The organism is Rhizobacter sp. P2_D12 (assembly GCF_056404395.1).
Window position 1 is genome coordinate 1 of the sequence record NZ_JBFUEB010000002.1, and the last position, 54,839, is coordinate 54,839.

54 protein-coding genes and 1 pseudogene (1 of these 55 running past the window's edge) are annotated in these 54,839 nt (G+C 70.0%); 31 read left to right on the plus strand and 24 right to left on the minus strand.

What is annotated here, in order from left to right:
* The 3 genes and pseudogenes from AC1DYN_RS00740 to aceB all read right to left on the minus strand — a co-directional run.
* Positions 1-716: pseudogene (locus tag AC1DYN_RS00740) on the minus strand (hypothetical protein); the annotation flags it as partial.
* On the minus strand, positions 713-1,696 hold the full coding sequence (locus AC1DYN_RS00745; protein ID WP_477957174.1) for a lipase family alpha/beta hydrolase: 984 nt from the start codon (positions 1,694-1,696) through the stop codon (positions 713-715). The gene AC1DYN_RS00745 and the pseudogene AC1DYN_RS00740, both read right to left, overlap by 4 nt.
* A 534-nt stretch (positions 1,697-2,230) precedes the next feature.
* A complete protein-coding gene (gene aceB, locus AC1DYN_RS00750) occupies positions 2,231-3,814 on the minus strand; it encodes a malate synthase A (RefSeq protein ID WP_477957175.1) in 1,584 nt (527 codons plus the stop codon).
* A 226-nt stretch (positions 3,815-4,040) separates the two neighbouring features.
* On the opposite strand from aceB, the gene AC1DYN_RS00755 reads away from it, so the two are divergent.
* Complete coding sequence (locus AC1DYN_RS00755; protein ID WP_477957176.1) at positions 4,041-4,961, plus strand: LysR family transcriptional regulator; 921 nt, start codon at positions 4,041-4,043, stop codon at positions 4,959-4,961.
* 4 nt (positions 4,962-4,965) lie between these two features.
* On the opposite strand, the gene AC1DYN_RS00760 is transcribed toward AC1DYN_RS00755, so the two are convergent.
* The gene (locus tag AC1DYN_RS00760) at positions 4,966-5,259 is read right to left on the minus strand and encodes a hypothetical protein (RefSeq protein ID WP_477957177.1); all 294 of its coding nucleotides are present in this window, start codon (positions 5,257-5,259) and stop codon (positions 4,966-4,968) included.
* A 131-nt stretch (positions 5,260-5,390) separates the two neighbouring features.
* On the minus strand, positions 5,391-6,752 hold the full coding sequence (locus AC1DYN_RS00765; RefSeq protein ID WP_477957178.1) for a serine/threonine-protein kinase: 1,362 nt from the start codon (positions 6,750-6,752) through the stop codon (positions 5,391-5,393).
* A 166-nt stretch (positions 6,753-6,918) separates the two neighbouring features.
* On the opposite strand from AC1DYN_RS00765, the gene argS reads away from it, so the two are divergent.
* From argS to AC1DYN_RS00800, 7 genes are all read left to right on the plus strand, one after another.
* Complete coding sequence (gene argS, locus AC1DYN_RS00770; protein WP_477957179.1) at positions 6,919-8,607, plus strand: arginine--tRNA ligase; 1,689 nt, start codon at positions 6,919-6,921, stop codon at positions 8,605-8,607.
* Between the two features lie 10 nt (positions 8,608-8,617).
* On the plus strand, positions 8,618-9,280 hold the full coding sequence (locus tag AC1DYN_RS00775; RefSeq protein ID WP_477957180.1) for an SPOR domain-containing protein: 663 nt from the start codon (positions 8,618-8,620) through the stop codon (positions 9,278-9,280).
* 81 nt (positions 9,281-9,361) lie between these two features.
* A complete protein-coding gene (locus AC1DYN_RS00780; RefSeq protein WP_477957181.1) occupies positions 9,362-10,018 on the plus strand; it encodes a thiol:disulfide interchange protein DsbA/DsbL in 657 nt (218 codons plus the stop codon).
* Between the two features lie 87 nt (positions 10,019-10,105).
* Positions 10,106-10,729 carry a lipopolysaccharide transport periplasmic protein LptA gene (lptA, locus tag AC1DYN_RS00785; protein ID WP_477957182.1) on the plus strand — a complete coding sequence of 208 codons (624 nt, stop codon included), beginning with the start codon at positions 10,106-10,108 and terminating at the stop codon, positions 10,727-10,729.
* Positions 10,726-11,502, plus strand: a complete 777-nt coding sequence (lptB, locus tag AC1DYN_RS00790) for an LPS export ABC transporter ATP-binding protein (protein WP_477957183.1) — start codon at positions 10,726-10,728, stop codon at positions 11,500-11,502. Before lptA ends, lptB begins: the two co-directional genes overlap by 4 nt.
* Before the next feature lie 11 nt (positions 11,503-11,513).
* Positions 11,514-13,043, plus strand: coding sequence for an RNA polymerase factor sigma-54 (locus tag AC1DYN_RS00795; RefSeq protein WP_477957184.1), 1,530 nt, complete (start codon positions 11,514-11,516; stop codon positions 13,041-13,043).
* Positions 13,044-13,054: 11 nt separating this feature from the next.
* Positions 13,055-14,299 carry a THUMP domain-containing class I SAM-dependent RNA methyltransferase gene (locus AC1DYN_RS00800; protein WP_477957185.1) on the plus strand — a complete coding sequence of 415 codons (1,245 nt, stop codon included), beginning with the start codon at positions 13,055-13,057 and terminating at the stop codon, positions 14,297-14,299.
* Positions 14,300-14,323: 24 nt separating this feature from the next.
* Here AC1DYN_RS00800 and AC1DYN_RS00805 read toward each other — a convergent pair whose 3' ends face one another.
* From AC1DYN_RS00805 to AC1DYN_RS00830, 6 genes are all read right to left on the minus strand, one after another.
* The gene (locus AC1DYN_RS00805) at positions 14,324-14,737 is read right to left on the minus strand and encodes a YidB family protein (protein ID WP_477957186.1); all 414 of its coding nucleotides are present in this window, start codon (positions 14,735-14,737) and stop codon (positions 14,324-14,326) included.
* A 67-nt stretch (positions 14,738-14,804) separates the two neighbouring features.
* Positions 14,805-16,190, minus strand: a complete 1,386-nt coding sequence (locus AC1DYN_RS00810) for a sensor histidine kinase (RefSeq protein ID WP_477957187.1) — start codon at positions 16,188-16,190, stop codon at positions 14,805-14,807.
* A gap of 89 nt (positions 16,191-16,279) precedes the next feature.
* On the minus strand, positions 16,280-16,999 hold the full coding sequence (locus AC1DYN_RS00815) for a 16S rRNA (uracil(1498)-N(3))-methyltransferase (RefSeq protein WP_477957188.1): 720 nt from the start codon (positions 16,997-16,999) through the stop codon (positions 16,280-16,282).
* Between the two features lie 153 nt (positions 17,000-17,152).
* Positions 17,153-17,671 (minus strand): hypothetical protein, encoded by a 519-nt coding sequence (locus AC1DYN_RS00820; protein ID WP_477957189.1) that lies wholly within the window; start codon positions 17,669-17,671, stop codon positions 17,153-17,155.
* 7 nt (positions 17,672-17,678) lie between these two features.
* Complete coding sequence (locus tag AC1DYN_RS00825; protein WP_477957190.1) at positions 17,679-18,134, minus strand: hypothetical protein; 456 nt, start codon at positions 18,132-18,134, stop codon at positions 17,679-17,681.
* A gap of 126 nt (positions 18,135-18,260) precedes the next feature.
* Positions 18,261-19,934, minus strand: coding sequence for a long-chain-fatty-acid--CoA ligase (locus AC1DYN_RS00830; protein ID WP_477957191.1), 1,674 nt, complete (start codon positions 19,932-19,934; stop codon positions 18,261-18,263).
* A gap of 190 nt (positions 19,935-20,124) precedes the next feature.
* Between AC1DYN_RS00830 and AC1DYN_RS00835 the strand changes: the two genes are divergently transcribed.
* The 3 genes from AC1DYN_RS00835 (at position 20,125) to AC1DYN_RS00845 (ending at position 23,383) form a co-directional block, all read left to right on the plus strand.
* Complete coding sequence (locus tag AC1DYN_RS00835) at positions 20,125-20,880, plus strand: SDR family oxidoreductase (protein ID WP_477957192.1); 756 nt, start codon at positions 20,125-20,127, stop codon at positions 20,878-20,880.
* 27 nt (positions 20,881-20,907) lie between these two features.
* Positions 20,908-21,774: a fumarylacetoacetate hydrolase family protein gene (locus AC1DYN_RS00840; protein ID WP_477957193.1), complete on the plus strand. Its 867-nt coding sequence runs from the start codon at positions 20,908-20,910 to the stop codon at positions 21,772-21,774.
* 91 nt (positions 21,775-21,865) lie between these two features.
* A complete protein-coding gene (locus AC1DYN_RS00845; RefSeq protein ID WP_477957194.1) occupies positions 21,866-23,383 on the plus strand; it encodes a UxaA family hydrolase in 1,518 nt (505 codons plus the stop codon).
* A 1-nt stretch (position 23,384) separates the two neighbouring features.
* On the opposite strand, the gene AC1DYN_RS00850 is transcribed toward AC1DYN_RS00845, so the two are convergent.
* Genes AC1DYN_RS00850 through AC1DYN_RS00860 form a run of 3 tightly spaced genes read right to left on the minus strand, consistent with a single transcriptional unit; the run spans position 23,385 to position 26,341 of the window.
* A complete protein-coding gene (locus tag AC1DYN_RS00850) occupies positions 23,385-24,707 on the minus strand; it encodes a TRAP transporter large permease (protein ID WP_477839655.1) in 1,323 nt (440 codons plus the stop codon).
* The gene (locus tag AC1DYN_RS00855) at positions 24,704-25,333 is read right to left on the minus strand and encodes a TRAP transporter small permease (protein ID WP_477957195.1); all 630 of its coding nucleotides are present in this window, start codon (positions 25,331-25,333) and stop codon (positions 24,704-24,706) included. Before AC1DYN_RS00855 ends, AC1DYN_RS00850 begins: the two co-directional genes overlap by 4 nt.
* A gap of 6 nt (positions 25,334-25,339) precedes the next feature.
* Positions 25,340-26,341 (minus strand): TRAP transporter substrate-binding protein, encoded by a 1,002-nt coding sequence (locus AC1DYN_RS00860; protein WP_477957301.1) that lies wholly within the window; start codon positions 26,339-26,341, stop codon positions 25,340-25,342.
* A gap of 146 nt (positions 26,342-26,487) precedes the next feature.
* On the opposite strand from AC1DYN_RS00860, the gene AC1DYN_RS00865 reads away from it, so the two are divergent.
* From AC1DYN_RS00865 to AC1DYN_RS00880, 4 genes are read left to right on the plus strand one after another with little or no spacing between them, the layout of a single operon-like run.
* Positions 26,488-28,419, plus strand: coding sequence for a sensor histidine kinase (locus tag AC1DYN_RS00865; RefSeq protein ID WP_477957196.1), 1,932 nt, complete (start codon positions 26,488-26,490; stop codon positions 28,417-28,419).
* A 20-nt stretch (positions 28,420-28,439) separates the two neighbouring features.
* The gene (locus AC1DYN_RS00870) at positions 28,440-29,042 is read left to right on the plus strand and encodes a response regulator transcription factor (protein ID WP_477957302.1); all 603 of its coding nucleotides are present in this window, start codon (positions 28,440-28,442) and stop codon (positions 29,040-29,042) included.
* A gap of 16 nt (positions 29,043-29,058) precedes the next feature.
* Positions 29,059-29,256, plus strand: coding sequence for a hypothetical protein (locus tag AC1DYN_RS00875; RefSeq protein ID WP_047591755.1), 198 nt, complete (start codon positions 29,059-29,061; stop codon positions 29,254-29,256).
* A complete protein-coding gene (locus tag AC1DYN_RS00880) occupies positions 29,253-29,999 on the plus strand; it encodes a hypothetical protein (protein WP_477957197.1) in 747 nt (248 codons plus the stop codon). The genes AC1DYN_RS00875 and AC1DYN_RS00880 overlap by 4 nt, the downstream gene beginning before the upstream one ends.
* Before the next feature lie 49 nt (positions 30,000-30,048).
* Here AC1DYN_RS00880 and AC1DYN_RS00885 read toward each other — a convergent pair whose 3' ends face one another.
* Genes AC1DYN_RS00885 through AC1DYN_RS00895 form a run of 3 tightly spaced genes read right to left on the minus strand, consistent with a single transcriptional unit; the run spans position 30,049 to position 32,921 of the window.
* Entirely contained in the window at positions 30,049-31,473 is a 1,425-nt protein-coding gene (locus AC1DYN_RS00885; RefSeq protein WP_477957198.1) for an NAD(P)(+) transhydrogenase (Re/Si-specific) subunit beta, read from the minus strand.
* The gene (locus tag AC1DYN_RS00890) at positions 31,470-31,793 is read right to left on the minus strand and encodes an NAD(P) transhydrogenase subunit alpha part 2 (RefSeq protein ID WP_477957199.1); all 324 of its coding nucleotides are present in this window, start codon (positions 31,791-31,793) and stop codon (positions 31,470-31,472) included. The genes AC1DYN_RS00885 and AC1DYN_RS00890 overlap by 4 nt, the downstream gene beginning before the upstream one ends.
* 12 nt (positions 31,794-31,805) lie before the next feature.
* Positions 31,806-32,921, minus strand: a complete 1,116-nt coding sequence (locus tag AC1DYN_RS00895) for a Re/Si-specific NAD(P)(+) transhydrogenase subunit alpha (protein WP_477957200.1) — start codon at positions 32,919-32,921, stop codon at positions 31,806-31,808.
* 149 nt (positions 32,922-33,070) lie between these two features.
* On the opposite strand from AC1DYN_RS00895, the gene AC1DYN_RS00900 reads away from it, so the two are divergent.
* The gene (locus AC1DYN_RS00900; protein WP_477957201.1) at positions 33,071-33,562 is read left to right on the plus strand and encodes an NUDIX hydrolase; all 492 of its coding nucleotides are present in this window, start codon (positions 33,071-33,073) and stop codon (positions 33,560-33,562) included.
* 2 nt (positions 33,563-33,564) lie between these two features.
* Positions 33,565-34,668 (plus strand): tRNA 2-thiouridine(34) synthase MnmA, encoded by a 1,104-nt coding sequence (gene mnmA / locus AC1DYN_RS00905; RefSeq protein ID WP_477957303.1) that lies wholly within the window; start codon positions 33,565-33,567, stop codon positions 34,666-34,668.
* Here mnmA and AC1DYN_RS00910 read toward each other — a convergent pair.
* Positions 34,665-35,198, minus strand: a complete 534-nt coding sequence (locus AC1DYN_RS00910) for a CAP domain-containing protein (protein ID WP_477957202.1) — start codon at positions 35,196-35,198, stop codon at positions 34,665-34,667. The genes mnmA and AC1DYN_RS00910 overlap by 4 nt on opposite strands.
* A 68-nt stretch (positions 35,199-35,266) precedes the next feature.
* On the opposite strand from AC1DYN_RS00910, the gene AC1DYN_RS00915 reads away from it, so the two are divergent.
* Positions 35,267-35,896, plus strand: coding sequence for a methylamine utilization protein (locus AC1DYN_RS00915; protein WP_477957203.1), 630 nt, complete (start codon positions 35,267-35,269; stop codon positions 35,894-35,896).
* Complete coding sequence (locus AC1DYN_RS00920; protein WP_477957204.1) at positions 35,893-38,355, plus strand: putative bifunctional diguanylate cyclase/phosphodiesterase; 2,463 nt, start codon at positions 35,893-35,895, stop codon at positions 38,353-38,355. Before AC1DYN_RS00915 ends, AC1DYN_RS00920 begins: the two co-directional genes overlap by 4 nt.
* A 124-nt stretch (positions 38,356-38,479) precedes the next feature.
* Here AC1DYN_RS00920 and pdxR read toward each other — a convergent pair whose 3' ends face one another.
* The gene (pdxR, locus tag AC1DYN_RS00925; RefSeq protein WP_477957205.1) at positions 38,480-39,946 is read right to left on the minus strand and encodes a MocR-like pyridoxine biosynthesis transcription factor PdxR; all 1,467 of its coding nucleotides are present in this window, start codon (positions 39,944-39,946) and stop codon (positions 38,480-38,482) included.
* Between the two features lie 71 nt (positions 39,947-40,017).
* On the opposite strand from pdxR, the gene AC1DYN_RS00930 reads away from it, so the two are divergent.
* Genes AC1DYN_RS00930 through AC1DYN_RS00950 form a run of 5 tightly spaced genes read left to right on the plus strand, consistent with a single transcriptional unit; the run spans position 40,018 to position 43,945 of the window.
* Positions 40,018-40,794, plus strand: coding sequence for an isocitrate lyase/PEP mutase family protein (locus AC1DYN_RS00930; RefSeq protein ID WP_477957206.1), 777 nt, complete (start codon positions 40,018-40,020; stop codon positions 40,792-40,794).
* 2 nt (positions 40,795-40,796) lie between these two features.
* Complete coding sequence (locus AC1DYN_RS00935) at positions 40,797-41,273, plus strand: OsmC family protein (RefSeq protein WP_477957207.1); 477 nt, start codon at positions 40,797-40,799, stop codon at positions 41,271-41,273.
* Positions 41,274-41,286: 13 nt separating this feature from the next.
* Positions 41,287-41,922 (plus strand): FMN-binding negative transcriptional regulator, encoded by a 636-nt coding sequence (locus AC1DYN_RS00940; protein ID WP_477957208.1) that lies wholly within the window; start codon positions 41,287-41,289, stop codon positions 41,920-41,922.
* 26 nt (positions 41,923-41,948) lie between these two features.
* The gene (locus AC1DYN_RS00945; protein WP_477957209.1) at positions 41,949-42,659 is read left to right on the plus strand and encodes a c-type cytochrome; all 711 of its coding nucleotides are present in this window, start codon (positions 41,949-41,951) and stop codon (positions 42,657-42,659) included.
* The gene (locus AC1DYN_RS00950) at positions 42,656-43,945 is read left to right on the plus strand and encodes a c-type cytochrome (RefSeq protein ID WP_477957210.1); all 1,290 of its coding nucleotides are present in this window, start codon (positions 42,656-42,658) and stop codon (positions 43,943-43,945) included. Before AC1DYN_RS00945 ends, AC1DYN_RS00950 begins: the two co-directional genes overlap by 4 nt.
* On the opposite strand, the gene AC1DYN_RS00955 is transcribed toward AC1DYN_RS00950, so the two are convergent.
* On the minus strand, positions 43,938-44,243 hold the full coding sequence (locus AC1DYN_RS00955; RefSeq protein ID WP_477957211.1) for a hypothetical protein: 306 nt from the start codon (positions 44,241-44,243) through the stop codon (positions 43,938-43,940). The genes AC1DYN_RS00950 and AC1DYN_RS00955 overlap by 8 nt on opposite strands.
* Before the next feature lie 186 nt (positions 44,244-44,429).
* Here AC1DYN_RS00955 and AC1DYN_RS00960 point away from each other — a divergent pair, with 186 nt between their 5' ends.
* Complete coding sequence (locus AC1DYN_RS00960) at positions 44,430-45,272, plus strand: hypothetical protein (protein ID WP_477957212.1); 843 nt, start codon at positions 44,430-44,432, stop codon at positions 45,270-45,272.
* Between the two features lie 2 nt (positions 45,273-45,274).
* On the plus strand, positions 45,275-45,874 hold the full coding sequence (locus AC1DYN_RS00965; RefSeq protein WP_477957213.1) for a hypothetical protein: 600 nt from the start codon (positions 45,275-45,277) through the stop codon (positions 45,872-45,874).
* 31 nt (positions 45,875-45,905) lie between these two features.
* On the opposite strand, the gene AC1DYN_RS00970 is transcribed toward AC1DYN_RS00965, so the two are convergent.
* Together AC1DYN_RS00970 and AC1DYN_RS00975 are read right to left on the minus strand one after the other, a co-directional pair.
* Positions 45,906-48,101 carry a patatin-like phospholipase family protein gene (locus tag AC1DYN_RS00970; RefSeq protein WP_477957214.1) on the minus strand — a complete coding sequence of 732 codons (2,196 nt, stop codon included), beginning with the start codon at positions 48,099-48,101 and terminating at the stop codon, positions 45,906-45,908.
* A gap of 5 nt (positions 48,102-48,106) precedes the next feature.
* Complete coding sequence (locus AC1DYN_RS00975) at positions 48,107-48,526, minus strand: hypothetical protein (RefSeq protein ID WP_477957215.1); 420 nt, start codon at positions 48,524-48,526, stop codon at positions 48,107-48,109.
* Between the two features lie 140 nt (positions 48,527-48,666).
* On the opposite strand from AC1DYN_RS00975, the gene AC1DYN_RS00980 reads away from it, so the two are divergent.
* From AC1DYN_RS00980 to AC1DYN_RS00995, 4 genes are all read left to right on the plus strand, one after another.
* Positions 48,667-49,542 (plus strand): MurR/RpiR family transcriptional regulator, encoded by an 876-nt coding sequence (locus AC1DYN_RS00980; RefSeq protein WP_477957216.1) that lies wholly within the window; start codon positions 48,667-48,669, stop codon positions 49,540-49,542.
* Positions 49,543-49,666: 124 nt separating this feature from the next.
* A complete protein-coding gene (locus tag AC1DYN_RS00985) occupies positions 49,667-51,025 on the plus strand; it encodes an aspartate aminotransferase family protein (RefSeq protein WP_477957217.1) in 1,359 nt (452 codons plus the stop codon).
* Positions 51,022-51,930: an amino acid ABC transporter substrate-binding protein gene (locus AC1DYN_RS00990; RefSeq protein ID WP_477957218.1), complete on the plus strand. Its 909-nt coding sequence runs from the start codon at positions 51,022-51,024 to the stop codon at positions 51,928-51,930. The genes AC1DYN_RS00985 and AC1DYN_RS00990 overlap by 4 nt, the downstream gene beginning before the upstream one ends.
* Positions 51,930-52,529: a carboxymuconolactone decarboxylase family protein gene (locus tag AC1DYN_RS00995; RefSeq protein ID WP_477957219.1), complete on the plus strand. Its 600-nt coding sequence runs from the start codon at positions 51,930-51,932 to the stop codon at positions 52,527-52,529. The genes AC1DYN_RS00990 and AC1DYN_RS00995 overlap by 1 nt, the downstream gene beginning before the upstream one ends.
* Positions 52,530-52,729: 200 nt before the next feature.
* Here the strand turns inward: AC1DYN_RS00995 and ssb are convergent, their stop codons facing one another.
* Both ssb and AC1DYN_RS01005 read right to left on the minus strand, forming a co-directional pair.
* The gene (gene ssb, locus AC1DYN_RS01000) at positions 52,730-53,275 is read right to left on the minus strand and encodes a single-stranded DNA-binding protein (RefSeq protein WP_477957220.1); all 546 of its coding nucleotides are present in this window, start codon (positions 53,273-53,275) and stop codon (positions 52,730-52,732) included.
* 160 nt (positions 53,276-53,435) lie between these two features.
* Positions 53,436-54,317, minus strand: a complete 882-nt coding sequence (locus AC1DYN_RS01005) for a LysR substrate-binding domain-containing protein (RefSeq protein WP_477957221.1) — start codon at positions 54,315-54,317, stop codon at positions 53,436-53,438.
* 262 nt (positions 54,318-54,579) lie between these two features.
* Between AC1DYN_RS01005 and phnD the strand changes: the two genes are divergently transcribed.
* On the plus strand, positions 54,580-54,839 hold the start of the coding sequence (gene phnD, locus AC1DYN_RS01010) for a phosphonate ABC transporter substrate-binding protein (protein WP_477957222.1). Its footprint extends 619 nt past the window's final position; the window shows 260 of its 879 coding nt (coding positions 1-260); it begins with the start codon at positions 54,580-54,582; its stop codon lies beyond the right edge, outside the window.

Here is a 54,839-nt window from a genome sequence, read left to right on the forward strand (position 1 = left end):
GCCTGCAGCTCGGGCGTCTGCTGGGCCGCGGTCGGCGTCAGCAGCGGCGCGGCCGGCGCGGCTTCGGGCTGCGGCGTGGCGCGGCGGGCCGCGAGCGCGCTGAAGTCGCGTTCCTCGTCGGCGTAGAAGGCCTGGGCCCAGGGCGCGCCCAGCAGCTCGCGCCGTCCTTGCGAGCGTTCGGCCAGCACCGCGCCCCAGCTGGCGGGCTCGTCCGGCTTCCACGCGGTCGTGAAGYGGCGCTGCTGCAGCGCGAGGTAGCGGTCCCAGACGCCCAGCACCTGGCGCGCCGCGTCGATGCCGCGCTCGAGCGTCAGCTGTTGCTCGATCCAATGGCGCAGCTCGCCCGGCTCGACCTCGCCGACGCCGGTCAGCAGGTAGTCGAAGCGACGGCGCAGCGACAGGCTGGGCTGCAGCTTGTCGCCCGCCCACAGGCCCCAGTCGCCATCCAGGTCGGTGCCGCGCAGCGAGCCGTCGACCCACAGCCGCGCGACGCGGGCCTGCGCGGCTTCGGCGGCACGGCTTGCGGCCTCGTTGTACGCCGCCGCATCGCTGGGCACGCCGGCGGCGAACGGGTTGTCGCGCCACTCGGTGAAGCGCGGCTCGGCCGGGCGCGCAGCGTGCGACGCGGACGGCGCGAGCCGCCATGCGAGCACGCCCAGCGCCAGGCACAGGCCTGCGGCCGACACCGCGAAGAGGGCTGCCGGCCGGTCGCTCACAATCCGGCCCCCTTCATCCGGTTGGCCTGGCTGCGGTAGAACGACACCGGGTCCTGCGCAAACAGGCCGCGGATGCCGAAGGCCTGGTTGACCTCGTCGAGGTGGTTCCAGGCGTAGTTGTCCTTCAGCACCACGCCCCAATGGCTGGAGCACTGGCCGACCAGCCCGTCATTCTGCTCGAAGCCGAAGAAGACGCTGGTGGCGGCGAGCAGGGTGTCGCTGACGTCGAAGACGTTGGTCAGCACGCTGGTGCCGCCGACCGACCAGTAGCGCACGCCGTTGACCACCCCGGCGCCCTGGCCGCAGGCCGAGGAGGGCGCGCCCTGCGGGAAGCGGCGGTTGAAGTCGGCCGCACCGGCGGTGTTGAGCGACTGCAGCGCGCCGAGCGAGTTCTGCGGCAGGCTGGGCGAGCCGGACAGGAAGGAGATGGTGGCGGCCAGCGCGTCGGCGATGGCGGCCGCCGCGCCGGTGGTGCCGGTCCACGAGGTCAGGTTCTGGATCGCGTCGGCCGTCTTGCTGCCGGCGTGCGGCGCGCCGACGGTGGTGACGGAGGCGATCAGCTCGGGCGCGACGGCGGCCACGTAGCGGATCGTCGGCCCGCCGTGGCTGTGGCCGATCAGGTTGAACTTCGGGTAGCCGTAGGCGGCCTTCAGCGCGCGCAGTTCGCGCAGCAGCTGCTCGCCGCGCGCCTCGCTGGAGTTGGCGGCCGACACGCTGGGCGTGAACACCGTGGCGCCGCCCGAGCGCAGCGCGGCCGGGATGCCGTAGAAGTAGTCGACCGGGCCGATGGCATCGAAGCCGAGCAGCCCGTGGACCATCACGATCGGGTACTGCGTCTTGGTGTAGGTGTCGGCGGCACGGGCGGCGGGGGCGGCGCCGAGCGCCAGGCCCGCGGCCAGCGCGATGACGCCGAGGGCGCGCGGGAAAGCGACGCGCGACAGGAAGGGCAGCCGCATCGCGCGGCGAGTCTGCAGGTTCATCGAGTTTGTCTCCTGAAGGTTCTTGGATCGTCATGCGCGCCTTCGGCAAGTGCCGGGCGGTGCGCACGCGGGACCGAACATCCTGCGAACTGCCTGCAAAACATGCGGCCGACGCGGAGTCTCGAACGAACGTTCGTGTTTTAAAAGAGGAGTGGCCCTGAAATCGTCACCGGACTTTCCCGGAGGCAGGCGTCGGATGGTCCGGGACCGTAGCCCGGGTGACAACCCGGGATCTCTGCACCAAACCACTGGTTCGGCAAAGCCGCGGGCGGGCAGGCTGGGGAGCGCCAATAAGGATGGGGCGCCGGAGCTGTCTGCTTTCAAGGCCCGCGTGCGCAGCACGCTTCGTGATCTGACTGTCGCCGACTGTTTGACCACAGCGAGCGAAGCGAGCGGCGGGAGTTTCGGCGACGGGCCTTGAAAGCAGGCAGCGCAGGGGAGTCATCGCCCCGCCAGGGGCGATGACCGCTCCATCCGGCGCGCCCCAGCCTGCACGCCCGCGGCTTTGCCCGCACCAAGCCAGTCCAGGCGAAATCAGATCTCCTCGTAGAGAGGCAACGTCAGGAATTCTGCAAACTCATCCTGCGTGCTCATCTGCGTGAAGATCTCCGCCGCTCGGTCGAACTTGCCTTCGAAGCCGCCGGCCTTGATCTTCGCCAGCTCCTCGGGCACCAGCGCCCGCACCATCTCGGCCGTGACCTTGCGGCCATCGTCCAGCACGCCCTTCGGCGAGCGGATCCACTGCCACACCTGCGAGCGGCTGATCTCGGCCGTGGCCGCGTCCTCCATCAGGTTGTGGATCGGCACGCAGCCGTTGCCGGCCAGCCAGGCGCCCAGGTAGTGGATGCCGACGTTGATGTTCATGCGCAGCCCGTGCTCGGTGATCGGCGTCTCGGGCTTGAAGTCCAGCAGGTCCGCGGCACTCACCTTCACGTCCGGCCGCTGCTTGTCGAACTGGTTCGGCCGGTCGCCCAGCACCGCCATGAACTCCTTCATCGCCGGCTCGACCAGGCCCGGGTGCGCGACCCAGCCGCCGTCGTAGCCGTCGTCCGCATCGCGCTTCTTGTCGGCAATGATCCCGCCCATCGCGATCGCGTTCTTCTCCGGATCGTTCTTGATCGGGATCAGCGCGCTCATGCCGCCGATCGCCGGCGCGCCGCGCTTGTGGCAGGTCTGCAGCAGCAGCAGCGCGTACGAACGCATGAACGGCGCCGTCATCGTGACCTTGGCGCGGTCGGCCAGGCAGAAGCTGCGGTCGGCCTTGAACTTCTTGATGCAGCTGAAGATGTAGTCCCAGCGGCCGGCATTCAGGCCCGCGCTGTGCTCGCGCAGCTCGTACAGGATCTCGTCCATCTCGAAGGCCGCGAGCAGGGTCTCGATCAGCACCGTCGCCTTGATCGTGCCCTGCGGCAGGCCCAGCTCGGCCTGCGTCATCACGAACACGTCGTTCCACAGCCGCGCCTCGAGGTGGCTTTCGAGCTTCGGCAGGTAGAAGTACGGCCCGGCACCGCGCGCCAGCTGCTCCTTCGCGTTGTGGAACATGAACAGCGCGAAATCGAAGAGACCGCCATGCACGCGCTGGCCGTCCACCGTCACGTGCTTCTCGTCCAGGTGCCAGCCGCGCGGGCGCACCTGCAGCGTCGCGATCTTCTCGTTCAGCTTGTAGGTCTTGCCCTTGGCTTCCAGCGTCAGCGTGCGGCGGATGGCTTGCGACAGGTTGATCTGGCCCTGGATCTGGTTGGACCACGACGGCGAGTTGCTGTCCTCGAAGTCGGTCATGTAGCTGTCGGCGCCGGAGTTGAACGCGTTGATGACCATCTTCGCGTCGACCGGGCCGGTGATCTCGACGCGCCGGCAGTGCAGCGCCTTCGGGATCGGCGCGACCTGCCAGTCGCCGTGGCGGATGTGTGCCGTCTCCGGCAGGAAATCGGGGCGCTCGCCGGCATCCAGGCGCTGCGTGCGCTCGACGCGGGCGGCCAGCAGCTGCTGGCGCCGCGGCTCGAACGCGCGGTGCAGCCTGGCCACCAGTTCCAGGGCCGGCAGCGTCAGCACCGTCTCGAAGCCCGGCAGGATGGGCGCGTTGATCTGCATGCCTTGCGGCAGGGAAAGGCTGCTCATGGGAATCCTCCTGGAATAACGAATCCCAAGACTCTATTGGAGACTTGGTTGAAGATTAATAGCCAGTGACGCCCTGGATTCGTGACCTGGATGCCATGAATCAAGCCGGGAACTGGCCCCCCAGCTGCGCCGTGAGCGCCACGGCCGCTTCGCGCACCGCTGCCAGGTGGGCTTCGACATAGCGCTGCGCCGGGATTGCTGACTTCCGCGCGCATAATCCCGCGCCATGGATCGGCTAAAGCAGATCGAATCGTTCGTATCGGTGGCTGCAAAAGGCAGCCTGACCGCCGCGGCCCATGCCGAAGGGGTCGCGCCCGCGGTCATCGGCCGGCGCATCGACGCGCTGGAAGAACGGCTGGGCGTCAAGCTGCTGGTGCGCACCACGCGGCGCATCACGCTGACCCACGAAGGCAGCGCCTTCCTCGAGGACTGCCAGCGCCTGCTGGCCGACCTGGCGAATGCCGAATCCAGCGTCAGCGCCGGCGGCGTCAAGGCGGCCGGCTACCTGCGGCTGACGGCGCCGGCCGGCTTCGGCCGCCGCCACGTCGCGCCGCTGGTGCCGCGCTTCCTCGCGCTGCACCCGGAGGTCAGCGTGTCGCTGAACCTGAGCGACCGGCTGGTCGACATCGTCAACGAGGGCGTGGACTGCGCGGTGCGTGTCGGCGAGCTGCCCGACAGCAGCCTGGTCAGCGTGCGGCTGGCCGACAACCGGCGCCTGTGCGTCGCGACGCCGGCCTACCTGAAGCGCGCCGGCACGCCGCGCGAGCCGCACGAGCTGTCGCGCCACGAATGCCTGACGCTCAGCAGCGATGCCAGCCAGACGCGCGGCTGGGCCTTCACGATCGACGGGCAGGTGCAGCACCTGCGGCTGAGCGGCCGGCTCGATTGCAGCGACGGCCAGGTGCTGCACGACTGGTGCCTGGCCGGGCTGGGCATTGCCTGGCGCTCGACCTGGGAGGTCGAGGGCGAAGTCGCGAGCGGTCAGCTGGTCAGCATGCTGGACGACTTCGCGGCGCCGCCGAACGGCATCTATGCGGTGTTCCCGCAGCGCAAGCACCTGCCGCTGCGGGTGCGCCTGTGGATCGATTTCCTCAAGCACACCTACGGCGACGCCGCCTACTGGCGCGACGCCGTGGACTGGCGCTGAAGGCTTACTTGGCGCCCGAAGCGGCGGCGGCCGGCGCCGACGCATCCTTGGTGCACTTCTTGACGAAGCTGTTCTTCGCCGCGCCCTTCAGCTTCTTGTCGGCCGCCTGCGTCTGGCAGGCCGCGCCGGCCTCGCTGGCCTTGGCCTCGCGCTCGCACTTCTTCATGAAGCTGTTCTTCGCCGCGCCGGCGAGCTTCTTGTCGGTCGCCTTCGCCTCGCAGGTCGCCGCGTCGGCCGCGAACGCCACGTTCGACAGCGCAATCAGGCCCAGGGCCAGCAGGGTGCTCAGTTTCTTCATGGGATTCCTCCGGGGTGCGGCGAACGGTGTGTCGCCGGCCCGGATTGAAGCACCTGTTCCGAATGTGATCAAGCGTGAGCTTGGGTCAACATGCGTCCGTTCATGTCACAACATGTCGCTCTTGACGGGGCTCAAAGAATGCGCCGCGGGTGGGCCAGCGCCTCGTGGGCGGCATGCAGCCGGCGCACCAGCACGCGGATGAAGGCCTCGTCGAACAGGTGGCGGCAGCCCGGGCTGACCTGGGCCAGCGTGTCGGGCGTGAAGGTGATGGTGGTGGCCGACTCGGTGACGATCACGTCGGTGCTGTGGCGACGCAACTCGGCACTGGGCGCCAGGTAGACCATCTCGCCCACCGAGGTGCCGGCGCCCAGCTGGGCCACCTTGGTGCCGTCGCGGAACACCTCGACCTCGCCCTGCGCAATGATGTGGAAGTTGCGGGTTTCCTCGCCGCGCCGATACAGCGCGTGGCCGAAGGTGTAGCGCTGCCATTTCGCGCGGTGCACCACCTCCCACAGCTCGACGTCGCCGAAGTTGGAGAAGAAATCCAGCGTGCGCAGCAGGTTGAAGCGCTCCGAATCGAGCACGCCCTGCAGCTGGCCGCGCGGCACCTGGTGGTTGACGATCAGCCCGGACAGCGCCTGCGCGAATTCGTCCCAGCTGGCGAAACGGTCTTCGGGGCGCTTGGCCAGCGCGCGCACGATGACYGCGTCGACGCCGTCGCCGACGCCGGCGCGCAGCAGGCTCGGCAGCACCGGCATCGCGTTGTAGACCTGGTTCATCATCGCCGACTGCGACGGTGCATCGAACGGGGGACGGCCGGCGATCAGGTGGTAGAGCACCGCGCCGAGCGAATACATGTCGGCGCGGCTGTCGAGCGAGGCGCCGTCGAGCTGCTCGGGCGCCATGTAGGCGAGCGAGCCGACGCGGTAGACCTGCGTGGTCTCGGCCGACATGTTCAGCACGCTGCCGAAGTCGGTCACCTTGACGTCGGTGATGCTGCCGTTGCTGATGACCGCCAGGATGTTGGCCGGCTTCACGTCGCGGTGCACCAGCCCCTGGCGGAACACGTAGCCCAGCGCCATTGCGCACTTGAAGCCGATCTCGACGATCAGCTCCAGCGGCAGCAGCTGGTCGGCGCGGCAATACTGGCGCAGCGTGTGGCCCGACACGTACTCCATCACCAGGTAGGGTTCGTTGGGGTCGGCCACCGCGTCGAAGATCTGCACCACGTTCGGGTGCTGCAGCCGGCCGACCAGCGCGGCCTCGGCGGCGAAGAAGCGCTCGAAGAAGCGGCCGTCGTTCGGATCGTTGACGGCGCCGGCGCGCACGCGCTTGATCGCGACGTCGCGCTGGTGGAATTCGTCGCGGGCCAGGAAGACCTCGCTGGTCGCACCCTCGCCCAGGCGGCGCAGCACCGGGTACTTGCCGACCTGCGCCGGCAAGGGCAGGCCGGACGTCGTGGCGGCTTCGGCGGTGGCGAGGGGAAGGCTCATGGAATGCTGTGCCGGCGCGAACGCCGAGAGACCGAGATTGGCATCTTGGCACCGTCGCCGGGGCCATGTGTGCCAAATTGAACACAAAAGGCGGTGCTTATCCGGGCCATGGACTTCGTCCGCGGGACGGCCGACGGGCATGGGGCCGCCACTTAGAATCGCCGCCATGATCCAAGCCCAACAGGAACTGCTGCAGGCGCTGGCCGCAGCGGTTGCCGACGTTTCCCCCGACAGCACGCTGCCCGTCGCGTTCGAGCTGCCCAAGCAGGCCTCGCACGGCGACCTGGCCGTGACGCTCGCGATGCAGCTGGCCAAGCCGCTGAAGAAGAACCCGCGCGAACTGGCCCAGGCGCTGGTCGACGCGCTGAACCGGCAGCCCGCCGTGCAGCGCCACGTCGCAGCCCTCGAGATCGCCGGCCCGGGCTTCATCAACCTGCGACTGAAGGATTCCGCCAAGCAGGCGGTGATCGGCGAGATCCTGGCCGCCGGCGATGGCTTCGGCCGCCAGCCGGCCAACGGACGCCGCGTGATGGTCGAGTTCGTCTCGGCCAACCCGACCGGGCCGCTGCACGTCGGGCATGCGCGCGGCGGCGCGCTCGGCGACGCGATCTGCAGCCTGCTCGACACGCAGGGCTGGCAGGTGACGCGCGAGTTCTACTACAACGATGCCGGCGTGCAGATCGCGACGCTGGCCGCATCGACCCAGGCGCGGCTGAAGGGCCTGAAGCCGGGCGAGGCCGCGTGGCCGGAGTCGGCCTACAACGGCGAGTACATCGCCGACATCGCGAACGACTTCCTCGCGAAGAAGACCGTCCGGTCCGACGACCGCGAGTTCACCGCCTCCGGCGATCCGGACGACCTGGACGGCATCCGCCAGTTCGCGGTCGCCTACCTGCGCCACGAGCAGGACCTGGACCTGCAGGCCTTCGGCATCCGCTTCGACAACTACTTCCTCGAATCGAGCCTGTACACCAGCGGGCGCGTCGAGCAGGCGGTGGCGCGGCTGGTGGCCGCCGGCAAGACCTTCGAGGACGGCGGCGCGCTGTGGCTGCGCACCACCGAGTACGGCGACGACAAGGACCGCGTGATGCGCAAGTCCGACGGCACGTACACCTACTTCGTGCCCGACGTCGCGTACCACATCAACAAGTGGGAGCGCGGCTTCACCAAGGTGGTCAACGTGCAGGGCACCGACCACCACGGCACCATCGCCCGCGTGCGCGCCGGCGTGCAGGCGGCCGGCGAGAACATCCCGGCCGGCTACCCCGACTACGTGCTGAACAAGATGGTCACGGTGATGCGCGGCGGCGAGGAGGTGAAGATCTCCAAGCGCGCCGGCGGCTACGTGACGCTGCGCGACCTGATCGACTGGACCAGCCGCGACGCGGTGCGCTTCTTCATGATCAGCCGCAAGGCCGACACCGAGTTCACGTTCGACATCGACTTGGCGTTGAAGCAGAACGACGAGAACCCGGTGTACTACGTGCAGTACGCGCACGCCCGCATCAGCAAGGTGCTGCGCGACTGGGTGGCCGAGCACGGCGGCGACCTGGCCGCGCTGCCGCAGGCCGACCTGTCGCTGCTGACCGCGCCGACCGAGGCCGCGCTGCTGCTGAAGCTGGCCGAGTACCCGCAGGTGCTGGCGCGCGCCGCCGCCGACCTGGCGCCTCACGACGTCGCGTTCTACCTGCGCGACGTCGCCAGCGCCTTCCACAGCTACTACGGGGCCGAGCGCTTCTTGCTGCCCGACCAGCCCCCGCTGATGCGCGCCCGCCTCGCGCTGCTGGCCGCCACCGCCCAGGTGCTGCGCAATGCGCTGCAGGTACTGGGCGTGGCCGCCCCCGACCGGATGTAATGGAGAACGCATGAAAAGCCAACGTGGCGGTTTTGTCCTGGGGCTGATCGTCGGCCTGCTGATCGGCCTGGCGCTCGCGCTGGGCGTGGCGCTGTACATCGCCAAGGTGCCGGTGCCCTTCATCAACAAGGTGCCGCAGCGCACGGCCGAGCAGGACGCGGCCGAGGCGGAGAAGAACAAGAACTGGGACCCGAACAGCTCGCTGTCCGGCAAGACGCCGGTCAAGCCGCTCGGCCAGGCCGCGAGCGGCGTGGTCGCCGCGCCGGCCCCGGCCTTCCCGCCCTCGGTGCCGTCCACCACCGCCGCGACCCCGGCGCCGGTCGCGAGCACGCCGCGCAAGGACGCGCGCGACCCGGCCGCGATCCTCGAGGGCCGGGCCACGGCCGCCGCCAGTGCACCGGCCGGGCTGACGGCGTCCACCAAACCCGGCTCCGACGCGTTGAGCTACTTCGTCCAGGCAGGCGCTTTCGGGCGCGTCGAGGATGCCGAACAGCAGCGCGCCAAGCTCGGCCTGATGGGCATGCAGGCCAGGATCACCGAGCGCGAGCAGTCCGGGCGCACGATGTACCGCGTCCGGCTCGGCCCGTTCGACAAGAAGGAAGACGCCGACCTGGCGAAGGAAAAGCTGGATGGGGTGGGCGTGGAGTCGGCGCTGGTGCGTGTCCAGAAGTAGCGCGCCGAAGTAGGCTGAACTTTCCTATCCGACCCGACTCCACCGCTCGTCGTTGACCCTTACACACTTTTGGACTTGAACATGAACCGTCGCGATTTCTCGGCACAGCTGGTCGGGGCCGCCGGCCTCGGCGCCCTCGGCCTCGCGGCCGGCACCGGCGCCCAGGCGCAGGGCGCCCCGGTCGAAGGCACGAACTACGTGAAGCTCGGACAACCGGTGCCGACGTCCGCGCCCGGCAAGATCGAGGTGGTGGAGTTCTTCTGGTACGGCTGCCCGCACTGCAATGCCTTCGAGCCGGCGCTGGACGCCTGGCAGAAGAAGCTGCCGGCCGACGTGGTGTTCCGCCGCGTGCCGGTCGCCTTCCGCGACGAGCCTTTCGTGGCCCACCAGCGCATCTTCTATGCGCTCGAATCGATGGGCAAGGTGGAAGCGATGCACCGCAAGGTGTTCTACGCGATCCACAACGAGCATGCGCGCCTGGACAAGCCGGACGAGATCGCCGCCTTCATGGACAAGAACGGCATCGACAAGGCCAAGTTCCTCGAGGCCTACAACTCGTTCTCGACCCAGACCAAGATCAAGCAGGCCAGCAAGCTGGGCGAGGCCTACAAGCTCGACGGCGTGCCGGCCCTGGGCATCAATGGCCGCTACTTCACCTCGGGTTCGCTGGCCGGCACCAACGAGGGCATGCTGCGCGTCACCGATTTCCTGATCCAGAAGTCGCGCTCGGGCGGCTGACCCCGGAGTCGGTCCGGAACCGACTTCAACTGGTAACGCAGATGGCATGAAACTGTGGCTAGAATGGCCTGCAAGTTTCATGCCGCCATGCCGCCACTTACCTACACCCTCCTGACTTCCAGCCGCCGCCTGGCGTTCTTCGCCGCGGCCTGCGCCCTGATGGCGGCGTTGCCGGCCCAGGCCGAGCGCGCCGATCGCCTGAAGAAGATGGAGGTCGAATCCGACCAGCCCGGCAAGGTCGACCTGATCAACCAGCTGGTGGTCTTCAACGGCAACGTCGTGGTCAGCAAGGGCACGATGCTGATCAAGGCGGCGCGCATCGAGGTGCGCGAGAGCCCCGACGGCTACCAGTCGGCGCTGGCCATCGGCAGTGCCGGCCAGCCGGCCAGCTTCCGCCAGAAGCGCGAAGGCCTGAACGAGTTCATCGAAGGCGAGGCCGAGCGCCTCGAGTACGACAGCAAGCTCGACACGATCCGCTTCGTCAGCAAGGCCTCGGTGCGGCGCCTGCGCGGCACCGCCGTCGCCGACGAGGTGACCGGCGCGCTGATCACCTACGACGGCACGGCCGAGCTGTTCACCGTCGCCGGCGGCAGCGCCGCGGTGACGCCGAACAACCCGACCGGCCGCGTGCGCTACGTGTTCACCCCCAAGGAAGGCACGCCCGCCGCCGCCGAAGCCGCCTCCCAGCCCGCCTCGGGAGCCCGGCCGTGAGCGCGGTCCCCGCCATCGATCCGCTGGCCGGCGCGAGCCGGCTCGAAGCTGTCGGGCTGCAGAAGACCTACGGCGCGCGCAAGGTGGTGAAGGACGTGCGCCTGTCGGTGCGCAGCGGCGAGGTGGTGGGCCTGCTCGGCCCCAACGGCGCCGGCAAGACCACCAGCTTCTACATGATCGTCGGCCTGGTGCGTGCCGACGACGGCCAGATCCTGATCGACGGCCAGCGCGTCGAACGCCTGCCGATCCACCAGCGCTCGCGCCTGGGCCTGAGCTACCTGCCGCAGGAAGCCTCGATCTTCCGCAAGCTGACGGTCGAGGAGAACATCCGCGCCGTGCTCGAGCTGCAGCGCGGCCCGGACGGCAAGGAGCTGCCCAAGGCCACCGTCGACAAGCTGCTCGGCAACCTGCTGAACGACCTGAGCATCGAGAAGCTGCGCGACAGCCCGGCACCGGCGCTGTCGGGCGGCGAGCGCCGGCGCGTCGAGATCGCGCGCGCACTGGCCACGCAGCCGCGCTTCATCCTGCTGGACGAGCCGTTCGCCGGCGTCGACCCGATCGCGGTGATCGAGATCCAGCGCATCATCGGTTTCCTGAAGAGCCGTGGCATCGGCGTGCTGATCACCGACCACAACGTGCGCGAGACGCTGGGCATCTGCGACCGCGCCTACATCATCAGCGAGGGGCGGGTGCTCACCGAGGGCACGCCGACCGAGATCGTCGACAACGCCGATGTGCGGAAGGTGTACCTCGGCGAACACTTCCGCATGTAGGGGCCGAGCACATGAAGCCCTCACTGCAGGTTCGCCTGTCGCAGCACCTGGCGTTGACGCCTCAATTGCAGCAGTCCATCCGGCTGCTGCAGCTCTCCACGCTCGAACTCCATCAAGAGGTCGAGCAGATGCTGGAAGCCAACCCCTTCCTCGAGGCCGAGGAAGACGCGGCACCGGTGTTCGAACCGCTGGCCGAGCGCCTGACGCCGGCCGAGCGCAACGCCGAGCGCGAGGCCGACAGCAGCGCCGCGAGCGAGGCCTCGAGCGACACCGCACCCGACGAAGCGGCCGGCGTCGACGGCGCCGAGTTCGGTGCCACCGAGCGCGAGGACTGGGAGAACGGCACCGAGCGCGACGACTTCGACGGCATCCGCGAGACGCCCAGCTCGGCCAGCGGCAACAGCGCCTCCGACGACGACTTCGAGGGCCAGGACCGCAACCCGCAGGCGCCGAGCCTGCAGGAGCACCTGCGCGAGCAGCTGCTGGGCATGCGCGTGAGCGCCGAGGATGCGGCCGCGATCACGGTGCTGATCGAATCGCTGGACGACGACGGCTACCTCGCCGACACGCTCGAGGAGATCGCCGCCGAACTGGCCGGCGACCCCGAGCAGCAGGAAGAGATCCTCGAGCGGCTGCAGTGCGCGCTGAAATGGCTGCAGAACATGGAGCCGCTGGGCGTCGGTGCGCGCAACCTCGGCGAATGCCTGACGCTGCAGCTGCGCACCCAGGAGCGCTGCGAAGCGCAGATGATCGCGATCATCATCTGCAAGCAGCACCTGGACCTGCTGGCGCGGCGCGACATGAAGAAGCTGATGGCCGCGACCGGCGCCGACGAAGAGCTGATCAAGCAGGCGCAGGCGCTGATCGTGGGCCTGGAGCCCAAGCCGGGGCGGCCGTTCGCGCGCGCCGAGGCCAACATCATCGTGCCCGACGTGATCGTGCAGAAGTCCGGCCGCAACTGGAAGGTGGTGCTGAACCCGGACGTGATGCCCAAGCTGCGCATCAACGACCTGTACGCGCAGGCGATCCGCCAGGGCCGCGGCTCCGGCGGCAGCGGCAGCGCGCTCAGCTCGCGGCTGCAGGAGGCGCGCTGGTTCATGAAGAACATCCAGCAGCGCTTCGACACCATCCAGCGCGTGTCGCAGGCCATCGTCGAGCGGCAGAAGAGCTTCTTCACGCATGGCGAGATCGCGATGAAGCCGCTGGTGCTGCGCGAGATCGCCGACGAGCTGGGGCTGCACGAGTCGACCATCTCGCGCGTCACCACCGCCAAGTACATGGCGACGATGTTCGGCACCTTCGAGCTGAAGTATTTCTTCGGTTCGTCGCTGAACACCGAGGCCGGCGGCAACGCGTCGAGCACCGCGGTGCGCGCGCTGATCAAGCAGCTGGTGAGCGCCGAAGACGCGGCCAAGCCGCTGTCGGACAGCCAGCTGAGCCACATGCTCGAGGAGCAGGGCATCCAGGTGGCGCGGCGCACGGTCGCGAAGTACCGCGAGGCCCTCAAGATCGCGCCGGCCAATCTCCGCAAAGCCCTCTGAGCTGTCCCGCCATGTGTGCCCTCCCCCTGTTCCTGCCGTGCGCCGCGGGCGTCGAATCGCTGCTCGCCGAGGAGGTGATGCGCATCCTGCCGACCGCGAAGGTGCATGCCGCGCGCGGCGGCGTCGCGCTGGATGGCGACCCGTCCGAGGTGATGACGCTGAACCTCGAATGCCGGCTTGCGCAGCGCGTGCTGGCCGAGGTGGCCGAAGGGCCGTACCGCGACGAGGCCGACCTGTACGAGCTCGCGCGCGGCGTCGACTGGCAGCAGTGGATCACGCCGGAGCACACGCTGCGCGTCGACACCACCGCGCAGCGCAGCCCGCTGCGCAGCCTGAACTTCGCCGCGCTGCGCATCAAGGACGCGGTGTGCGACCAGCTGCGCGAGGCCACCGGCACGCGCCCGAGCGTCGACACGCGCCACCCCGACCTGCCGCTGCTGCTGCACGTCGGCGAGCAGCGTGCCTCGCTCTACGTCGACACCTCGGGCGAGCCGCTGTTCAAGCGCGGCTGGCGCGAGGACAAGGGCGACGCGCCGCTGAAGGAGACGCTGGCGGCCGCGATGCTGGCCGCCGCCGGTTGGCGCGGCACGCCCGAGGCCGGGGGCGCGCTGCACGACCCGTGCTGCGGCTCCGGCACGATCGCGATCGAGGCGGCGCAGATCGCCTGCGGCATCGCCCCCGGGCTGAAGCGCCGCTTCGCGTTCGAGCGCCTGCTGCCGTTCGCGGATGCCGAGATGCGCGCGCAGTGGCAGCGCCTGAAGAGCCATGCGCAATCGCGCATCCACGCGAGCGCGGTGCCCATCCATGCGAGCGACGTGTCGTTCCGCATGGTCGACTTCGCGCGCCGCAATGCGCAGCGCGCCGGGGTCGAGCAGGCGATCCAGTTCAACGGCGGCGATGCGCTGGAGCGCCCCGCACCGGCGCTGCCGGCCGGGCTGCCGGGCACGCTGATGATCAACCCGCCGTATGGCGAGCGCATCGAGGTGGCCGGCAAGGCGCGCGCCCAGGCCCGCCCCGACCCGCAGGACGGCGACAACAAGGCGCTGGTCGACGACTTCTTCCCGCGCCTGTCGGCGCACTGGAAGCGCGCCTACACGCAGCACCCCGGCGGCTGGACCGCCTGGGTGCTGAGCCCGGACATGAAGCTGCCCGGCGCGATGCGGCTGAAGGAATCGAAGCGCGTGCCGATGTGGAACGGCCCGATCGAGTGCCGCCTGTTCCGCTTCGACCTGGTGGCAGGTTCAGCGCGCCCGTAGCCCGGATGCCAATCCGGGACGCCGTCACCGGTTCAGCAACTGCCCGATCAAGCTGCCGATGTCGCCCATGCCGGTGCTGGCCGGCAGCTGCCCCTGCGGCGTCAGGTGATCGACCACCTGCGGCAGCACCTTCGACAGCTGGTCCGCCGCCTCGCCGTGCGACAACCCGAGCTGCTCGGCGATCAATCCCAGGTTGCCCGAGCCGAGCACGCTTTGCAGCTGGTCGGCCGACACCGGCAGGTTCTGCCCCGTCGACACCCACGAGCCGATCACGTGACCCAGCCCGCCCTGCTCGAAGCGCGAGACCAGGTCGGCCAGCCCGCCTCCGGGCCCGTTGCTGCTCAGCATCGACACCAGCGCACTGACGAGTGCCGCCTGGTTGCCACCCCCACCCCCCTGGCCGGCAACCATGCCGGCGACGGTATCGAGCAATCCCATGATGGGCTCCTTGCAGACGAGAGGCCGATTCTGGGCGCGCGCCGTGTCCGGCACAAGGCAGGCCACGTCAGCGGGAGGCCGATCCCCCCAGGCTGAAGTAGAAGGTCGCGCCGCCGTTCGGCGTGCCCTGCGCCCAGAGCCGCCCGCCATGGCGCTCAACGATGCGCTTGACGATGCTCAGGCCCACCCCATGGCCCTGGAAACGCTGGCCGTGCAGGCGCTGGAACGGCTGGAACAGGCGCCCGGCCTCGCCGGGATCGAAGCCGACGCCGTTGTCGCGCACGAACAGCACCTGCTCGCCGTTCTCGGCGAACGCGCCCACCTCGACCTGGGGCGGCGCCGACTCGCGCGAGAACTTGATCGCGTTGCCCAGCAGGTTCACGTACACCTGCCGCAGCAGGCCCGGGTCGGCCGCGACGGTGGGGAGCGCGCCGACGCGCACCGGCAGCGCAGCGCCCTGCGGGTCGGCCAGGCGCATCTGCTCCAGCGTGTCGTGCACGAAGGCCTGCAGGTCCAGCGGCTGCGGTGCGAGGTCGGTGTCGCCGACGCGCGCCAGCGCGAGCAGGTCGCCCACCAGCTGCGCCGAGGCCTCGGCCTGCCCGGTGATCACCGGCAGCAGGCGCCGAACGGTCGCCTCGTCGCCGCGTTCCAGCGCCTCGGCCGCCAACCGCGACACGCCGGCGATGCCGCCCAGCGGCCCGCGCAGGTCGTGCGAGACGCTGCGGTTGAAGCCTTCGAGGCACTCCACCATCTCGCGCAGCTCGGCAGTGCGCTGGGCCACGCGCTGCTCCAGCGATTCGTTCAGCGCCTGCAGCGCGGCCTCGGCGCGTTCGCGCCGCTGCAGTTCCTCGGCGGCGCGCTGCTGCGCGCGCAGCAGGCCGGTGGTCAGCACCGTCGCGCCCGACACCGCGGTCGGCAGGATCACGGCATAGCGCAGCCATTGCACATCGACCAAGCCCAGCCACGCGGCCCCCACGACCGCCGGGTACAGCATCAACGCGCTGAACACCAGCGCATGGCCGCGGCGCGGCTCGCGGCGCAGCGCCGCCAGCGCGAGGACGGCCTGGCCGAGCATGAAGCCGCTGTAGACCGTGAAGCCGACGATGCGCGGCATCAGCTTCAGCAGCACGAGCGCGAGCGTCAGCGTGCCGACGGCCACGGCGAGCGCGCGCAGCCGCGCGGCGATCGGCGCGGCCGGCCCGGCGTAGTCGATCATGCCCAGCGTGATGAACACGACCGCCGGGGCCGTCATCGCCACGGCGATCGGGTTCGGCTGTTGCGCCACCGCCTGCAGCCGGGCATCGAAGACGTAGACCAGCGCGACCAGTGCGTAGCCGGCCGCGAACAGCAGCGACCAGCGCTGCCGCTCGGCGCGCCACACGATGGCGTGCAGCAGCGCCAGCGCACCCAGCGACCATGCACCGGCCAACGCGAATGCCTCGACTGCCTGCACGAGCCCCCCTGCTGCATGTCCTTCGCGCAGTGGACGATGCTTCGCGGGCCGGCGCGGCTAGGACTAACCACTAAGCGGCCGCGGCCGCGTCAGGCGGGAGGCTGCAGCGCGAGGTGGGCGAGCGCCGCCAGCGGCGCGGTGTCGGCGCGCAGCACGCGCGGCCCGAGGCTGACCGGCACGAAGCCGGCCGCGGCGGCCAGCGCCTCCTCGGCTTCGCTGAGCCCGCCCTCCGGCCCGCTCAGGAAGGTGACGGCGGCAGCGCGCTGCGCACTGAACGGTTGCGGCGTGCGCAGGCTCAGCACGAAGCGCCGCTCGCCGCCCGGCGGCAGGGCGCGCAGCCAGTCCGCCAGGCTGCGCACCGGTGCAATCACCGGCACGCGCGTGCGCCCGCATTGCTCGCTGGCCGCGGCGGCCACGCCCTGCCAGTGGGCGACCTTCTTGTCGGCGCGCTCGCCCTGCAGGCGCAGCACCGAGCGCTCGGTCATCAGCGGCTGGATCGCGGCGACGCCCAGTTCGGTGGCTTTCTCGACCAGCCCGTCCATGCGCTCGTTGGCCGGCATGCCGACCGCCAGCGTCACCGCAAGCGGCAGCTCGCGCTCGATCGCGACGTGGGCCTGCAACCGCACCCGCACCTCGCTGCGCCCCATCTGGGTGACGCTGGCCTGCCATTCGCCGCCGGCGCCGTCGAACAGCGTCAGCGGATCGCCCGGTTGCAGGCGCAGCACCTGGACATGGCGCGCGGCGCCGGCGGGCAAGCTCAGTTCGAGGCCGGCCTGCAGCGGCTCGGGCACATGGAAGCGGGGAGGCATGGCGCGAGTTTGCCTCACCCACGAACCGTTCGCCCTGAGCAGGAACTGAGCTCGTCGAAGGCCCGTGTCGAAGGGTTGCTGCCGCAGCGCGCCGGAGGTTCCGGTACGCTTCCACGAGGCCTTCGGCAGGCTCAGTCCGACCCTTCGACAAGCTCAGGGCGAGCGGGTTGCCCGCCGGCGCCAGGCGCGCCAGCGCGACTTGATGCGGCGTGCGCCGCGCCACACCGCCGAACGGCGCAGCGCGTCCATCACGCGCTGCTTCGTCGCGCGCCACCAGGCCAGTGCGCGGGCGAACCACGCATAGCGCACCAGCTGCGACTCGGTCAGGATGAACAGCCGCCCGACCAGTGCGGTGCCCAGCAGCTTGGCCACCACGATGATCGTGACGCCCAGCACCGCATGGCCCCGGTGGATCACCCACAGCGCGAACAGCTTGATCGGGAACAGCGCGATCGCCGGCACCAGGAACAGCGCCAGCGCGACGCGCGGCGGCGCGCCGCGCAGCAGGGCCTCGAGCCGGGCCAGCGGCGGCCAGGCGGCGAGACGCGCGACGAAGGCCGTCAGCGGCCGCCAGCCCCATTCCTCGACGAACAGGACGAGCGCGGCGAACAGCAGCAGCGCGCCGCGCAGCAGGCGCCACGCGGTGCGCGCCAGCAGGCGCCACAGGCTCATCGGCCGGTCAGCCGCCGTACAGCGTGCGCCGTGCCTTGTGCGCCGCCGGCTCGCCCTTGCGCGCGCGGATCTGCTCGATGGTGCGGTCGGCGACGTCGCGCAGCTCCTCGATCGTGCTGGCCTTCTCGACCGCCAGCGTCAGCGTGAAGCCACGCAGACCGAGCTCGGCCGAGATCATCTGCGTCAGCGCAGCGGTGAACTTGGCATAGTCGAGCTCGCCCGGGTCGACCGGCGTCCCCACCGTGGAGGCGGGTGCGGAGGCCGCGATGGCCGGCGGCGGGCTGGTGCGCGAGCTGCCGCTGCCGGCCACCGGCGCGATCAGGCCCATGCCTTCGAGCGCACGGAAATCCTCGATCGTCACGCCGACCACGTTGGCCAGCAGCATGTCCTCGGACTTGGCGCCGTCGATCAGCAGCAGCAGGTTGCGCTGCGCGCGCTCCTTCACCAGGGCGCGTGCCGTCATCTCGATCCGTCCCGCGTCAGTCTTCTGCCAGATCACGTGAAGTCCCCCATGACGCAGCGCAACAACGCTGCGCCGCCCGAATTTAGCAGCATGAGTCCCGCGGTGGGGAACTCACCGGGTACGAAATCAGGTCTTGTCACGCAGCTCCCGTCGCAGGATCTTGCCGACCGGGCTCTTGGGCAACTCGGTGCGGAACTCGATCACCTTCGGCCGCTTGTAGCCGGTCATGTTGGCCTCGCAGTAGGCGCGCACGTCGGCCTCGGTGAGGGCCGGGTTCTTGCGCACGATCACCAGCTTGACCGCCTCGCCGGCCTTCGCGTCGGGCACGCCGATCGCGGCGCACTCGAGCACGCCGGGCATCTGCGTGACCACGTCCTCGACCTCGTTCGGGTAGACGTTGAAGCCGCTCACCAGGATCATGTCCTTCTTGCGGTCGACGATCTTGAMGTAGCCGTTGSCGTCCAYSRTGCCGATRTCGCCSGWGCGGAAGAAGCCGTCGGCCGTCATGACCTTGGCCGTCTCGTCCGGGCGCTGCCAGTAGCCGGCCATCACCTGCGGGCCGCGGATCGCGATCTCGCCCGGCGTGCCCAGCGGCACCTCGTTGCCGTCGTCGTCCAGCAGCGTCAGCTCGGTGGACGGCAGCGGCAGCCCGATGGTGCCGGTGAAGGCGGTGCTGTCGGTCGGGTTGCAGGTGGCCGACGGCGAGGTCTCCGACAGGCCGTAGCCCTCGCAGATCGCGCAGCCGGTCTTCTCGAGCCACAGCTTGGCCACGGCCTGCTGCACCGCCATGCCGCCGCCGACCGAGATCTTCAGGTGGCTCCAGTCGACGGTGTTGAACTGCGCATGGTTGGCCATCGCGTTGAACAGCGTGCTGACCGCCGGGAAGCTGTGGAAGCGGTGTGCCGACAGCTCCTTGAACACGGCCGGGATGTCGCGCGGGTTCGGGATCAGGATGTTGCAGCCGCCGGTGCGCAGCGACAGCATCATGTTCGAGGTGAAGCCGAAGATGTGGTACAGCGGCAGCGCGCACACCGTCATGCTCTGCTCGCCGGCCGGGATGCGCTTGAGCGCCGGCTGGTACCAGGCCTCGGCCTGCAGCGTGTTGGCCACCAGGTTGCGGTGCAGCAGCACCGCGCCCTTGCTGACGCCGGTGGTGCCGCCGGTGTACTGCAGCACCGCGATGTCGTCGAGCTTGACGGGCACCGGCTTGAAGCTGGCGCGCTTGCCGGCCGCGATCGCGTCGTTGTAGCGCACCGCGCCGGGCAGCTCGAAGGCCGGCACCAGCTTCTTCACGTTGCGCACCACGTAGTTGACGATCAGGCCTTTCGGGAAGCCGAGCATGTCGCCCATGCTCGCGAGGATGACCTTCTTCGTCGGCACCGCGGCCGCGCAGGCCTGCAGCGTGGTCGCGAAGTTCTCGATGATCAGGATGGCCTTGGAGCCCGAGTCCTTCAGCTGGTGCTCCAGCTCGCGCGGCGTGTACAGCGGGTTGACGTTGACCACCACCAGGCCGGCGCGCAGGATGCCGGCGACCGCGATCGGGTACTGCGGCACGTTGGGCATCATGATGGCGACGCGGTCGCCCTTCTCGAGGCCCAGCGTCTGCAGGTAGGCCGCGAACGCGCGCGAGGCCTCGTCGACCTCGCGGAACGTGAAGGCCTTGCCCATGAACTTGTACGCCGGCAGCGCCGCGTACTTCTTCAAGCTCTCGTCGATCAGCGCGGTCAGCGACGTGTACTGATCCACGTTGATGTGCTCGGGCACCCCAGCGGGGTACTGCTTGAGCCAGGTCTTTTCCATCGAATCCTCCGGGAACGAACGCGCGATTCTGTCTTAACCCTTACAAGGCACCGCTAAGGTCTTTCGATATGACATGCCTCCCGGCAGGTTCCCGGGTGCGCCACGATTGACGCCCGGTTGAGCTTCACTTAGGCTCCTCGTCAATTGGTCAGACCACCAGACCAATCCAACTTTCAGACGGATCGCACCCATGACCCAGCGACTGGCCGGCAAGGCCGCCCTCGTCACCGCGGCCGGCCAGGGCATCGGCCGCGCCACCGCCGAAGCCTTCGCGCGCGAAGGCGCGCGCGTCGTCGCCACCGACATCAACGATGCCGCGCTGGCCGAGCTGTCGCGCATCCCCGGCATCACCGCGCACCACCTGGACGTGCGCGACGGCGCGGCGGTGCAGTCGCTGGTGGCCGGGCTCGGGCCGCTGCAGGTGCTGTTCAACGGCGCCGGCTTCGTGCATGCCGGCAGCATCCTCGAATGCGACGACGCGGCCTGGGACTTCTCGTTCGACCTGAACGTGCGCTCGATGTACCGCACCATCCGCGCCGCCCTGCCGGCCATGCTGGCGCACGGCGGCGGGTCCATCATCAACGTGGCCTCGGTGGCCGGCAGCATCAAGGGTGCGCCGAACCGCTTCGTCTACGGCACCACCAAGGCGGCGGTGATCGGGCTGACCAAGTCGGTCGCGGCCGATTTCGTCGCCAAGGGCATCCGCTGCAACGCGATCTGCCCGGGCACGGTCGAGTCGCCGTCGCTGCGCCAGCGCATCGAGGCACAGGCCAGCGCCAGCGGCCAGACGGTCGCGCAGGTCGAGGCGGCCTTCGTGGCGCGCCAGCCGATCGGGCGCGTCGGCAGCACCGCCGAGATCGCCGCGCTGGCGGTGTATCTCGCCTCCGACGAGTCGGGTTTTACGACGGGTACCGCGCAGGTCATCGACGGCGGCTGGTCCAATTGATCATTCCACTTCAGTGAAGAGACGTCCATGAAACTGATGCGACACGGCCCCAAGGGCTCCGAACAACCGGCGCTGGTCGACGCCGACGGCCAGCTGCGCGACCTCTCCGGCGTGCTGCCCGACATCAGCGCCGCCACGCTGAGCCCGCACGGCCTGAAGCGCCTGCACGAGCTGGACCCGGCCACGCTGCCGCTGGTCGCCCGGCCGGGCCGCATCGCGCCGCCCTGGTCGGGCCTGGGCAAGTTCATCTGCATCGGCCTGAACTATGCCGACCACGCGGCCGAGTCCGGGCAGCCGGTGCCGGCCGAGCCGGTGGTCTTCATGAAGGCGATCAGCGCGCTGATCGGCTGCAACGACCCGGTGGTGCTGCCGAAGAACTCGGTGAAGAGCGACTGGGAGGTCGAGCTGGGCGTGGTGATCGGCAGCACCGCGCGCTACGTGTCGCAGGCCGAGGCCCTGGACCACGTGGCCGGCTACTGCGTCGTCAACGACCTGTCGGAGCGCGAGTACCAGCTCGAGCGCGGCGGCACCTGGGACAAGGGCAAGGGCTGCGACACCTTCGGGCCGGTCGGGCCGTGGCTGGTGACGAAGGACGAGGTGCCCGACCCGCAGAACCTGTCGATGTGGCTCGAGGTCAACGGCAAGCGCTTCCAGAACGGCAGCACGAAGACGATGGTGTTCAACGTGGCGCACCTGGTCAGCTACGTGAGCCGCTTCATGACGCTGCATCCGGGCGACCTGATCAGCACCGGCACGCCGCCCGGCGTGGGCATGGGGCAGAAGCCGCAGCTCTACCTGAAGGCGGGCGACACGATGCGGCTGGGCATCCAGGGCCTGGGCGAGCAGCGGCAGACGGTGCATGCGTGGAATCCGGAGCTGATCGACGGCGTATGACAACCCCTCGCCCGGCGAGTACACCGGTCGATCCCCCGAGGGGATGCGGGCCGGCTTGGGGCGGCCCGGCGCTCGGCCCGCATGCCACTCCATGACTGCCCCCACCATCCGCATCCATCCCGCCGACGACGTCGTCATCGCGCGGCGGCAGCTGGTGTCGGGCACGCGCATCGACGCGGAAGGCGTCACCGTCATCGGGCTGATCCCGCCCGGCCACAAGCTCGCGGTGCGCGACATCGCGGCCGGCGCGCCGGTGCGCCGCTACAACCAGGTGATCGGCATCGCGCGCCAGGCCATCGCCGCCGGCCAGCACGTGCACACGCACAACCTGGAGTTCTCGAACTTCGAGCGCGACCCCGCGACCGGCGAGGACGCACACCCGACCGACTTCGTCGCCGCGCCGGCCACCTTCCAGGGCATCGTGCGCGCCGACGGCCGCATCGCGACGCGCAACTACATCGGCATCCTGACCTCGGTGAACTGCTCGGCCACCGTCGCGCGTGCGATCGCCGACCATTTCCGGCGCGACATCCACCCCGAGGCGCTGGCCGGCTTCCCGAACGTCGACGGCGTGGTCGCGCTGACCCACGGCGCCGGCTGCGCCACCGACAGCGAGGGCGAACCGCTGCAGGTGTTGCGCCGCACGCTGGCCGGCTACGCCCGGCACCCGAACTTCGCGGCGCTGCTGATGGTGGGCCTGGGCTGCGAGACCAACCAGATCGCCGGCATCGGCCTGGGCGACGACGGCCCGCGGCTGCACAGCTACAACATCCAGGACGCCGGCGGCACCGCGAAGGCAGTCGCGCGCGGCATTGCGCTGGTGCAGCAGATGCTGCCCGACGCGAACCGCGTCGCGCGCCGGCCGGTCGGCGCCGGCCACCTGTGCGTCGGGCTGCAATGCGGCGGCTCCGACGGCTACTCGGGCATCAGCGCCAACCCGGCACTGGGCGCCGCGGTCGACCTGCTGGTGCGCCACGGCGGCACCGCCATCCTGTCGGAGACGCCCGAGATCTACGGCGGCGAGCACCTGCTGACGCGGCGCGCGGTGTCGCCCGCGGTCGCCGGCAAGCTGCTCGCGCGGCTGCGCTGGTGGGAAGACCACTGCGCGCGCAACCATGCCGAGATGGACAACAACCCGTCGGCCGGCAACAAGGCCGGCGGGCTGACCACCATCCTCGAGAAGTCGCTCGGCGCGATCGCCAAGAGCGGCACCACCAACCTGGTCGACGTCTACGAGTACGCCGAGCCGGTGACGGCGCACGGCCTGGTGTTCATGGACACGCCGGGCTACGACCCGGTCAGCGCGACCGGCCAGGTGGCCGGCGGGGCCAACCTGATCTGCTTCACGACCGGCCGCGGCTCGGCCTACGGCTGCGCGCCGTCACCGTCGCTCAAGCTGTCGACCAACACCGCGCTGTGGCAGCGCCAGCAGGACGACATCGACATCAACTGCGGCAGCGTGGTCGACGGCGAGATCGGCATCGCCGCGCTGGGCGAGCAGATCTTCGCGCAGATGCTGGCCACCGCGTCGGGCGAGCCGACCAAGAGCGAACGCCACGGCTACGGGCAGAACGAATTCGTGCCGTGGCAGTTCGGGGCGGTGATGTAGCTCAGCGCGCGAGCAGGTGCGGCAAGGTCAGGGACAAGGCCGGCCAGTAGGTCACCAGCACCAGGAAGCCGATCATCGTCAGCAGCCACGGCCACACCGCGATCGTCAGCTCGGTGATGCCCATCTTGCTGATGCCCGATGCGACGTACAGGTTCAGCCCGACCGGCGGGTGGCACATGCCCACCTCCATGTTGACCGCCATCAGGATGCCCAGGTGGATCGGGTTGACGCCCAGCTTGCAGGCCACCGGGTACAGGATGGGCGCCATGATCAGCACGATGGCCGACGGGTCCATGAAGTTGCCGGCCACCAGCAGGATGATGTTGACCAGCAGCAGGAACACCACCACGCCGAAGCCCTGGCCCGTCATCCACGCCGCCATCGACTGCGGGATCTGCTCGGACGTCAGCAGGAACGAGAACAGCACCGCGTTGGTGATGATGTACAGCAGCATCGAGCTCATCGCCGCCGCGTTGCGCAGCACCTTGGGCACGTCGCGCAGCTTCAGGTCCTTGTAGATGAAGACCGAGATCACGAACGCATACACCGCCGCGATGGCCGCCGCCTCGGTGGGCGTGAAGATGCCGGAGTAGATGCCGCCGATCACGATGACGATCAGCGCGATGCCCCAGAACGCCTCGCGGAAGGCCTTCCAGCGCTCGCCCCAGCTGGCGCGCGGCAGGCGCGGGTAGTCGAACTTGCGGGCCCGGTACCAGGTGGTCACGCCCAGCAGCAGCGACAGCAGCAGCCCCGGCAGCACGCCGGCGATGAACAGGTCGCCGACCGACGCGGTGGCCACCGGCTGGCCGTCCGGCCCGGTGGCGTTCATGCCGTTGGTCGCGATCGAGAAGATCACCAGGTTGATCGACGGCGGGAACAGGATGCCCAAGGCGCCCGAGGTGGTGATGACGCCGGCCGAGAAGCGCTTCGGGTAGCCCGCCTTCTGCATCGCCGGCAGCAAGATGGTGCCGACCGCGACGACCGTGGCGACCGACGAGCCCGAGATCGCCGCGAACAGCGCGCAGGCCAGCACGCCGGCCAGGCCCAGCCCGCCGTAGAAGTGCCCCACCATCGTCGACGCGAAATGGATCATGCGCCGCGCCGCGCCGCCGTTGGTCAGGAAGTTGCCCGCCAGGATGAAGAACGGGATCGCCATGATCTCGAACTTCTCCAGTCCCGAGAACAGCTTGAGCCCGATCGACGCGATCGGCTCGTTGGTCATGCCGAAGAAGAAGCCCAGCACCGTGAGGCCCAGCGCGATGGACACCGGCATGCCGGTCAGCATCAGCAGCACCAGCAGGCCGAAGATGATCAATGCATTCATGCTGCGGCCTCCGCCTCGTCCAGACCTTCCACGTGAGCCACCTCGTGGTGCGGCAGCTCGCCGCGGCGCCAGAAGGCCCACATCACCTGCAGGAAACGGAAGCACATCAGGTACGACGCGAGCGGGATGCAGGCGTACGGGATCCAGGTCGGCACCTCCAGGTCGGGCGAGGTCGGGCCCTCGGGCACGTCGCCGACGTCCCAGCCGAAGGTGCTGAACAGCGCGTGGTGGAAGCCGTTGTCCCAGACGAACACCGCGCCCATCGTGCCGACCACCGCGGTGAAGACCACGCCGCCCAGCAGCCCGGCCAGCGTGAGCCAGCGCGCCTGGGCCGGCGGCAGTGCGCGCACCAGCGTGTCGACGCCGACGTGGGTGCCGTGGCGCACGCCGTAGGCCGCGCCGAACTTGGCCATCCACACGAACATGTAGATGCACAGCTCCTGCGCCCAGCTGAGGTTCAGGCCGAGCAGGAAATCCTGCACCGGCTGCAGCACGGCCGGGTAGTGCGCGGCGGCGGCGTAGCGGTGCACCACCGCGACGAAGATCAGCAGCGTCGCGGCGCCCATCAGGGCCGCGATCAGCCATTCCTCGAGGTGGTCGAGGAAGCGGTTCAACAGGGCACCCATGGCCGGCTACTTCGCGGGCACGAAGCCGGCGGCCTTGTAGACCGCGTCGATCGTCGACTGGCCGACGCGCGAGGCCATCTCCTTGTGCACCGGCATCAGTGCCTTCTTCCACTCGTCGAGTTCGGCCGGCGTCGGCGTGTAGATGGTGGTCTTGCCGCTCGCGCGCATCTTCTCGAGGTCGTCGATGTTCTCCTTGGTCGCCATGTCGTTGGCGAACGCGGTGGCGTCCTTCAGCGCGCCTTCGAGGATGGTGCGGATGTCGGCCGGCAGGCCGTCCCAGAACTTCTTGTTGACGATCACCGCATAGGCCAGGTGGCCGTGGTTGGAGATCGTGGTGTGCTTCTGCACCTCGTAGGTCTTCTGGGTGTAGAAGTTCGACGGCACGCCTTCGCAGCCGTCGACCACGCCCGACTGCAGCGCCTGGTACAGCTCGCTGAAGGCCATCACCTGCGGCACCGCGCCGAGCGCACGCATCTCGGCATCGAGCACCTTCGAGCTCTGGATGCGCATCTTCAGGCCGCGGAAGTCGGCCACCTTGTGCAGCGGCCGGTTGGCACTCATGATGTGGAAGCCGTTGTCCCAGTAGGCGAGGCCCTTGACGCCCTTGGGTTCCAGCTTCTTGAACAGGTCGGCGCCCACCGGCCCTTCGGTGACGGCGCGGAAGGCGGCCTGGTCCTTGAAGATGAACGGCAGGTCGAAGACCTCGAATTCCTTGACGCCCAGCGGGCCGAACTTGGCAAGCGACGGCGCGAGCATCTGCACCGAGCCCAGCTGCAGCGCCTCCATCTCTTCCTTGTCCTTGTAGAGCTGGCTGTTCGGGTAGACGTCGACCTTGACGCGGCCGTTGCTGCGCTGCTCGGCCAGTTCCTTGAAGCGCTGCGCGCCGTTGCCCTTGGGCGTGTCGGGGGCGACGACGTGGCTGAACTTGATGACGATGGGCGCCTGCGCGAAGGTCTTCGGGGCGGCGACGGCCAATGCGGCGGCGGCCAGCGCGCTGCGGCGCGTCATGGAATGCGTCATGTCTTGTCTCCGTGGAATCGGTCTGGAATGCGGCCGGATTCTGGGCGGGCGGCACGGCGCCGGGTAGTTGTGGAGTTCCACATTTCGGTGCCGCGGCTCGCACCATCCCGGCGCGCGAACCTAGACTCGCCCCCATGCCCGCCCCGGCCGACCTGCCCCGCCACCCGGCGCTTGCGCTGCCGCCGCGCCCGCCGTGGCGGCGCGGGCTGTGGGCGCTGCCGCTGCTGCTGTCGCTGGTGTTCGTGGCCGGGGTGCTGCTGTGGCTGCGCGCGTCGGAGCAGGCCGACCGCGACGACCAGCGGCAGGCACTGATCAGCGATGCGCTGTCGCTGGAAGCCCAGGTCAGCGCGCGCATCGACCGCGAGGCGCTGCTGCTGCGCGACGTCGCGATGCGCCTGGACCACCGCGGCGACCTCCCGGCCGGGGCCCTCGCCACGCTGCCCGAGGTGCAGCAGGGGCTGCACCGCTTCTGGATCAGCCTGACCTGGCTGGACCGCAACAACCGGCTGGTCGCGCAGCTGCCCGAGAACGCGCAGAGCGGCCCGGGCCTGTCGTCCCACCTGTCGGCACCGCTCGCGTCCGGCGGCACGCTGGTGGCGCGTTATTCGCCGGGTGACATGCTGCGCCAGACGGTGCCGTGGTGGCTGGCCCGCCGGTACGACGTGCGATTGATCGACAGCTTCGACGACGTGATCGCGTCGACCGCCGAGGGCGCGCTGCCGCCCGACCTGGAAAGCCACCGCATCAGCCTCGAACCGGCGCTGCCCGACGGCTGGCTCGAGCTGATCGCGCGCGACCGCATCGCGCCGTGGACGCGCGGGCTGCCGTTCGCGATGGTGGCCGTGTTCGTGGTGCTGATCGCCGCCATCACCGCGATGCTGCGCCGGCAGATGCACGGCGTGTCGCGCGCCGAGGCGGCGTGGCGCACCGAGGCCGCGTGGCGCCAGGCGATGGAGGATTCGCTGACGGTGGGCCTGCGCGCGCGCGACCTGGAGGGCCGGCTGGTCTACGTGAACCGCACGCTGGCCGACATGGTGGGCTACGAGCCGCACGAGCTCGTCGGGCTGCTGCCACCGATGCCGTACTGGCCGCCCGATTCGCATGAAGAGATCATGCAGCGGCATCGCCGCAACATGGCCGGCCAGGCGCCGCGCGAAGGCTACGAGGCGCGCTGGCGGCACCGCGACGGCCGGCTGTTCGACGTGATGGTGTTCGAGGCGCCGCTGGTCGATGCGCGCGGCGTGCACATCGGCTGGATGGGCTCGATCCTCGACATGACCGAGCGGCGCAGGCTGGAGGAGCGCGAGCGGCGCCAGACCGAGACCATGGCGCACCATGCGCGGCTGACGATGCTGGGCGAGGTGGCGTCGACGCTGGCGCACGAGCTGAACCAGCCGCTGACGGCTATCGCCAGCTACAACGCCGGCGTGATGAACTCGATGCAGAAGCTGCCGGCGCCCGACCCGGTGGTGATGCGCGCGCTGGGCCGGCTGGGCGAGCAGGCGGCGCATGCCGGCAGCATCGTGCAGCGCATCCGCGAGTTCCTGACGCGGCGCGAGCCGCGGCTGGAGCCCTGCGCGCTGAACGCGGTGATCGAGGGCGGCGTCGCGCTGTTGCGCCGCGAGCTGCAACGCCAGCAGGTGCAGGTGGCGCTGCAGCTGGATGCGGCGCTGCCGGTGATCGTGGCCGATGCGGTGCTGATCGAGCAGGTGGTGGTGAACCTGGTGCGCAATGCGGGCGATGCATTGGCGGGGCGGGCCGGCCAGTCCGGTGAGAGGCTGATCGTGGCCGGCAGCTCGCGGAGCGCCGACGGTCGCTTCGTTCGCATCGACGTGCGCGACAACGGCCCCGGCCTGGGCGGGCTGGGCATCGAGGCGCTGTGTGCGCCGTTCTTCTCGACCAAGGCAGAGGGCATGGGCATGGGCCTGGCGATCTGCAGGTCGATCATCGAGGCGCACCATGGCGTCTTCGATGCGGCCGAGGCGCCCGGCGGCGGCGCGGTGTTCACGCTGACGCTGCCGGTGGACCTGGCGGCGTCGACCCTGTCCCTGGAGGACGAGCCATGACGACCCCGGCCAGCGAGGGTGTGGTGTACCTGGTGGACGACGAGGCGGTGGTGCTGGATGCGCTGTCCTTCCTGCTGTCGTCGCGCGGGCTGGAGGTGCGTGCGCATGCGAGCGGCCCCGAGCTGCTGGCGGCGATCGATGCGGCGCCGCGGCCGCTGGCCGGCGTGTTCCTGCTCGACATCCGGATGGAGCCGATGTCGGGCCCGCGGCTGCACGACGAGCTGATCGCGCGCGGGCTGCGCAACCCGGTGCTGTTCCTCAGCGGCCACGGCGACATCCCGATGGCGGTCGAGGCGCTGAAGAAGGGCGCGTTCGACTTCCTCGAGAAGCCGTACGGCGACAACGCGCTGGCCGACCGCGTGGCGCAGGCGCTGGCGGTGGACGAGGCGATGCAGCGCCAGGGCACGCACGCGGCCGAGCGGCGGGCACGGCTGGCCAGCCTGACCGAGCGCGAGCACGAGGTGATGCTGCGGGTGGCGGCCGGCAAGCTGAACAAGGTGATCGCCGACGAGCTGCACGTGTCGGTGCGGACGGTGGAAGTGCACCGGGCGCGGGTGTACGCCAAGCTCGGCGTGCGTTCGGCGGCGGAAGTGGCCACGGTGCTCGCGGGGCCGGCGGTTTGACCGTACATTTCGGTGCATGCCCAGTGTCAACATCAATCCGGTGGTCCGGGCCTTGTTGAGCGATCCGCAAAAGCGCCAGGAGTACCGGCGCCAGCTGATCGCCAGCCGTCCGCAGAAGGACGAAGGCCGCAGGATCGAGCTTGAAGACGCGACCGGCAAGGTCGTGCACCTGCGGGTGCTGCCCGCGACGCCGCCGGCCGTCCCGAAACCTTGAACGTCGCGTTCCAGGCCTTCCTGCTGCTGCTGATCTACCTGCCGGGCGCGATCTTCGTGCTGGCGGTGACGGGCAAGATCCGCGACAACGGCGAGATCCCGGTGATCTCCGGTTCGATGACGGGCCATGCGATCGCGGCGGTGCTGGTGTCGGCGGTGTTGCACACCGGGTGGCTGCTGGCGATCCATGCGTGGCAGTGGCTCGGCGGCTGTGCCTGCCAGCCGGCGGCGCGCGATTTCTTTGCGCTGCTGACGCTGAACAACGCGACCGCGCCGTATCTCGCGGCCGAAGCGGCAATCGGCAACGCGCTGTGGTTCAACGCGGTGTACTTCATCAGCATCTTCGTGCTGCCGCTGGCGGCGGGGCTGGCGATCAATACCGCCATCGAGCGCCGCGGGCTGGACATCCGCCACCGTTTCCTGCGCTTCAAGCCACCGTGGCACTACATCCTGACGGGCGAGAACCGCTCGAACCGGGACGGGCGCACGGTGGTGGTCGACGTGCTGGTGCAGGTCGGCGACGCGCCGGTGCTGTACAGCGGGATCCTGAGCTACTTCTCGTTCGACGAGAAGACCAAGGCCCCGGACGCGCTGGTGCTGGCCTCGGCCTTCCGCGGCGTCGTGCCCGATTTCCACGGCACGGCCGAACCGGAGTTCCTGACGCCGATCCCGGGCGACACCTTCGCGGTGAAGTTCGGCGAGATCAAGAACATCAACATCCAGTACGTCGATCTGGTGGAGTAGAGCCCCCAGCCGTCACTGCGCCTGCTCCGAACCCGGATTGGCATCCGGGCTACTCGACGGCCTTCACCATGTCCTCGACGACTTTCTTGGCGTCGCCGAACACCATCATCGTCTTGTCCATGTAGAACAGCTCGTTGTCGAGCCCGGCATAGCCCGCCGCCATCGAGCGCTTGTTGACGATGACCGTCTTGGCCTTGTAGGCCTCCAGGATCGGCATGCCGTAGATCGGGCTGCCCTTGATGTGCGCCGCAGGATTCACCACGTCGTTGGCGCCCAGGATGATCGCGACGTCGGCCTGGCCGAACTCGCCGTTGATGTCCTCCATCTCGAACACCTGGTCGTACGGCACCTCGGCCTCGGCCAGCAGCACGTTCATGTGCCCCGGCATGCGCCCGGCCACCGGGTGGATCGCGTACTTCACGGTGATGCCCTTGGCGGTCAGCTTGGTCGCCAGCTCCTTCACCGCATGCTGCGCACGCGCCACCGCCAGCCCGTAGCCCGGCACGATCACCACCGTCTCGGCATTGCCCAGCACGAAGGCCGCGTCGTCGGCACTGCCGCTCTTGACGCTGCGCTGCGCCTGCGCGCCCGCCGCCGCCGTGCCGGCCTCGCCGCCGAAGCCGCCCAGGATCACGTTGAAGAACGAGCGGTTCATCGCCTTGCACATGATGTAGCTCAGGATCGCGCCCGAGCTGCCCACCAGAGAACCGGCAATGATCAGCATGCTGTTGTTCAGGCTGAAGCCGATGCCCGCCGCCGCCCAGCCCGAGTAGCTGTTCAGCATCGACACCACCACCGGCATGTCGGCCCCGCCGATCGGGATGATGATCAGCACGCCCATCACGAAGGCCAGCGCCAGCATCGCGAAGAAGGCCGGCCAGCTCTCGGTGAACACGAACGCCAGGCCAAGCCCGACCGTCGCCAGCCCCAGCACCAGGTTCAGCACGTGCTGCCCGGCGAACTGCACCGGCGCGCCCTGGAACAGCCGGAACTTGTACTTGCCCGACAGCTTGCCGAAGGCGATCACCGAACCGCTGAACGTCACCGCACCGATGGCCGCGCCGAGGAACAGCTCGAGCCGGTTGCCGGCCGGGATCGCCTCACCCTTGGCGACGATGCCGAACGCATGGGGCTCGGCCACCGCGGCCACCGCGATGAACACCGCGGCCAGGCCGATCATGCTGTGCATGAAGGCGACCAGCTCGGGCATCTTGGTCATCTCGACCCGCTTGGCCATGACCGTCCCGGCGGTGCCGCCGACCAGCAGCCCCAGCAGCACCCAGCCCAGGCCGAGCGCGTTGCCGCCGGCCAGTTGAACGATCAGCGCCGCTGTCGTCAGCGCCGCGATCGCCATGCCGGCCATGCCGAACAGGTTGCCGCGGATCGACGTGGTCGGGTGCGACAGGCCCTTCAAGGCCTGGATGAAGAAGACGCTCGCCACCAGGTACAGCAGCGTCACCAGGTTCATGCTCATTGCGAGCCCTCCTTCGGTGCCACGGCCTTCTTCTCTTTCTTGCGGAACATCTCGAGCATCCGCCGGGTGACGAGGAAGCCGCCGAACACGTTGACGGCCGCCAGCGCGACCGCCAGCACGCCCATCGTCTTGCCCAGCGGCGTCTCGGTCAGGGCCGCCGCCAGCATCGCGCCGACGATGACGATCGCCGAGATCGCGTTCGTCACCGCCATCAGCGGCGTGTGCAGCGCCGGCGTGACGGTCCACACGACGTGGTAGCCGACGTAGATCGCCAGCACGAAGATGATCAGGTTGGTCAGGGTATGGCTCACGGGATCCATGCGGCTCTCCTGTTATTTGCGCGTGACCTGACCGCCCTGGCTCACCAGGCAGGCCACGACGATGTCGTCATCCATCGGCACGGTGAACGCGCCTTCCTTGGTGACCACGAGCTTCAGGAAGTCGAGCACGTTGCGCGCATACAGCGCGCTCGCGTCGGCCGCCACCAGCGCCGGCAGGTTGGTCTCGCCGACCAGCGTGACGCCGTGCTTGACCACGATCTTGCCGGCTTCGGTCAGCGGGCAGTTGCCCCCTTGCGCCGCCGCCAGGTCGACGATCACCGAGCCCGGCTTCATCGCCTTCACCATCTCCTCGGTGACCAGCACCGGCGCGGCCCGGCCCGGGATCAGCGCGGTCGTGACGACGATGTCGGCCGCCGCGACGCGCTTGGCGACCTCGACCTTCTGGCGGTCCAGCCAGCTCTGCGGCATCGGTCGCGCATAGCCGCCCACGCCCTCGGCCGCCTCCTTCTCCTCGGCGGTCTCGTAGGGCACGTCGATGAACTTCGCGCCCAGCGACTCGACCTGCTCCTTGACGGAAGGCCGCACGTCGCTCGCCTCGATCACCGCCCCCAGCCGCTTGGCGGTGGCGATGGCCTGCAGGCCGGCCACGCCGACGCCCAGGATCACGACGCGCGCCGCCTTCACGGTGCCGGCCGCCGTCATCAGCATCGGGAAGATGCGCTGGTAGCGGTCGGCCGCGATCATGATGGCCTTGTAGCCGGCCAGGTTGGCCTGCGACGACAGCACGTCCATGCTCTGCGCCCGCGTGGTGCGCGGCGCGGCCTCGAGCGCGAAGCTGGTGAGCCCCGCATCGGCCAGGCGCTGCAGGCCCTCGCGGTCGAACGGGTTCAGCATGCCGACCAGCGCGGTGCCGCTCTTCATCAGCGGCAGTTCGTCGGCCGACGGTGCGCGCACCTTCAGCACCAGCTCGGTGCCGAAGGCCCCGGCCCGGTCGACGATCTCGGCACCGGCGGCCACGTAGGCCTCGTCCGTGACGCTGGCCGCGATGCCGGCACCCGCCTGCACGCGCAGCGTGTGGCCCTGTGCCTTCAGCTTCTTGACCGTCTCCGGGGTCGCGGCGACGCGCGCTTCCCCCGCCGCTGTTTCCAGCGGAACCCCTATCAACATGGTTGTGCTCCTCGGGCGTGTCGTTGTGCTGTAACTCGCGCGAGAGCTTACACAAAGCTTTCACATCCACAATTGATGCATGCCATCTCCAGCCGTTCCACACCCTTGCGCGATGCAAGGCCACAACACCCGCCCTTAAAATCGGCCGGATGTCCTCTCGCTGGAAACCGAGCGTCACCGTCGCCGCCGTCGTCGAACACCAGGGGCGCTTCCTGCTGGTCGAGGAGCACACCTCCGACGGCCTGCGCCTGAACAACCCCGCGGGGCACCTGGATCCGGGCGAGTCGCCGCTGCAGGCCGTGGTGCGCGAGGCCCTCGAAGAAACCGCACGACCGTTCGTGCCCAGCGGCATCGTCGGCCTCTACCTGTCGCGCACGCAGCGGCCCGAGCGCGCCCACGACACCACCTACCTGCGCATCGCCTACCGCGGCACGGTCGGCGAGGCCGACGCGTCGCGCGCGCTCGACACCGGCATCGTGCGCACGCTGTGGCTGACGCCGGACGAGATCCGCGCGAGTGTCGATCGGCACCGCAGCCCGCTGCTGCTGCGCTGCGTCGAGGACCACCTGGCAGGCAGGGACTTCCCGCTGTCGCTGGTCACGACCGACGATTCCGTCTTCGCCGGGGCGCTGCTGTCATGATCATGAAGAAGCAGCGCGTGGTGGTGGGCCTGTCCGGCGGCGTCGATTCGGCCGTCAGCGCGCACCTGCTGAAGCAGCAGGGGCACGAGGTGATCGGCATCTTCATGAAGAACTGGGAAGACGATGACGATGACGAGTACTGCTCGACGCGCCAGGACTTCCTCGATGCCGCGAGCGTGGCCGACGTGCTGGGCATCGAGATCGAGCACGTCAACTTCGCGGCCGACTACAAGGACCGGGTGTTCGCCGAGTTCCTGCGCGAATACCAGGCCGGCCGCACGCCCAACCCCGACGTGCTGTGCAATGCCGAGATCAAGTTCAAGGCCTTCCTCGACCACGCGATGCGGCTCGGTGCCGGCAAGATCGCGACCGGGCACTACGCCCGCGTGCGCGAGCGCGAGGGCCGCTTCGAGCTGCTGAAGGGCCTGGACCCGCTGAAGGACCAGAGCTACTTCCTGCACCGGCTGAACCAGGCGCAGCTGGGCAAGACGCTGTTCCCGGTCGGCGAGCTGCCGAAGACCGAGGTGCGCCGCATCGCCGCCGAGATCGGGCTGCCGAACGCGGCCAAGAAGGATTCGACCGGCATCTGCTTCATCGGCGAGCGGCCGTTCCGCGAGTTCCTGAACCGCTACCTGTCGAACAAGCCGGGTCCGATCAAGGACGACCGCGGCCGCGTGATCGGCGAGCACGTCGGGCTGTCGTTCTACACGCTGGGCCAGCGCAAGGGCATCGGCATCGGCGGGCTGAAGGAAAAGGGCAGCGCCAAGGGCGGCAGCGAGCATGCGCCGTGGTTCGTCGCGCGCAAGGACATGGCGGCCAACACGCTGTACATCGTGCAAGGGCACGACCACCCGTGGCTGCAGTCGCACGCGCTGGCGGCCGACGATGCGAGCTGGGTGGCCGGCCACGCGCCGCAGGCCGGTGCGATGGCGGCGAAAACGCGCTACCGCCAGGCGGATGCCGGCTGCGTGCTGGCTGAAGAGACCGATGCCGTCTTCAACCTGCGCTTCGGTGCCGCGCAGTGGGCCGTCACGCCGGGCCAGTCGGCCGTGCTCTACGACGGCGAGGTCTGCCTGGGCGGCGGCGTGATCGCCAGCGCAGCCTAGCGCCGCGGCGTCCCCAGGTCCATCGTCCAGTAGCGGCGCCCGCTCGCCGGTTGCACCACGCAGGCGACGGCCACTTCCTTGAAGCGCGGGCTCATCATGTTGGCGCAATGGCCGTCGCTGCGCGCCCAGCTGTCGACCACGCGGTCGATGCCCGGCTGGCCCGACGCGATGTTCTCGCCCAGCGCCCGCCACGCGTAGCCGGCCTCGTTCGCCCGGTCGGCCAGGCTGCGTCCGTCGCGGCTCTCGTGCGCCAGCCGGTCCGCCTGCGCCATCTCCTGCGTGTGCGCCAGCGCCGCCCGCGCCAGCCGGTCGTCCCAGCCCAGCGCCGGGGCCGCCGCGAACCGGCCCCGGCTGCCGCAGCCGTGCGCCGCGGCGCGGAACGCGTTGACCCGCTGCAGCATCCGGGCCTGGAAATCGGCATCGCCGCAGGTGCCGATGTCGGATGGCGCGGCGCCCGCCGGGGCGGCGCAGGCGCCCAGCAGGCACAGGCCGATCGCCCGAAGGCGCCAGGAGCGTGATGGAGTCGGCATCGTCGGGTGCACACGGAAGGAAGCGACAGCGTACAACTTCAGTCCGCGCGCCCGTTCGCCGATATCGGATGACCATGCTTTCCCGCCTGACGACCTTGACGCGCCCCGCACTGTGCGCCTGCGCACTGCCCTGGCTGGCCGCCGCCGCCCAGGCCACCGGCGTGACCACGACCGTCACCGACCCGTCCGGCCGCCCGCTGCCGGATGCGGTAGTGCTGCTGGAGCCGGCCGCCGGCAAGCTGCCCGTCAAGCCGATGGCCGGCATCGAGATCTCGCAGAGCAAGCGCCAGTTCCACCCGGCACTGACCGTCGTGACGGTCGGCACGCCGGTCAGCTTTCCCAACTTCGACAGCGTGCGCCACCACGTCTATTCGTTCTCGCCGGTCAAGACCTTCGAGCTGAAGCTGTATGCCGGCGTGCCCGGCACGCCGGTGGTGTTCGACAAGCCCGGTGCCGCGGCGCTCGGCTGCAACATCCACGACCCGATGAGCGCCTGGGTGCTGGTGGTCGACACGCCTTACCACGCTCGCACCAGCGCCGACGGCCGCGCCCGCATCGACAACGTTGCCCCCGGCAGCTACCGCCTGCGCGCCTGGCATGCGGGCGTCGCGCCGGGCCAGGATCCGGCACCGCAGCCGCTGACCGTCGGCAGCACCGACATCGACGGCAGCCTGCGCCTGCCGGTGAGCGCGCCATGATGAAACACCGCCTGACCCGCTGGCCCACCTGGATGCGCACCTCGCTGAGCGCACGCATCGTCGTGCTGTTCCTCGGCCTGCTGCTGCTGGTGCAGGGTGCCAGCTTCCTGGCGATCCGCGCCAGCATCGACCGCAACGCGCGCGCCGCCATCGCCGACGAGCTGGTGGTCGGCGAACGGGTGCTGAACCGCGTGCTGGACCAGAACGCGCAGAAGCTGACCGAGGGTGCGAGCCTGCTGGCGGCCGACTACGGCTTCCGCGCCGCCGTCAGCAGCAACGACGCCGCCACCATCGGCTCGGTGCTGGCCAACCATGGCGAGCGCATCGGCGCCACCGTCAGCGCGCTGCTCGACACCGAGTTCAAGCTGCGCGCCGCGGCCCAGCCCGACCTGCAGGAGCTGCTGCCCGTCACCCGCCGCCTGGCCGCGCGCGTGCTGGCCTCCAAGCGCGCCAGCGAGATCGTCGTGATCGGCCAGCGCCCGTTCCAGCTGGTGATGGTGCCGATGCGCGCGCCGGTGGTGGTGGGCTGGGTGCTGATGGGCTTCCCGATCGACCAGCGGCTGGTCGACGACATGCATGCGCTGTCGTCGCTGCAGGTGAGCCTGCAGGTGCGCCGCGATGCCTGCTCGGCCTGGACGACCGCGGTGTCGACGCTGCCGCTGGCCACGCGCGAGTCGCTGGAGAAGCAGGCCACGCTGTCGCTCGACCACGTGCAGGCGGCCAGCTCGGCGGCGACGACGCTGCGCCTGCTCGACAACGAATACAGCGGCCGCACCGTGATGCTGGCCGAGCACGAAGGCGCCGCGGTGTCGGCGCTGCTGCTGCGCTCGGTGGACGACGCGGTGGCGCCGTACCGCCAGCTGCAGCTGGGCCTGGCCGGCCTGACGCTGCTGGGCGTGCTGGTGTTCGGCATCGGCAGCGTGCTGACCGCGCGCCACGTGACGACGCCGCTGCGCCGCCTGGCCGCCGCCGCCGAACAGCTGGGCGCCGGCGACTATGCGACGCCGCTGCGCGGGCTGCGCCGCGGCGACGAGATCGGCGACCTGGCGAATGCCTTCGAGCGCATGCGCGTGAACATCGGCGAGCAGCAGCAGGAAATCCTGAACCTGGCCTACCGCGACCCGCTGACCGGCTTGCCGAACCGCCTGCAGTTCCGCAACGCGGTGCGCGACGCGATCGCCGCGGCCGGCCCGGCGGGCCGCACGGTGTCGGTGATCATGCTCGACCTGGACCGCTTCAAGCATGTCAACGACGTGCTGGGCTACCGCTTCGGCGACCTGCTGCTGAAGCGCGTCGCCGAACGCCTGACGCAGCAGGCGGTGCGCGGCGGCGACCTGGTGGCGCGCCTGGGCGGCGACGAGTTCGCGGTGCTGCTGGCCGACCTGGATCCGGCCAACGACCTGGCGCTGACGCGCGCGGTGGCGCAGCGCATCAGCCAGGCCTTCGATGCCGCGCTGACGCTGGAGGACCAGACCGTCGACACCAGCGCCAGCCTGGGCCTGGCGAACTGGCCGCAGCATGCCGGCGATGCCGACGTGCTGCTCAGCCGTGCCGAGGTGGCGATGTACGGCGCCAAGCGGCGCACGCAGGGGCCGATGGTCTACGACGCGGCGCTGGATGCCGCGAGTGCGCAGACGCTGTCGCTGCTGACCGAACTGCGCCATGCGATCGACCACCACGAGCTGCGGCTGTACCTGCAGCCCAAGCTCGCGCTCGGCAGTGCGCGCGTGGTGGGAGCCGAGGCGCTGGTGCGTTGGCAGCACCCGCGGCGCGGGCTGCTGCCGCCGATGGAATTCATCCCGTTCGCCGAGCAGACCGGCTTCATCCGCGTGCTGACGCTGTGGGTGTTCGAGCAGACGGCGCAGCTGTGGAAGCGGCTGCACGATGGCGGCCAGCAGCTGACGATCTCGGTCAACCTGTCGACGCGCGACCTGCTCGACCTGGACCTGCCGCAGAAGTTCGACGCGCTGCTGGTCAAGCACACCGTGCCGGCCGAGGCCTTCTGCCTCGAGATCACCGAGAGCGCGATCATGGACGACCCGCAGCGCGCACAGGCAACGCTCGACAAGCTGAGCGCGCTCGGGTTCCGCCTGTCGATCGACGACTTCGGCACCGGCTACTCGTCGCTCGCCTACCTGAAGCGGCTGCCGGTGGACGAGCTGAAGATCGACAAGTCCTTCGTGCTCAACATGGAGAAGGACCTGGACGACGCGCGCATCGTGCGCTCGACCATCGACCTGGCGCACGGCCTGGGCCTGACGGTGGTGGCCGAGGGTGTCGAGAACGCGCAGGTCTGGGACCTGCTGCGCGAGCTGTCGTGCGACGAGGCGCAGGGCTTCCACATGGGCAAGCCGATGCCGGCCGGCGAGTTCGCGCGCTGGACCGCCGGGTGGACGACCCGCAATGCGATGAGCATGGCGACGGGCAAGGGCCCCGACATCCCCATCACGCTGCATTGATCAATGCCTGCCAGCCGTCGCCGCGTGCTTCGGCGTGGTGTGGCGCGGTCCCGGATTGGCATCCGGGCTACGGATACGGGGTAGCCCGGATGCCAATCCGGGATCGCCGCACGAAGACGCCGCTTCAGCAAACCCGCTCTTCGAAGGCAGCGAGGCCTCGACGATGCAGCAGCCCGCCCACCGCGCGAGCGGCCGCGCGCAGTGCCGCCTCGTCGTACCCGGCATACCCGAACAGCCAGCCGCGCCGCGGCGACTCGATCGCATAGCGCGACAGCGGCGCGAGGAACACCCCCGCCTGCTCGACCCGGGCCGAGAACGGCGCATCCGCCCGCCCCGGCTCGATCTCGTGCACCAGGTGCATGCCCTGCGCGCTCGGCGCCAGCCGCAACGCGCCGCCGCTCGCCTTCGCCAGCGTCTCGATCACCAGCGCCTGGCGCTGCGCATACAGCTCGCGCATGCGCCGCAGGTGACGCAGCAGGTGGCCCTCGGTGATGAAGCGCGCCAGCACGTCCTGCACCGCGCCGGGGCTGTGCCGGTCGGTCACTGCCTTGGCCCCCGCGAAGGCCGGCGCCAGTGCCGGCGGGACCACGACGAAACCGAGCCGCAGCCCCGGGTGCAGCGTCTTCGAGAAGGTGCCGACGTACAGCACCCGCTCCGATTGCGGCAGGCTGCACAGCGCCGGCACGCGGTGCGCGCCGTACTGGAATTCGCCGTCGTAGTCGTCCTCCACCACCCACGCGCGCTGCGCCCGCGCCCAGGCCAGCAGCGCAAGCCGGCGCGCCAGGCTCATGCGCACGCCGAACGGGAACTGGTGCGTCGGCGTCACCACCACCATGCGCGCCGCCGGCCAGCGCGCCGCGCCCTGCGCGATGCACAGCCCCTCGCCATCCAGCGGCACCGGCCGCACCACCGCGCCCTGGCCCATCAGGTTGGCGCGGATGCCCGGATAGCCCGGGTCCTCGACCATCACCTCGTCGCCCAGGTCGAGCAGCAGCCGGCCGACCAGGTCGATCGCCTGCTGCGAGCCCGAGGTCACCAGCACCTGCGAGGCATCGCAGCGGATGCCGCGCGACACCAGCAGCCACTGCGCGATGGCCTCGCGCAGCACCGGCTCGCCGGCCGGGTCGGTGTACTGCGACAAGGCCCGGCGGCGCGGCGCGGCGGTGTCGCGCGCCAGCCGGTCCCACAGCGCGAACGGGAACTCCGCGGTGGCCGGCGCGCCGATGCGGAACGCCACCGGCGCCTGCGTCGGCGGCTGCCAGCGCAGCGCGATGTCGGCAATCGCCTGGCCGCGCCGCGACAGCGCGCCGGCCGGCGCGATGGCCACCGCCTTGCGCCGCGCAGCGCCGCGCAACGCCGCCAGGTCGGGCGCGACATAGCTGCCGTCGCCGACCCGCGCGACCACGTAGCCCTCGGCGCGCAGCCGCTCCAGCGCCCACAGCACGGTGTTGCGCGCCACGCCGAGCGCCAGCGCATGCTCGCGCGACGGCGGCAGCCGCGCCCCCGGCGCGAACGTGCCCTGCTCGATGGCGCCGCGCAGCTGCAGGTAGACCCGCTGGCGCAGCGGCACCGGATTGGTTCCCCCCGGCATGGTCGATTGGCTCCTCGGTGAAGGCTGCAAGTGTCTACGATGGAGAACCAATCCGCCACCCGGGACACGCCATGACCGAGAAGATCGACCGCTTCATCGCCCTGCACCGCGGCCCCCGCGCCTTCGTGATCGCCAATGCCTTCGATGCCGGCTCGGCGCGTGCGCTGGCCGGCCTGGGCTTCGCCGCCCTGGCCACGTCGAGCGGCGCCGCCGCCGCGGTGGCCGGCAAGCGCGACGGCCAGCTGACGCGCGACGAGGCGATCGCGCATGCGCGCGCCATCGTGCAGGCGGTCGACATCCCCGTCTCGGCCGACCTGGAGAACGGCTTCGGCGCGGCGCCCCAGGACGCGGCCGAGACCATCCGCCGCGCCGGTGAGATCGGCCTGGCCGGCGGCTCGATCGAGGACGCGAGCGGCGACGCGGCGAAACCGCTGTACGACCTCGGCCATGCCACCGAGCGCATCGCCGCCGCGGTGGAGGCGGCGCGCGCGCTGCCGCAGGGCTTCGTGCTGACGGCGCGGGCCGAGAACTTCCTGCGCGGCAACCCCGACCTGGACGACACCATCCGCCGGCTGCAGGCCTTCGAGCGCGCCGGCGCCGACGTGCTGTTCGCACCCGGCCTGCCGGATCTCGCGGCGGTGCACACCGTCTGCGCCGCGCTCGCGAAGCCGCTGAACTTCATGGTCGGCATCAAGGGCAAGTCGTTCAGCGTCGCCGAGCTCGAGGCGGCCGGCGTGCGCCGCATCAGCCTGGCCACCTCGCTGTACCGCGCCGCGATGCGCGGCCTGCTGGACGCCGCGACCGAGGTGAAGGAACGCGGCAGCTTCGACTACCTGAACCGGCTCTGACGATGACAACACACGACTACCACGCCGAGGTGCACTGGATGCGCGGCGACCAGCCGTTCACCGACAACCGCTACAGCCGCCGGCACGACTGGCATTTCGACGGCGGCGCGACGGTGCCGGGCTCGTCGTCGCCGCATTCGGTGCGGGTCCCGTTCTCCGACCCGGGCGCGGTCGACCCCGAGGAGGCCTTCGTCGCATCGATCGCCAGCTGCCACATGCTGTGGTTCCTGGGGCTGGCCGCGAAGGCGGGCTGGGTGGTCGACGACTACCGGGACGCGGCGGTCGGCATCATGGCGCCGGATGCCGACGGCAGGATGGCCGTCACGCGCGTGACGCTGCACCCGGCCGTGCGCTACGGCGGCGAGCGCCGCCCCGATGCCGCCGAGCAGGCGCGCCTGCACCACGAGGCGCACGACAACTGCTTCATCGCGAACTCGGTGAAGTCCGAGGTGCGCTGCGAACCCCTGCCGACCCCGTGACCTGGAGCTGCCGATGTACTCGCCCCGCCATTTCGAAGAGACCCGCCCCGAGGTGCTGCACGCGCTGGTGCGCACGCACCCGCTCGGGCTGCTGATCACGCAGGATGCAGACGGCGGCCTCGCGGCCAACCCGGTGCCCTTCCTGCTGGAGCACGACGACGCCGGCCGCGCCGTGCTGCGCGCCCACGTCGCGCGCGCCAACCCGGTGTGGCAGGCGGCGCGCCGCGATGTCGCATCGCTGGTGGTGTTCCAGGGCCCGCAGGCCTACGTGTCGCCGGGCTGGTATCCGTCGAAGGCCGAGCACGGCAAGGTGGTGCCGACCTGGAACTACGTGATGGTGCAGGCACGCGGCAGGCTGCAGGTGCACGAGGACCCGGCGTGGCTGCTGTCCCTGGTGACCCGGCTGACGCAGCGGCACGAGGCCGCGCTGCCGGCGCCGTGGGCGGTGGCCGATGCGCCGGCCGATTTCGTCGACGGCATGCTGCGCGCGATCGTCGGCATCGAGATCCCGCTCGATGCGCTGACCGGCAAGTGGAAGGTGAGCCAGAACCGCTCGGCCGCCGACCGCGGGGGCGTCGCGGACGGCCTGCGCGCGGTGGGTGGCGACGAGGCGGTCAATATGTCCAAGTGGGTGCAGCCCACGGGCTGAGGGCGCGGGAGGATACTCGCGAGGCGATGAAACGCCTCCTGTTCACTATCCTGCTGTGGGCCACCGCCTCGGGTGCGCAGGCCCTGCCGCCCGTCCCCGACACGCTGGCGCAGCGCGTGCAGGCCTGCACCGGCTGCCACGGCAAGGAAGGCCGCGCCGCGCGCGACGGCTACTACCCGCGCATCGCCGGCAAGCCGGCCGCCTACCTGTTCCACCAGCTGCAGGGCTTTCGCGACGGGCGCCGCCAGTACGCGCTGATGACCGGCCTGCTCGATCCGCTGAGCGATGCCTACCTGCGCGAGATCGCGGATCACTTCGCATCGCTCGACCTGCCGTATTCGCCGCCCGCCCCCGGACCGGCCTTGCCGGCCGGCGTGGCGCGCCGCGGCGAGCAGCTGACGCAGCAGGGCGACCCGGCGCGCAAGCTGCCGGCCTGCACCGCCTGCCACGGCAGCGCGCTGACCGGCGTGGCACCGGCCATCCCCGGGCTGCTGGGCCTGCCGCGCGACTACCTGGTTGCGCAGCTCGGCGCCTGGCGCACCGGCACGCGCCGCGCATTGGCACCCGACTGCATGGCGCAGGTGGCGCAGGCCTTGTCGCCGGAGGATGTCAGCGCGATCGCGCAGTGGCTGGCAGCGCAGCCGGTGCCGCAGGATGCACACCCCGCCACCACGCTGCCGGCCGCGCTGCCGCTGGGCTGCGGTGGCGTGCCCGATGCGGCAAAGGCGGCGAAATGAAGCGCGCACTGGTCGCCGTCGTGTTGCTGCTGGCCGGCCTGGCCGCGCTGGTGCTGGCGCTGAACTTCCGCGATGAATCCCCCCTGGTGGCCGATGGCGCGCCGCCAACCGCTGAGCAGGTCGCCCGCGGCGAGTACCTGGCCCGGGCCGGCAACTGCCGCGGTTGCCACACCGAGCGCGGCGCGGCGCCGTACGCCGGCGGCCGCGGCATCGCCACGCCCTTCGGTACCGTGTTCGCGCCCAACCTGACGCCGAACCCCGAGCACGGCCTGGGCCGCTGGACCACCGCGCAGTTCTGGCGCGCGATGCACAACGGGCGCTCGGCCGATGGCCGGCTGCTGTACCCGGCTTTCCCGTACACCGAGCTGACGCGCATCACGCGCGAGGATTCGGATGCGCTGTTCGCCTACCTGCGCAGCCTGCCGGCCGTCGACAAGCCGAACCGGCCGCATGCGCTGGGCTTCCCTTACGACACGCAGGCGGCGCTGGCGGTGTGGCGCGCGGCGTTCTTCCGGCCCGGCACGGTGCAGCACGACGACAAGCGCTCGGCGGCCTGGAACCGTGGCGCCTACCTGGTCGAAGGCCTCGGGCATTGCAATGCCTGCCACTCCAGCCGCAATGCGCTGGGCGCCAGCTCGGGCGACGCGCTGGGCGGCGGGCTGATCCCGATCCAGAACTGGTACGCGCCGGCGCTGAACGATGCGCGCGAAGCCGGTGTTGCCGGGTGGGAGCTGCCGCAGATCGTCAGCCTGCTGCAGGGGGGTGTCTCCAACGGCGGCAACAATGGCAGCAACAGCGGCGGCAACGTCACCGGCCCCATGGCCGAGGTGGTGGCCGGCAGCCTGCAGCACCTGCGGCCCGACGACCTGCTCGCGATCGCCACCTACCTGAAAGAGCTGCCACAGGAGCCTTCCGCGCCGCCCACAGTAGCGCTCGCCGCGAGCGCACCGGCGGCCCTGCGGGCGCAAGGTGCAGACCTGTACCGCCAGCACTGCGTGGATTGCCACGGTGAACAGGGCGAAGGTGCTGCGCCCGCCTACCCGCCGTTGGCCGGCAACCGGGCGGTGACGATGGCCTCGCCGGCGAACCTGGTGCACCTCGTGCTGGAAGGCGGTTTCCCACCGTCGACCGCGGCCAATCCGCGGCCCTACGGCATGCCGCCGTTCGCGACCCAGCTCAGCGACGCCGAGCTGGCGAGCGTGTTGAACTTCGTGCGCGGCGCCTGGGGGAACGAGGGTTCCGAGGTATCGGCCCTCGACGTGGCAAAGCTGCGCAGTGTCAGATGAACGCGCCGACCTGAACCGCGGCCAGCAGGCCCAGCCCGAGCGCCAGCAGCCAGCCCTGGATCTCGCCACGGCGTTGCGACGGACGCAGGCGATGCGGCCGGCTCAGCAGCGCGAGCACCAGCGACACGCTGCCCGACACGACGAACAGCACCGCCATCGCGAGGCTGAGGCTGCTGCCCGGCCGGTGCTCGGCCATCTGCATCACCGCGAGACCCATCAGCGCACCGGTGCCCAGGGACAACAGCGAGTCGCGTGCGGTGGCGACGGAGGCGGGCGACTGGCCGGATGACTGCGACATGGAGGGCTCTCTGAAGGAGCCGCCATTGTCGGCAGCGCGGGCTCGGCGCAGTCCGCGCAAAACGTGGCCGATCCCACGCCAGTCCTGGTCTTCATCGCCCGTCGCGCGTGCGATTGACGGACCTTGTACCCGCGGATAGGCTGCCGCACCGAGAACGATTTCACGAACCACAGGGGGAATTGATCCATGACCAGCCGTCGTCATCCATTCGTCCTGGCCCTGGGCCTGCTCGCTTTCGGCGGTGCCGGCAGCAGCCAGGCGGCCGAGGCCACCGACTACCTGAACCAGAAGCTGTGGATCCAGCTGGGCGCGTTCCGCCCGACGATCGACTCGCGCATCCAGGTCGACCATCCCAGCACCGGTGCGGCCGGCACCAACCTCAACCTGGAAGACGAGCTGGGCCTGGCCGAGCACAAGACCCTGGGCACGCTGCTGGTCGGGGCGCGCTTCGGCGAGCGCTGGCGCGCCGAGTTCGAATACTTCTCGCTGAGCCGCAGCTCGGACAAGACCATCCTCGAGACCTCGATCGTCGTCGACGACACCACCTACCCGGTGTCGGCCTCGCTGGCCAGCGAGTTCGATTCGAAGGTGGCGCGCGCGAGCGTCGGCTACTCGTTCTACAAGACCGACGAGGCCGAGGCCGGCGCGGTGGCCGGGCTGCACGTCACGCGCTTCAAGTTCGTCGTCGAGGGCGACGGCAACGCCGGGTCCGGGCCGGTGACGATCCGCCGCGAGGAGGCATCGCACACCGTGCCGCTGCCGACGGCGGGCGTGTACGGCACCTATGCCTTCGCGCCGAGCTGGCTGGCCTCGGGCCGGGCCGACGTGTTCGCGATCAACTACAAGGGCCACAAGGGAAGGCTGCTGAACTTCCAGGCCAACGTGGCCTACCGCTTCACCGGCAACTTCGCGGTCGGCGTGGGCTACCGCTACGACAACTACAAGCTGACCGAGACGCGCCGGGATCCGCGCGGCGAAGTTCGCTACACCTTCCAGGGCCCTCAGGTCTTCATCGACGCGGGATTCTGACCATGGGCGCGGAGACAGCGGCCGCGCCCGACCCGGCGCTGTTCCTGCACGTGCGGGTGGTGCTCAGCATGGTGGTGAGCCTGAGCATCGCGCGGCTGCTGTCGGGGCTGGCGGTGTTCGTGCAGCACCCGGGGCGGCAGAAGCCGTACTGGGTGCACCTGCTGTGGGTGGTCTCGACGCTGCTGCTGGTGGTGCACTTCTGGTGGTGGGAGTTCCGCCTCGCGCACCTGCCGGCGTGGCGCTTCGAGATCTACGTCTACGTGCTGTTCTACGCGGCGCTGAACTACCTGCTGTGCGCCTTCCTGTTCCCGAACGACCTGGACGAGTACAGCGGCTGGCGCGACTACTTCATCTCGCGCCGGCGCTGGTTCTTCGGGCTGCTGGCGCTGACCTTCGTGGTCGACCTGGGCGACACCTGGATCAAGGGCAGCGCGCTGCTGCCGAACCTCGGCCTCGAATACCCGCTGCGTGCCGGTGCCTACGTGCTGCTGTGCATCGTCGCGGGCACCGTGCGCAGCCCGCTGTTCCATGGCGTGTTCGCGGTGGCCAGCCTGCTGTACCAGGTGAGCTTCATCCTGCGGCTGTACGACGTGATCCAGTGAGGCCGGCGCCCTGAACCGTGCTGCTGCGACCCTAGGGCTGCCCGAGGAAGAAATACGCCGCACGGTTGCCGCCGTCGGCGATGCCGTATGCGAGGTACACCGGCCCGATCGGCGTGTCCAGCGCCAGGTACAGCGAGTGCCCGCGCCGCAGCCGGTCCTTGTCGGTGCCGAACACCGAATCGCCGATGCGCCCGGCTTCGACCGACGCGCCCAGGTAGACGCCATCCAGGAAGCCCGGCCCGGCCAGCCGGTAGTTGTACGCGACGCGCCCGAAGCGCATCTCGGTGCCCAGCAGCTGCCCGGTGCGGTAGCCCGACAGCTGCAGGAAGCCGCCGAGGCTGAACACCTCGTAGCCCGGCAGCGCACCCTCCTTCAGGTTGCCGCCGGCACGCACCGAGCCGCGCAGCGCATGCGGCCCCCAATGCGCCGCGCCCTGCAGGTTCAGCGAAGCCTTGGTGTAGCTGTCCTGCGCGCCCAGCATGCCGCGCGAGAAGTAGACCCGCGCATCGCCGGCGACGCCGCTGCGCGGGAAGCGCAGGCTGTCGAGCCGGTCCACGCGCACGCGCGCCAGCACGCCGCCGGTGTCGGTGCGGTGGATCAGGTCCTCGGCGCGGACCACCGTCGTGTCGTCGGTGAACTTGACGCTGCCGCGCACCAGCCCGAGCCGCGCCTCGCCCGAGGTGCCCAGCGGCACGCCGACGTCGATGCCGGCCTCGGCCGTCTCGCGCCGGAAGCGTGCGATGCGCAGCCCGCTGTCCTTGTCGTAGATGTCGAAGGGCTCGTCCTGAAGCTCCACGCGCGGCGCGACGAACACGCGCTGGCGCTGCGTCAGCGGCTGGTACCACTCGCTGGCCAGCCGGTCGGTGCGGCCGATCTGCAGGTCGTTGCGCCATTCGGCGCCCAGCGCGTTCAGCCAGGTCCAGCGGTGGCTTGCATACAGGTTGAAGAAGGCGTTGCCCTCGAAATCCGACGACAGGCCCAGGCCCAGGCGCACGTAGTTCGGGCCCCAGGATTTCTCGGTCACCTCGGCCTGCAGCACGCGGCTGCCCGACTCGTCGACCAGCGTGTAGTTGACGGCCTCGAAGTCACCGCGCGCATAGATGCGCTTGATGTCGCGGTCCATGCGCTGCGGATCGAGCGGCGCGCCGGCCTGCGTCTCCATCGACGCCAGCACCACCTCGGGATTGACCACCTGCGTGCCGACCACGCGCACCTCGTCGATGACCTGCGCCACGTCGCCCGGCGCAGCGAAGCGCGAGGCCATCAGCGCGGCATAGGCGTCGGCCGGCAGCTGGTAGCGCGCGAGCTGCGAGGCCACCGCCTGTGCGGCCCGCTCGCCGCGGCGCGCCGCCTCGCCCAGCTGGTCGAAGGCGGACGAGGTGATCTCGCCCAGTTCGGGCGCGATCAGCACGTCGCCCGGCTTCAGCTCGCTCAGCGATTCCTGCACGTTGGCGCCGATCAGGATGCGCAGCATCTGGTCGGACACCGACACCACCGACGTGATCTCGTCGCGCCGCAGCAGCGGCGTGCCGATGTTGACCGCGATCACGACGTCGGCGCCGAGCCGGCGCGCCACGTCCACCGGCAGGTTGCGCTTGAGCCCGCCGTCGACCAGCAGGTGGCCGTCGATCTCGACCGGGTTCACCGCGCCGGGGATGGCCATGCTGGCGCGCGCCGCGAGCGCCAGCTGGCCGTGCGCCAGCACCACCATCTCGGCGGTGGCCAGGTCGGTCGCGACGGCACGGAACGGGATCGGCAGGCGGTCGAAATCGGTGCTGCGCTGGTGGCGCGTCAGGCGGCGAAGCACCACCTCGAGCGACACGCCGGCCACCGCGCCCTTCGGCAGCGACAGGCCGTGCGGCCCGAGGCCGAATTCCGGCCCGAGGAAGTTGGTGGCGTCGTCCAGCTTGCGGCGCAGCGGCACCTCGTCGCGGTCGGTGTCGCGGAACAGCACCGAGGTGCTGAGCGTGCCCATCTCCTTCTCGATCTCGGCCAGCGGCAACCCGCTCGCATAGGCCGAGCCGACGATGGCCCCGGCGCTGGTGCCGACGATCACGTCGACCGGCACATGCAGCTCTTCGAGCACCTTCAGCACGCCGATGTGCGCGCCGCCGCGGGCGCCACCGCCCGACAGCACGAGGCCGATGCGCGGGCGCGCGGCGTCGGCCGCCGCCGCGGGCAGCTGCCAGGCCAGGCACAGTGCCAGCCCGCACGCCGCCGCACGCATCGCCGTCAGCGCGCGGAGGCGGCCGATGCGGCTGGCTGCACCGGCACCGGCACGATCACGCCGGGTGCGAGCGAGATCTCGTCCTGCACGCGCACGCCGGTGACGTAGTAGCGGGTCTCGCCGAAGCAGCTGGTGGGCAGGCCGACCTTCTGCTCGTAGTGCAGCGCGACGCGCTTGCCCATCACCAGGTTGACCTTGTTGGCCGTCTCTTCGTCCCAGATCGTGAAGCGGAACTTCTCAGGCGTGCTGCCGGGCAGCGACACCAGCGCCAGCTCGCCCTCCCAGGTCTTGCAGACCCAGCCCTTGCGCGACAGTTGCTGCACCCAGCCGGCGCGTTCGCCGTCCGAGTAGCTCCAGCGCATCACGAGGATGCAGTACAGCACCACCAGCGCCGCGAGGATCAGGGGCACCAGCAACCATTTCATTGCGCGCATCGAACATCCTCCGGGAGACAGGGCTGGCCGGGCGTCGATCGCACGGCTCGGTTGTGCTGCGGCGGAAGTCTAACGCGCGCCTTGACGTAACATTCGATGCAGCTTCCCGGCCTGCGTTTCACCGACTCCCCATGGGCGCCAAAGAACAGATCCTCGAACGGTTCGCGTCGCTCAGCCCGCAGATCCAGGCCGCCGCGAAGTACATCGTCGACCACCCGAACGAGGTGGTGGTCCGGTCGATGCGGACGCTGGCCGACAGCGCCGGCATCCAGCCGGCCACTTTCGTGCGGCTGGCCCAGCAACTCGGCTACGACGGCTGGCCCGCCCTGAAGGCGGCCTTCGCCGACGAGCTCGGGCTCGGCAGCGAGGGCTATGGCCAGCGCGCGCGCAACCTGGCCGCGCGCGGCCGCGACGGCGACCTGCTCGGCGAGCTGTTCGTCGCGCAGCGCCGCAACCTCGACCTGACCGAAGCCCTGTGCGCGCAGTCGCTGCGCGAGGCCGTCAAGGCGCTCAAGCGCGCGAAGGCGGTGCACGTCGCCGGCTTCCGCGCCAGCTTCCCGGTGGCGCACGCGCTGGCCTACGGCCTGCGGCTGTTCCGCCACCCGGTGCAGCTGGTGGACGGGCACGGCGGTGGCCTCGAGATGCAGCTGCGGGCCGTCGAGCGCAACGATTGCGTCGTCGTCGTCGGTTTCGCACCGTACTCGCGCGAGTCGGTCGCGGTCGCCGAAGCCGCCCAGGCTGCGGGCGCCAGGCTCGTGGCACTGACCGACAGCAACGCATCGCCGCTGGCCCTGCTGGCCGACGTGCCGGTGCTGTTCTCGCCGGCCAGCCCGTCGTTCTTCCCGTCGGTGGCCGCCGCGGTCGCCGTCGTCGAGGCCCTGCTCGAGCTGCTGGTCGCCGACGCCGGCGAGGCTGCTTCGCAGCAGATCGACCGCGCCGAACAGCAGCTGTTCGACTCGGGTGCCTACGTCCAGTCCCCCGTCCGCCGGAATCCCGCCAAGCCGTAGCCCGGATGCCGATCCGGGATGCACCGCAACGCGTTCGTTGCGGAGCATCCGTTTTCGCAACACTTGTTGCGAAAAGATTAAATGTTGCATAGAATTGATATGTGATTCAAACGTTTCAAGTCCGATGAGTAAGATCCTTCACCGCTCCTTGCGTTCGACCCCACCGGTGGCCGTGGGCGCCCAGGGCATCCAGATCACCGACCGCGATGGCCGGACCTACATCGACGCCAGCGGCGGTGCCGCCGTGTCCTGCCTGGGACATGCGCACCCCGACGTGCTGGCCGCGATGCATGCCCAGATCGACCGGCTCGCCTATGCGCATACCGGCTTCTTCAGTTCCGATGCCTCGGAGGCGCTGGCCGACCACCTGGTCGCGCACGCCCCCGCCGGGCTGGACCAGGTCTACTTCGTTTCGGGCGGCTCCGAGGCCGTCGAGGCGGCGCTCAAGCTGGCGCGCCAGTATTTCGTCGAGACCGGGCAGCCGCAACGCGAGGTGTTCGTCGGGCGGCGCCAGAGCTACCACGGCAACACGCTGGGCGCGCTGGCGGTCGGCGGCAACGAATGGCGCCGGCGCCAGTTCGCGCCGCTGCTGATCGACGTGGGTCGCGTGGCGCCCTGCTACGAGTACCGCGACCGCCAGGGGCACGAATCGCAGCGGGCCTACACGCAGCGGCTGCTGGACGAGCTCGAGCAGACCTTCCAGCGCATCGGCCCGCAACGCGTGATCGCGTTCGTCGCCGAGACGGTGGTCGGCGCGACCTCGGGCGCGGTGCCGGCGACGCCCGGCTACTTCGAGGGCGTGCGCGCGCTGTGCGACCGCCACGGCATCCTGTTGATCTGCGACGAGGTGATGTGCGGCATGGGCCGCACCGGCACGCTGCATGCCGTGGAGCAGGAAGGCATCGTGCCCGACCTGATGACGGTGGCCAAGGGCCTGGGCGGCGGCTACCAGCCGATCGGCGCGGTGCTCGCGTCCGGCCGCATCGTCGATGCGATCCGGCAAGGCAGCGGGCTGTTCCAGCACGGCCACACCTACATCGGCCACCCCACCGCCGCGGCAGCGGCGCTGGCCGTGCAGCAGGTGATCCAGCGCGACCGGCTGCTCGACGCCGTGCGCGAGCGCGGGGCTGACCTGCGGCGCCGACTCGGCGAGCGGCTGGGCCAGCACCCGCACGTCGGCGACATCCGCGGCCGCGGCCTGCTGATGGGCGTCGAGCTGGTGCGCGATCGCGCGTCGAAGGCGCCGTTCGACCCCGGCTTGTCGTTGCACGCCCGGGTCAAGGCACGGGCGATGGCGAACGGCCTGCTGGTCTACCCGATGGGCGGAACGATCGACGGCCGACACGGCGACCACGTGCTGCTCGCACCCCCCTTCATCGTCACCGCACCCCAGATCGACCAGATCGTCGACCGCCTCGGCAGCTCGATCGACCAAGCGATCGGCGAACTTCCTTCCAGCCCCATCGAAAGGACCGTCCCATGACCCCATCTTCGACACTGCGCGCGGCCTGCCTGGCCGCAGCCTGCATCACCCCGGCGCTGGCGGCGGAACCCGCCGGCATGCTGAAGAAGATCAGGGACAGCGGCGCCATCACGATCGGCTACCGCGAGAGCTCGATCCCGTTCTCGTACCTCGACGACAAGGCCCAGCCGGTCGGCTACACGATGGAGCTGTGCGGCCATGTCGTCGAGGCCTTGAAGAAGGAGCTGCGGATGCCGGCGCTGAAGGTCAACCTGCAGTCGGTGACGTCGGCCAACCGCATCCCGCTGGTGCAGAACGGCACCGTCGATATGGAGTGCGGTTCGACCGTGAACAACGCCGAGCGGCAGGCGCTGGTCGGCTTCAGCGACACCACCTTCGTGGTCGCCACCCGCTTCATCGCGAAGAAGGGCGACAACCTGAAGACCGTCGACGACCTGAAGGGCAAGACCATCGCAGCCACCACCGGCACCAACACGGTGAAGCGGGTGCGCGACCTCGACCAGGCGCGCAAGCTGGGCCTGACCATGGTCAACGGCAAGGATCACGCGGATTCGCTGCTGCTGGTGAGCAGCGGGCGCGCGGTCGCGTTCTTCGAGGACGACATCCTGCTGGTCGGCCTGGCCGCCTCGTCGCAGACGCCGAACGATTTCGCGTTGAGCGCCGAGGGCTACAGCGCCGACCCCTACGCGATCATGATCCCGAAGGGCGACGCCGAGTTCAAGCGCGTCGTCGACGCCACGCTGGCAGGGCTGTTCAAGAGCGGCGAGATCGACCGCATCTACGATCGCTGGTTCATGAAGCCGATCCCGCCGAAGAACATCGCGCTGAACTTCCCGATGGGGGCGGCGCTGAGGAAGGCGATCGCCACGCCGACCGACTCGCCGGATCCGGCCGGCTACCGCTGATGAGCGCCCCGATGGACGAAGACCGCCTGCCGCCGATCCCCGAGGCCCAGTGGACCGAGGCGCAGCAGCGGGTCGCGCGCGAGATCATCGACGGCCCGCGCGGGGCGCTGGTCGAGCCGTTCGTGCCGATGCTGCGCAGCCCGGAGCTGGCGCAACATGCGCAGCGCCTGGGCGAGTACCTGCGTTACCGCAGCGCGATCGGGCAGCGGCTGTCGGAACTGGCGATCCTGGTGACGGCACGGCACTGGACGCAGCCGGTCGAGTGGGCGATCCATGCGCCGATCGCGCTGCGCGAAGGCGTGTCGGCCGACACCATCGCCGCCATCGCAGAAGGCAGGCGCCCATCCGGCATGCCCGACGACGAGGCCCTGGTGCACGATTTCTCGGTGCAGCTGCACCGCGACCACCGCATCGACGACGCCACCTGGGCCGCCGCGCTGGCCCGCTTCGGCGAGCAGGGCACGGTCGACCTGATGGGCATCAACGGCTACTACGCCTTGCTGTCGATGGTGATGAACGGCGCTCGGACGCCCGCGCCGGCCTGGCCGATCTCCAGCCTGGACAGCTTGCCCGCGCCGTTGAGCGTGAACCTGAAGTAGGTGTTGAACTCGCCCCAGGTGTCGCTGTGGAAGACGCCGACCACCTCGGTGCCGTCGCCGTGCACCGCGGCGATGCGCGTGAAATACTCCTTGCCGATCTCGCGCGAGAACGACTTGAAGTCGCGCGTCGCGAGGCCTGCAGGCTGTCGATCAATCCGGTTCTTGCGAGGCGGTGCTGCATGCCTGCAATGCGGAGGCCATCAGAACGGAATGTCGTCGTCCATGTCGTCGAAGCCGGTCGACGACTTCGCGGCCGGCTTGGTCGGGGCCGGGCGCGAGGCCGGGGCCGGGCGTTCGGCGCGCTCGCCACCGCCGCTGCCACCCGCGCCGCGGCTGTAGCCGCCGCCACCGCCACCGCCACCGCCGTAGCTGCTGCCACCTTCTTCGCCACCACCGCCACCGCCGCCGCCTTCACGGCCGCCCAGCAGTTGCATGTTGTCGGCAATGATCTCGGTGGTGTACTTTTCGACGCCGTCCTTGTCCTGCCACTTGCGGGTCTTCAGGCGGCCCTCGACGTAGCACGAACGGCCCTTCTTCAGGTATTCGCCGGCGATCTCGGCCAGGCGGTCGTAGAACACCACGCGGTGCCATTCGGTTTCTTCCATCTTCTCGCCGGAGGTCTTGTCCTTCCAGTTGCGCGAGGTGGCGATGGTGACGTTGCAGATCGCCGCGCCGTTGGCGGAATAGCGGATTTCGGGATCGCGGCCCAGGTTGCCGATGAGAATGACTTTGTTGATCGAGGCCATGGGACGGCTCCTGATGTAGGGGACAAATTGATTTCTGGTCGCTTGCTCCCAGGCTGGCATCCGAGCCGCTGCAGAGGGAACCGGCCGCGTGGGGCCTGCACCCTCACATTTTACCGGATGGGCAGCGGCAGTATCCGGGCGCAATCTGGCGCCGTACCTTTCATGCCTGCGGCGGCGTGCTCGAGCTGCCCGCAATGACGTCGAAAAACGCGCGAACCATCCGCATGTCCTGGCGTTCGGCCAGACACACGGCGTGGGCGTAGGTGTGAATCGCCGCATCGCTGATGCGCACCGCGTGGAGGCCGGGCCCCGGCACGTACTCGGCTTCCGACACTGCGGCGATGCCCAGGCCTTGCGACACGGCCGCGCGGATGATCTCCCGGCTGGCGATCTCCATCACGATCTCGGGTTCGATCCCCGCCGCGGCCAGCGCCGACTCCAGTGCCTTGCGCGTCGTCGAGCCGGGCTCGCGCATCAGGAAGCGTTCACCCTGCAGCTCTGCCGTGCGGATGGTGCGCCGCCTGGCGAAGCGGTGCGTGGCGGCGCAGAAAATCAGCACCGGGTGCTCGCTGTAGGGCACGGACACGAATCGCTTGTCGCGAAACACCTGGGCAAGCACGCCGACATCGGCCCGGTAGTCGAGCAGCCGGTCGAGGACCTCCTGCGAGTTGCCCGTGCCGACCGAGACCGCGACGCCGGGATAGCGCTGGTGGAAGGCAGCCAACATGGCCGTCACGTGCGAAGGCCCGACGGCCGCCACGCGCAGTTGGCCGGAGCGCAGCTCGCCGGCGTCGCCGAGCAGCTGTATCGCGTCGGCCTCGAGACTGAATATCTGGCGCGAAAGATGTGCCAGCCGCTCTCCGAGTTCGGTGGGGCGCACGCGGCGACCGGTGCGATGGAACAGCTCGACCTTGTAGAGCGCTTCGAGCTGCCCGACCTGCGTGGTCACCGTGGGCTGGCTGACGTGCAGCTTCTCGGCTGCGCCGGTGAAGCTTCCTGTCGTCGCCACGGCGTGAAACGACCGCAGTTGTGTCAAACGCATGACCTTGCTTTCGGTGTGGCCCCGCGCGAACTATAGGTCTGCTGCGACGCCTGTTCATCTGAGCCACGGAGGGTGGCGCCGCCGACCCGGGCGGTCGGCACTCCCCGCGTTTTCCCTGTCGAACTATTGATCCACTCAATGTGTCGCCAGAAAAACTTGGATTGTTCAAATGCTCCCGTCGGTACGACATTGGCGATGCCCGCCGCCGAACCGCACCCGGCCGGCGACGGCGGCCGCCCGACAAGACCGACAGGAGACAACGATGAAGTTCACTCGACGCCACCTTCTGGCCACGGCCCCCGCGCTGCTCGGCGCGCCTTTGCTGGGCCTGGCCGCCCCGGCGCGTGCCGCCAGCGTGCTGACGGTCGGCCTGATCCCCTCGGAAGACTCGCGAGCGATGATCGCGAACAGCCAGAAGATGATGGACATGCTGGCCAAGGCCCTGAACATGGACGTCAAGCCCTTCGTCGCGGCCGACTACAACGGCGTCATCGAGGCGTTGCGCTCGAAGCGCCTGGACGT

Excerpts from the sequence above, each read along its gene's own strand:
- AC1DYN_RS00910 (WP_477957202.1), bottom strand. The coding sequence starts at position 35,198 with ATGCCGACTCCATCACGCTCCTGGCGCCTTCGGGCGATCGGCCTGTGC.
- AC1DYN_RS00965 (WP_477957213.1), top strand. The coding sequence starts at position 45,275 with ATGGGCGCGGAGACAGCGGCCGCGCCCGACCCGGCGCTGTTCCTGCAC.
- AC1DYN_RS00755 (WP_477957176.1), top strand. The coding sequence starts at position 4,041 with ATGGATCGGCTAAAGCAGATCGAATCGTTCGTATCGGTGGCTGCAAAA.
- AC1DYN_RS00875 (WP_047591755.1), top strand. The coding sequence starts at position 29,059 with ATGCCCAGTGTCAACATCAATCCGGTGGTCCGGGCCTTGTTGAGCGAT.
- AC1DYN_RS00915 (WP_477957203.1), top strand. The coding sequence starts at position 35,267 with ATGACCATGCTTTCCCGCCTGACGACCTTGACGCGCCCCGCACTGTGC.
- AC1DYN_RS00760 (WP_477957177.1), bottom strand. The coding sequence starts at position 5,259 with ATGAAGAAACTGAGCACCCTGCTGGCCCTGGGCCTGATTGCGCTGTCG.
- AC1DYN_RS00920 (WP_477957204.1), top strand. The coding sequence starts at position 35,893 with ATGATGAAACACCGCCTGACCCGCTGGCCCACCTGGATGCGCACCTCG.
- AC1DYN_RS00860 (WP_477957301.1), bottom strand. The coding sequence starts at position 26,341 with ATGACGCGCCGCAGCGCGCTGGCCGCCGCCGCATTGGCCGTCGCCGCC.
- AC1DYN_RS00890 (WP_477957199.1), bottom strand. The coding sequence starts at position 31,793 with ATGGATCCCGTGAGCCATACCCTGACCAACCTGATCATCTTCGTGCTG.
- AC1DYN_RS00995 (WP_477957219.1), top strand. The coding sequence starts at position 51,930 with ATGAGCGCCCCGATGGACGAAGACCGCCTGCCGCCGATCCCCGAGGCC.
- AC1DYN_RS00960 (WP_477957212.1), top strand. The coding sequence starts at position 44,430 with ATGACCAGCCGTCGTCATCCATTCGTCCTGGCCCTGGGCCTGCTCGCT.
- mnmA (WP_477957303.1), top strand. The coding sequence starts at position 33,565 with ATGAAGAAGCAGCGCGTGGTGGTGGGCCTGTCCGGCGGCGTCGATTCG.
- AC1DYN_RS00780 (WP_477957181.1), top strand. The coding sequence starts at position 9,362 with ATGAACCGTCGCGATTTCTCGGCACAGCTGGTCGGGGCCGCCGGCCTC.
- AC1DYN_RS00985 (WP_477957217.1), top strand. The coding sequence starts at position 49,667 with ATGAGTAAGATCCTTCACCGCTCCTTGCGTTCGACCCCACCGGTGGCC.
- AC1DYN_RS00950 (WP_477957210.1), top strand. The coding sequence starts at position 42,656 with ATGAAGCGCGCACTGGTCGCCGTCGTGTTGCTGCTGGCCGGCCTGGCC.
- AC1DYN_RS00835 (WP_477957192.1), top strand. The coding sequence starts at position 20,125 with ATGACCCAGCGACTGGCCGGCAAGGCCGCCCTCGTCACCGCGGCCGGC.
- AC1DYN_RS00935 (WP_477957207.1), top strand. The coding sequence starts at position 40,797 with ATGACAACACACGACTACCACGCCGAGGTGCACTGGATGCGCGGCGAC.
- AC1DYN_RS00970 (WP_477957214.1), bottom strand. The coding sequence starts at position 48,101 with ATGCGTGCGGCGGCGTGCGGGCTGGCACTGTGCCTGGCCTGGCAGCTG.
- AC1DYN_RS00945 (WP_477957209.1), top strand. The coding sequence starts at position 41,949 with ATGAAACGCCTCCTGTTCACTATCCTGCTGTGGGCCACCGCCTCGGGT.
- AC1DYN_RS00895 (WP_477957200.1), bottom strand. The coding sequence starts at position 32,921 with ATGTTGATAGGGGTTCCGCTGGAAACAGCGGCGGGGGAAGCGCGCGTC.
- AC1DYN_RS00815 (WP_477957188.1), bottom strand. The coding sequence starts at position 16,999 with ATGCCTCCCCGCTTCCATGTGCCCGAGCCGCTGCAGGCCGGCCTCGAA.
- AC1DYN_RS00825 (WP_477957190.1), bottom strand. The coding sequence starts at position 18,134 with ATGACGGCACGCGCCCTGGTGAAGGAGCGCGCGCAGCGCAACCTGCTG.
- AC1DYN_RS00775 (WP_477957180.1), top strand. The coding sequence starts at position 8,618 with ATGAAAAGCCAACGTGGCGGTTTTGTCCTGGGGCTGATCGTCGGCCTG.
- AC1DYN_RS00855 (WP_477957195.1), bottom strand. The coding sequence starts at position 25,333 with ATGGGTGCCCTGTTGAACCGCTTCCTCGACCACCTCGAGGAATGGCTG.
- AC1DYN_RS00795 (WP_477957184.1), top strand. The coding sequence starts at position 11,514 with ATGAAGCCCTCACTGCAGGTTCGCCTGTCGCAGCACCTGGCGTTGACG.
- AC1DYN_RS01005 (WP_477957221.1), bottom strand. The coding sequence starts at position 54,317 with ATGCGTTTGACACAACTGCGGTCGTTTCACGCCGTGGCGACGACAGGA.
- AC1DYN_RS00845 (WP_477957194.1), top strand. The coding sequence starts at position 21,866 with ATGACTGCCCCCACCATCCGCATCCATCCCGCCGACGACGTCGTCATC.
- lptA (WP_477957182.1), top strand. The coding sequence starts at position 10,106 with ATGCCGCCACTTACCTACACCCTCCTGACTTCCAGCCGCCGCCTGGCG.
- AC1DYN_RS00975 (WP_477957215.1), bottom strand. The coding sequence starts at position 48,526 with ATGAAATGGTTGCTGGTGCCCCTGATCCTCGCGGCGCTGGTGGTGCTG.
- AC1DYN_RS00930 (WP_477957206.1), top strand. The coding sequence starts at position 40,018 with ATGACCGAGAAGATCGACCGCTTCATCGCCCTGCACCGCGGCCCCCGC.
- AC1DYN_RS00820 (WP_477957189.1), bottom strand. The coding sequence starts at position 17,671 with ATGAGCCTGTGGCGCCTGCTGGCGCGCACCGCGTGGCGCCTGCTGCGC.
- aceB (WP_477957175.1), bottom strand. The coding sequence starts at position 3,814 with ATGAGCAGCCTTTCCCTGCCGCAAGGCATGCAGATCAACGCGCCCATC.
- AC1DYN_RS00955 (WP_477957211.1), bottom strand. The coding sequence starts at position 44,243 with ATGTCGCAGTCATCCGGCCAGTCGCCCGCCTCCGTCGCCACCGCACGC.
- AC1DYN_RS00865 (WP_477957196.1), top strand. The coding sequence starts at position 26,488 with ATGCCCGCCCCGGCCGACCTGCCCCGCCACCCGGCGCTTGCGCTGCCG.
- AC1DYN_RS00990 (WP_477957218.1), top strand. The coding sequence starts at position 51,022 with ATGACCCCATCTTCGACACTGCGCGCGGCCTGCCTGGCCGCAGCCTGC.
- AC1DYN_RS00885 (WP_477957198.1), bottom strand. The coding sequence starts at position 31,473 with ATGAGCATGAACCTGGTGACGCTGCTGTACCTGGTGGCGAGCGTCTTC.
- AC1DYN_RS00805 (WP_477957186.1), bottom strand. The coding sequence starts at position 14,737 with ATGGGATTGCTCGATACCGTCGCCGGCATGGTTGCCGGCCAGGGGGGT.
- pdxR (WP_477957205.1), bottom strand. The coding sequence starts at position 39,946 with ATGCCGGGGGGAACCAATCCGGTGCCGCTGCGCCAGCGGGTCTACCTG.
- AC1DYN_RS00980 (WP_477957216.1), top strand. The coding sequence starts at position 48,667 with ATGGGCGCCAAAGAACAGATCCTCGAACGGTTCGCGTCGCTCAGCCCG.
- ssb (WP_477957220.1), bottom strand. The coding sequence starts at position 53,275 with ATGGCCTCGATCAACAAAGTCATTCTCATCGGCAACCTGGGCCGCGAT.
- AC1DYN_RS00940 (WP_477957208.1), top strand. The coding sequence starts at position 41,287 with ATGTACTCGCCCCGCCATTTCGAAGAGACCCGCCCCGAGGTGCTGCAC.
- AC1DYN_RS00840 (WP_477957193.1), top strand. The coding sequence starts at position 20,908 with ATGAAACTGATGCGACACGGCCCCAAGGGCTCCGAACAACCGGCGCTG.
- AC1DYN_RS00745 (WP_477957174.1), bottom strand. The coding sequence starts at position 1,696 with ATGAACCTGCAGACTCGCCGCGCGATGCGGCTGCCCTTCCTGTCGCGC.
- argS (WP_477957179.1), top strand. The coding sequence starts at position 6,919 with ATGATCCAAGCCCAACAGGAACTGCTGCAGGCGCTGGCCGCAGCGGTT.
- AC1DYN_RS00800 (WP_477957185.1), top strand. The coding sequence starts at position 13,055 with ATGTGTGCCCTCCCCCTGTTCCTGCCGTGCGCCGCGGGCGTCGAATCG.
- AC1DYN_RS00850 (WP_477839655.1), bottom strand. The coding sequence starts at position 24,707 with ATGAATGCATTGATCATCTTCGGCCTGCTGGTGCTGCTGATGCTGACC.
- AC1DYN_RS00900 (WP_477957201.1), top strand. The coding sequence starts at position 33,071 with ATGTCCTCTCGCTGGAAACCGAGCGTCACCGTCGCCGCCGTCGTCGAA.